This window comes from Achromobacter sp. 1011811831 (assembly GCF_059760905.1).
In genome coordinates, this window is the sequence record NZ_JCBANG010000054.1 from 1 (window position 1) to 42,088 (window position 42,088).

General features: G+C 67.5%; 41 protein-coding genes. 27 read left to right on the plus strand and 14 right to left on the minus strand.

Going from position 1 to position 42,088, the window contains the following annotated elements; all coding sequences use genetic code 11:
* The first annotated feature begins 126 nt into the window (after positions 1 to 126).
* On the plus strand, positions 127 to 729 hold the full coding sequence (locus tag AC6LJ9_RS19310; RefSeq protein WP_498148820.1) for a GNAT family N-acetyltransferase: 603 nt from the start codon (positions 127 to 129) through the stop codon (positions 727 to 729).
* A 32-nt stretch (positions 730 to 761) separates the two neighbouring features.
* Here AC6LJ9_RS19310 and AC6LJ9_RS19315 read toward each other — a convergent pair whose 3' ends face one another.
* The gene (locus AC6LJ9_RS19315) at positions 762 to 1,235 is read right to left on the minus strand and encodes a GNAT family N-acetyltransferase (RefSeq protein WP_498148821.1); all 474 of its coding nucleotides are present in this window, start codon (positions 1,233 to 1,235) and stop codon (positions 762 to 764) included.
* Positions 1,236 to 1,491: 256 nt separating this feature from the next.
* Between AC6LJ9_RS19315 and AC6LJ9_RS19320 the strand changes: the two genes are divergently transcribed.
* Genes AC6LJ9_RS19320 through AC6LJ9_RS19335 form a run of 4 tightly spaced genes read left to right on the plus strand, consistent with a single transcriptional unit; the run spans position 1,492 to position 5,916 of the window.
* Positions 1,492 to 2,100, plus strand: coding sequence for a TetR/AcrR family transcriptional regulator (locus tag AC6LJ9_RS19320; protein ID WP_498148822.1), 609 nt, complete (start codon positions 1,492 to 1,494; stop codon positions 2,098 to 2,100).
* A gap of 47 nt (positions 2,101 to 2,147) precedes the next feature.
* The gene (locus tag AC6LJ9_RS19325; protein ID WP_498148823.1) at positions 2,148 to 3,596 is read left to right on the plus strand and encodes an alkaline phosphatase; all 1,449 of its coding nucleotides are present in this window, start codon (positions 2,148 to 2,150) and stop codon (positions 3,594 to 3,596) included.
* A gap of 47 nt (positions 3,597 to 3,643) precedes the next feature.
* Entirely contained in the window at positions 3,644 to 5,167 is a 1,524-nt protein-coding gene (locus AC6LJ9_RS19330) for an alkaline phosphatase (protein WP_498148824.1), read from the plus strand.
* Positions 5,168 to 5,172: 5 nt separating this feature from the next.
* Positions 5,173 to 5,916 carry a hypothetical protein gene (locus AC6LJ9_RS19335; protein ID WP_498148825.1) on the plus strand — a complete coding sequence of 248 codons (744 nt, stop codon included), beginning with the start codon at positions 5,173 to 5,175 and terminating at the stop codon, positions 5,914 to 5,916.
* 18 nt (positions 5,917 to 5,934) lie between these two features.
* On the opposite strand, the gene AC6LJ9_RS19340 is transcribed toward AC6LJ9_RS19335, so the two are convergent.
* From AC6LJ9_RS19340 to AC6LJ9_RS19360, 5 genes are all read right to left on the minus strand, one after another.
* On the minus strand, positions 5,935 to 7,599 hold the full coding sequence (locus AC6LJ9_RS19340) for a GMC family oxidoreductase (protein WP_498148826.1): 1,665 nt from the start codon (positions 7,597 to 7,599) through the stop codon (positions 5,935 to 5,937).
* A gap of 307 nt (positions 7,600 to 7,906) precedes the next feature.
* Positions 7,907 to 8,551 (minus strand): SH3 domain-containing protein, encoded by a 645-nt coding sequence (locus AC6LJ9_RS19345; RefSeq protein ID WP_498148827.1) that lies wholly within the window; start codon positions 8,549 to 8,551, stop codon positions 7,907 to 7,909.
* 128 nt (positions 8,552 to 8,679) lie between these two features.
* Positions 8,680 to 9,531, minus strand: a complete 852-nt coding sequence (locus AC6LJ9_RS19350) for a hypothetical protein (RefSeq protein ID WP_498148828.1) — start codon at positions 9,529 to 9,531, stop codon at positions 8,680 to 8,682.
* Between the two features lie 30 nt (positions 9,532 to 9,561).
* Entirely contained in the window at positions 9,562 to 10,272 is a 711-nt protein-coding gene (locus AC6LJ9_RS19355) for a hypothetical protein (protein WP_498148829.1), read from the minus strand.
* Between the two features lie 181 nt (positions 10,273 to 10,453).
* The gene (locus tag AC6LJ9_RS19360; RefSeq protein ID WP_498148830.1) at positions 10,454 to 10,942 is read right to left on the minus strand and encodes a MarR family winged helix-turn-helix transcriptional regulator; all 489 of its coding nucleotides are present in this window, start codon (positions 10,940 to 10,942) and stop codon (positions 10,454 to 10,456) included.
* 211 nt (positions 10,943 to 11,153) lie between these two features.
* Here AC6LJ9_RS19360 and AC6LJ9_RS19365 point away from each other — a divergent pair, with 211 nt between their 5' ends.
* The 17 genes from AC6LJ9_RS19365 (at position 11,154) to AC6LJ9_RS19445 (ending at position 26,863) form a co-directional block, all read left to right on the plus strand.
* Positions 11,154 to 12,611 carry a 2-hydroxymuconic semialdehyde dehydrogenase gene (locus tag AC6LJ9_RS19365; RefSeq protein WP_498148831.1) on the plus strand — a complete coding sequence of 486 codons (1,458 nt, stop codon included), beginning with the start codon at positions 11,154 to 11,156 and terminating at the stop codon, positions 12,609 to 12,611.
* A 26-nt stretch (positions 12,612 to 12,637) separates the two neighbouring features.
* On the plus strand, positions 12,638 to 13,069 hold the full coding sequence (locus tag AC6LJ9_RS19370; protein ID WP_212312847.1) for a RidA family protein: 432 nt from the start codon (positions 12,638 to 12,640) through the stop codon (positions 13,067 to 13,069).
* 93 nt (positions 13,070 to 13,162) lie between these two features.
* A complete protein-coding gene (locus AC6LJ9_RS19375) occupies positions 13,163 to 14,137 on the plus strand; it encodes a LysR substrate-binding domain-containing protein (protein ID WP_498148832.1) in 975 nt (324 codons plus the stop codon).
* Between the two features lie 150 nt (positions 14,138 to 14,287).
* Positions 14,288 to 14,839, plus strand: coding sequence for a 3-hydroxyanthranilate 3,4-dioxygenase (locus AC6LJ9_RS19380; protein ID WP_498148833.1), 552 nt, complete (start codon positions 14,288 to 14,290; stop codon positions 14,837 to 14,839).
* A 24-nt stretch (positions 14,840 to 14,863) separates the two neighbouring features.
* Positions 14,864 to 15,865 (plus strand): amidohydrolase family protein, encoded by a 1,002-nt coding sequence (locus AC6LJ9_RS19385; RefSeq protein WP_498148834.1) that lies wholly within the window; start codon positions 14,864 to 14,866, stop codon positions 15,863 to 15,865.
* Positions 15,866 to 15,916: 51 nt separating this feature from the next.
* Entirely contained in the window at positions 15,917 to 17,092 is a 1,176-nt protein-coding gene (locus tag AC6LJ9_RS19390) for an ABC transporter substrate-binding protein (protein ID WP_498148835.1), read from the plus strand.
* Between the two features lie 34 nt (positions 17,093 to 17,126).
* Complete coding sequence (locus AC6LJ9_RS19395) at positions 17,127 to 18,047, plus strand: branched-chain amino acid ABC transporter permease (RefSeq protein ID WP_498148836.1); 921 nt, start codon at positions 17,127 to 17,129, stop codon at positions 18,045 to 18,047.
* Positions 18,048 to 18,059: 12 nt separating this feature from the next.
* Complete coding sequence (locus AC6LJ9_RS19400) at positions 18,060 to 19,046, plus strand: branched-chain amino acid ABC transporter permease (RefSeq protein WP_498148837.1); 987 nt, start codon at positions 18,060 to 18,062, stop codon at positions 19,044 to 19,046.
* Positions 19,043 to 19,822, plus strand: coding sequence for an ABC transporter ATP-binding protein (locus AC6LJ9_RS19405; protein ID WP_498148838.1), 780 nt, complete (start codon positions 19,043 to 19,045; stop codon positions 19,820 to 19,822). The genes AC6LJ9_RS19400 and AC6LJ9_RS19405 overlap by 4 nt, the downstream gene beginning before the upstream one ends.
* Complete coding sequence (locus tag AC6LJ9_RS19410; RefSeq protein ID WP_498148839.1) at positions 19,819 to 20,529, plus strand: ABC transporter ATP-binding protein; 711 nt, start codon at positions 19,819 to 19,821, stop codon at positions 20,527 to 20,529. Before AC6LJ9_RS19405 ends, AC6LJ9_RS19410 begins: the two co-directional genes overlap by 4 nt.
* A gap of 118 nt (positions 20,530 to 20,647) precedes the next feature.
* The gene (locus AC6LJ9_RS19415; protein WP_498148840.1) at positions 20,648 to 21,025 is read left to right on the plus strand and encodes an ArsR/SmtB family transcription factor; all 378 of its coding nucleotides are present in this window, start codon (positions 20,648 to 20,650) and stop codon (positions 21,023 to 21,025) included.
* 20 nt (positions 21,026 to 21,045) lie between these two features.
* Complete coding sequence (gene arsH / locus AC6LJ9_RS19420) at positions 21,046 to 21,768, plus strand: arsenical resistance protein ArsH (protein ID WP_498148841.1); 723 nt, start codon at positions 21,046 to 21,048, stop codon at positions 21,766 to 21,768.
* Positions 21,769 to 22,076: 308 nt separating this feature from the next.
* Positions 22,077 to 24,356, plus strand: coding sequence for a class 1a ribonucleoside-diphosphate reductase subunit alpha (gene nrdA, locus AC6LJ9_RS19425; RefSeq protein WP_212312865.1), 2,280 nt, complete (start codon positions 22,077 to 22,079; stop codon positions 24,354 to 24,356).
* Between the two features lie 16 nt (positions 24,357 to 24,372).
* On the plus strand, positions 24,373 to 25,506 hold the full coding sequence (gene nrdB / locus AC6LJ9_RS19430) for a class Ia ribonucleoside-diphosphate reductase subunit beta (RefSeq protein WP_212312867.1): 1,134 nt from the start codon (positions 24,373 to 24,375) through the stop codon (positions 25,504 to 25,506).
* A complete protein-coding gene (yfaE, locus tag AC6LJ9_RS19435) occupies positions 25,503 to 25,784 on the plus strand; it encodes a class I ribonucleotide reductase maintenance protein YfaE (RefSeq protein ID WP_498148842.1) in 282 nt (93 codons plus the stop codon). The genes nrdB and yfaE overlap by 4 nt, the downstream gene beginning before the upstream one ends.
* Positions 25,785 to 25,925: 141 nt before the next feature.
* A complete protein-coding gene (locus AC6LJ9_RS19440) occupies positions 25,926 to 26,300 on the plus strand; it encodes a GNAT family N-acetyltransferase (RefSeq protein WP_498148843.1) in 375 nt (124 codons plus the stop codon).
* 110 nt (positions 26,301 to 26,410) lie between these two features.
* Positions 26,411 to 26,863: a bleomycin resistance protein gene (locus AC6LJ9_RS19445; protein ID WP_498148844.1), complete on the plus strand. Its 453-nt coding sequence runs from the start codon at positions 26,411 to 26,413 to the stop codon at positions 26,861 to 26,863.
* A gap of 67 nt (positions 26,864 to 26,930) precedes the next feature.
* Here AC6LJ9_RS19445 and AC6LJ9_RS19450 read toward each other — a convergent pair whose 3' ends face one another.
* On the minus strand, positions 26,931 to 27,236 hold the full coding sequence (locus AC6LJ9_RS19450) for a hypothetical protein (protein ID WP_498148845.1): 306 nt from the start codon (positions 27,234 to 27,236) through the stop codon (positions 26,931 to 26,933).
* A 279-nt stretch (positions 27,237 to 27,515) separates the two neighbouring features.
* Here AC6LJ9_RS19450 and AC6LJ9_RS19455 point away from each other — a divergent pair, with 279 nt between their 5' ends.
* The gene (locus AC6LJ9_RS19455) at positions 27,516 to 29,711 is read left to right on the plus strand and encodes a mechanosensitive ion channel family protein (RefSeq protein WP_498148846.1); all 2,196 of its coding nucleotides are present in this window, start codon (positions 27,516 to 27,518) and stop codon (positions 29,709 to 29,711) included.
* Positions 29,712 to 29,721: 10 nt separating this feature from the next.
* Here AC6LJ9_RS19455 and AC6LJ9_RS19460 read toward each other — a convergent pair whose 3' ends face one another.
* From AC6LJ9_RS19460 to AC6LJ9_RS19490, 7 genes are all read right to left on the minus strand, one after another.
* A complete protein-coding gene (locus tag AC6LJ9_RS19460; RefSeq protein WP_498148847.1) occupies positions 29,722 to 30,414 on the minus strand; it encodes a winged helix-turn-helix domain-containing protein in 693 nt (230 codons plus the stop codon).
* A gap of 14 nt (positions 30,415 to 30,428) precedes the next feature.
* Positions 30,429 to 31,061, minus strand: coding sequence for a hypothetical protein (locus AC6LJ9_RS19465; RefSeq protein WP_498148848.1), 633 nt, complete (start codon positions 31,059 to 31,061; stop codon positions 30,429 to 30,431).
* A 1-nt stretch (position 31,062) separates the two neighbouring features.
* Positions 31,063 to 31,794, minus strand: coding sequence for a TetR family transcriptional regulator (locus AC6LJ9_RS19470; RefSeq protein ID WP_498148849.1), 732 nt, complete (start codon positions 31,792 to 31,794; stop codon positions 31,063 to 31,065).
* Positions 31,795 to 31,810: 16 nt separating this feature from the next.
* The gene (locus AC6LJ9_RS19475) at positions 31,811 to 33,286 is read right to left on the minus strand and encodes an efflux transporter outer membrane subunit (RefSeq protein WP_498148850.1); all 1,476 of its coding nucleotides are present in this window, start codon (positions 33,284 to 33,286) and stop codon (positions 31,811 to 31,813) included.
* Positions 33,287 to 33,289: 3 nt separating this feature from the next.
* Entirely contained in the window at positions 33,290 to 33,466 is a 177-nt protein-coding gene (locus tag AC6LJ9_RS19480) for a hypothetical protein (RefSeq protein ID WP_498148851.1), read from the minus strand.
* Positions 33,463 to 36,597, minus strand: a complete 3,135-nt coding sequence (locus tag AC6LJ9_RS19485) for a multidrug efflux RND transporter permease subunit (RefSeq protein WP_498148852.1) — start codon at positions 36,595 to 36,597, stop codon at positions 33,463 to 33,465. The genes AC6LJ9_RS19480 and AC6LJ9_RS19485 overlap by 4 nt, the downstream gene beginning before the upstream one ends.
* Positions 36,598 to 36,665: 68 nt before the next feature.
* The gene (locus AC6LJ9_RS19490; RefSeq protein WP_498148853.1) at positions 36,666 to 37,799 is read right to left on the minus strand and encodes an efflux RND transporter periplasmic adaptor subunit; all 1,134 of its coding nucleotides are present in this window, start codon (positions 37,797 to 37,799) and stop codon (positions 36,666 to 36,668) included.
* 208 nt (positions 37,800 to 38,007) lie between these two features.
* Here AC6LJ9_RS19490 and AC6LJ9_RS19495 point away from each other — a divergent pair, with 208 nt between their 5' ends.
* The 4 genes from AC6LJ9_RS19495 (at position 38,008) to AC6LJ9_RS19510 (ending at position 42,054) form a co-directional block, all read left to right on the plus strand.
* Positions 38,008 to 38,574: a TetR/AcrR family transcriptional regulator gene (locus AC6LJ9_RS19495; protein WP_498148854.1), complete on the plus strand. Its 567-nt coding sequence runs from the start codon at positions 38,008 to 38,010 to the stop codon at positions 38,572 to 38,574.
* Positions 38,575 to 38,708: 134 nt separating this feature from the next.
* Positions 38,709 to 40,085, plus strand: coding sequence for an aspartate aminotransferase family protein (locus AC6LJ9_RS19500; RefSeq protein WP_498148855.1), 1,377 nt, complete (start codon positions 38,709 to 38,711; stop codon positions 40,083 to 40,085).
* Positions 40,085 to 41,146 (plus strand): GNAT family N-acetyltransferase, encoded by a 1,062-nt coding sequence (locus tag AC6LJ9_RS19505; RefSeq protein WP_498148856.1) that lies wholly within the window; start codon positions 40,085 to 40,087, stop codon positions 41,144 to 41,146. Before AC6LJ9_RS19500 ends, AC6LJ9_RS19505 begins: the two co-directional genes overlap by 1 nt.
* Positions 41,131 to 42,054, plus strand: coding sequence for a hypothetical protein (locus tag AC6LJ9_RS19510; protein WP_498148857.1), 924 nt, complete (start codon positions 41,131 to 41,133; stop codon positions 42,052 to 42,054). Before AC6LJ9_RS19505 ends, AC6LJ9_RS19510 begins: the two co-directional genes overlap by 16 nt.
* Positions 42,055 to 42,088 lie beyond the last annotated feature (34 nt).

Consider the following 42,088-nt stretch of genomic DNA (forward strand, 5'->3'; position numbering starts at 1 on the left):
CCGGCGGCGCAAGGTGTACAAAAGAGCGGGGGGCAGCCCGCCCCCCCCCGGCCCGCCGCCCCCCCCCCCCGCCGGTACAATCGCGGCCAGTCCAGGCTTTGCCAACCCACCTCACCAACACACCCCATGTCCCAATCCGTTCCCATCGGCTACAGCGATGTGCCTCGCGGCCATATCGCCAGTGTTGTCACCGACCTTGAAATGCTGTCCAAGCCGGCCACGGCCGAGCTGCCCCTGCCTGAAGGCATCACGCTGACCCCGGCTTCACGCGTCAGTCTGGATGCCTATCGGGCCTTGTTCCGGGAAGTCGGCGCGGACTGGCTATGGTTCTCGCGGCTGTTCATGGCCGACGAGGAACTGGCCGCCACGCTAGGCCATCCCGATGTCGACATCCAGGTCGTCCAGAGCGGCGGAAAGGACGTGGGCATTCTGGAGCTGGACTTTCGCGTGGCGGGCCAGTGCGAGCTGACGTTCATGGGGCTGACGGCCGAATGCACGGGCAAGGGCCTGGGCCGGGCGCTGATGAGCCGGGCCGTGTCGCTGGCCTGGGCCCGCCCGATCACGCGCATGTGGGTGCATACCTGCACCTATGACCATCCCTCGGCGCTGGGTTTCTACATGAAGGCGGGCTTCAAGCCCTATGCGGTGCGGGTGGAGGTTCAAGTCGACCCGCGCCTCACCGGCCACTTGCCGATTGGCGCGGCCCCGCAGGTGCCCATCATCGCTTGACCTGCCGGCGGGCGCGCCGGCATCGCCGCGCCCTACTGGAGACGCGGGCCCGCCGGTGCGACGCGCTTCTGCATGAATACGCTCAAGGGATCATCCACATAGTCGCCAAACGGGCCGCGACGCTCGAAGCCCGCCGAGGCGTACAGCGCCAGCGCCTCTTGCTGATAGGGGCCGGTTTCCAGTCTGAGCAGCTTGCAGCCACGGCTGACGGCGCTCGTTTCCAGCAGGGACAAGAGCTGCCTGGCAAGGCCTCGCCCTCTGCCGGCGGGACTGACATACATCCGCTTGAGCTCGCCAAATTCGGGATGGAGCACGATCGCCCCGCAGCCTATCGCACACCCGACGGCGTCCCGCGCGACGGCAAATAGGACGTTCGGCTGTTTCAGCCCGGCCAAGTCAAAGACGTGGCGGCTTTCCGGCGGATACAAGGTGTCCTGATAGGCGTCCAACTCGGCAATCAGGGCAATGACATCCGGTTGATCGGGTGATTCGAGCGTGATGAGCATGATCGGGAAGGCGCGAAGGTTGGACGCCTGCATCCGGCGTCGGAAAATGATTCATTATAGATTCAATTTATTGTTGACTGAATCTATAGAATCAAAATAGACTCACCGAGAAAATTGCTACACGCCGGCCTCATCGAGCTGACCCGCCAGCATCGCTACGGATCGCCTGGTCGGATGAAGGCGTCGATGCAAGGTGGCGTGATCACACCCAACGCCTCCTTTGACCATGGCCCGCCCTAGAAGCAAAGACAAGGAGATGGCCTTGCTACGCTCGGCCGTCAAGACGATCGCGACGCAAGGACTGCGCGCGTCCACCGTGATGATCGCCCGGTACGCCGGCGTCGCGGAGGGCACGCTGTTCCTGTATTTTTCGACCAAGGACATCTTGCTGTCGGCGGTCTTCGAGCACCTGCTCCAGGACCTGGAGGCGAGCCTCGCCTCGCTGCCTCCCGGCCTGTCATCGCGACAGACCGCGGAATCCATCTGGAACCGCTATATCGACTGGGGCGCGGCCGATCCCGACGCGTATTCCACGATCAATCAATTGCTGGCATCGGACCGCCTGACGGCCGGGCAGTTGCGCAGAGCGGAAACGCTGTATCCCCTCCCGGAAGTCCAGGCCTGCCGACGACGCTTTGCCGGCCTGACGGAGCGGGAAGCATGGGCGCTTTCCGACGCGACGGAGAAAGCCATCGCCGACACGACGGTGCGCCTGGCCGTGGCCCAGCCGCAACATGCCGAGGCGTACAAGATGGCGGGATTCGACATGCTTTGGGCCGCGGTGACGCGGGGCGCGGACCATCCGGGACTCAGCCAGCCCGCCGGCGAATATTTCACGCAAGGGACCCGCCTTTCATCCACCTGAAACAGTTTTCCCTCAAAGTCGCGGCTGCCTACAGGGGAGAACCTTTCATGATCCGCGCCAAGACACTGATGTCCGCCTTGGCCGCGACCGCCCTGGTCGCGGCATGCTCCAGCGATGACGACAAGGCATCCACGCCGACGCCAACGCCGCCTGTCGCGCAGGCGCCCAAGAACATCCTGTTCTTCCTGGGAGACGGCATGGGCATCACGACACTCACCGCCGCCCGCATCTACAAGGTCGGCGAAGATGGCGACCTGACCATCGACACGCTGCCGGAAACAGCGTTTGTCCATACGTACTCGAACGATGCCCAGGTGACGGACAGCGCGCCCTCCATGGCCGCCTACATGACCGGCGTGAAGATGAACAACGAAGTCATCTCCATGAGCGCGGACACCAAGGCCACCGACGCCAACGGCAAGCCCTACCACGCCAGCTATGACGCCACCTGCCCGGCCGGCAACGGCACGCCGGTGGAAACGCTGCTGGAAATCATGAAGGCCAAGGGCTACGGCACCGGCGTGGTCACGACCACCCGCATCACGCACGCGACGCCCGCCGCCACCTACTCGCACGTCTGCCACCGCGATGCCGAGAACACCATTGCCGCGGCGCTGGTGCCCGGCGGCGCCGGCTTCAACGCCAGGCTGAACGACGGCATCGACGTATTCTTCGGCGGCGGCACGGATTACTTCCTGCCCAAGGAAAACGGCGGCAAGCGCAACGACAAGCGCAATCTCATCGACGAGATCAAGACCAAGTACGGCTACGCCGCGAACCGCGCCGATTTCGACGCGCTGCCCACCGACGGCCGCAAGATCGCCGGCCTCTTCACCAAGAGCCACATGGCCTACGACCTGGACCGCGACCCGGCCAAGGAGCCCAGCCTGGCGGACATGACCGGCAAGGCGATCGACGCGCTGGCCGCCAGGAACAAGGGCTTCTTCCTGATGGTGGAAGGCGGCCGCATCGACCACGCGCTGCACGCCACCAACGCGCGCCGCGCGCTGCAGGATACCGTGGCCTTCGACGATTCGATCAAGCTCGCGCTGGACAAGATGCGCAAGGTGGATCCGGATCTGAAGAACACGCTCATCGTCGCCACCGCCGACCATGACCATACGCTGCAGATGAACGGCTACGCGGCCCGCACCGGCAAGACCGAGCCGGGCAAGCCTGGCGTGCTGGGCCTGGTCAAGAACTACGTCGGTCCGGCCGCGCCGACCAAGGACGTGGACGGCAACCCCTACACCATCATCGGCTTCGGCAACGGTCCCAAGCGCCTGGCGACGCGCGGCCCGATCGACGACACCGCGCTGGAAGACAAGAACTACCTGCAGGAAGCGGTGATCCCGATGGATCCGGCCAGCGACTCGGAAACCCACGGCGGCGCCGATGTGTTCCTGGGCGCCATCGGCCTGAACGCCGACAAGTTCTCGGGCGTGATCGCCAATACCGACGTATTCGGCCTGATCCGCAAGGCAGTCAATCTGTGATGAAGACGACCTCGCACCGCGAACCGAAAACGCAGAAGGACACGATCATGAACCATTGCATTTCCCGCCTCAGCCGCGCCGTCCTGCTCGCCCTGCCCCTGGCGGCGGGCGCCCCGCTCGCCCACGCCGCGGGCGAAGCCAAGAACGTCATCTTCTTCCTGGGAGACGGCATGGGCCCCGTCACCGTGACCGCCGCCCGCATCTACAAGGGCGAGAAGCAGCTTGCCGCCCAGCCCGGCTCGCTGGTCAGTCCGGAGCGCGCCAACCTTTCCATGCAGCTGCTGCCCTACGCCGCCCGCATCAAGACCTTTTCGCTGGATGGCCAGACCACCGACAGCGCCCCGTCCATGGCCGCCTACATGACCGGCGTGAAGATGCGCAACGAGGTCATTTCCATGTCGTCCGACACGGTGGCCGTGGATGGCACGGGCAAGCAATACGTCTCGGGCGAAGACAGCACCTGCCCTCCGACCAACGGCACGCCCGCCCAGACGCTGCTGGAGCTGGCCAAGGCCAAGGGCCGCGCGGTCGGCGCCGTGTCGACCACGCGCGTCGGCCACGCCACCCCGGCCACCACCTATGCCCACGTGTGCAACCGCAACGGCTACAACACCATCGCCGAACAATCGACGCCGGGACACGCGAACTACAACACCCGTCTCGGCGACGGCATCGACGTGCTGCTGGGCGGCGGACAGCGCAACTATCTGCCCAAGCCGCTCAACCCGGCCAGCAAGCGCACCGACGGCGTCAACCTGGTGACGGCCTTCCAGGCCAAGGGCTATACCTACGTCGACACGGGCACCGCGCTGCGCGCGCTGAATCCCGCCGCCACCGGCAAGCTGCTGGGCCTGTTCTCGCAAAGCGAGATGGCCTATGAGCTGGACCGCGTCAAGCCGGCCCTGGGCTATGACCAGCCCAGCCTGGCCGAGATGACCGACAAGGCGCTGGGCGTGCTGAGCAAGAACAGCAATGGGTTCTTCCTGATGGTGGAAGGCGGCCGCATCGACCATGCGCTGCACGGCACCAACGCCAAGCGCGCGCTGGAAGACACGCTGGCCTTCGACAGCGCGATCCAGACCGCGCTGGATTTCATGGAAAAGAAGGACCCCGGCCTGAAGAACACGCTGATCGTGGTCACCGCCGACCATGACCATGCCATCGCGTTCAACGGCTATCCCAAGATCGGCAACCCCATCCTGGGCACGGTAAAGTCCTATGCGGATGGCAAGCCCGCGCTGGCCGCCGACGGCAAGCCCTACACCACGCTGGTGTTCGGCAACGGCGGCCGCCCGAACACCGACGCGGACAGCAAGACCAACCCGGAAGACGGCAACAAGGCCTGGATCGCGCCGGCGCGCGGCGCCGCGCGCGACGATCTGAGCAACGTCAACACCCTTGACGACAACTTCCTGCAGGAAGTCGGCGTCGTGCTGGGCAAGCCCGGCGCGGAAACCCACGGCGGCGGCGACGTCATGCTGTTCGCGGGCGGCGCTGGCGCGAAGATCTTCAAGGGCACCATGGACAACACCAAGGTGTTCGGCAAGGTCCGCGAGGCGGCCGGCCTGTGAAGCCCTTGAACGCAACCGCCAGGCGCGGCCTCGCCTGCCTGCTGCTGGCCTGCCTGCCGGCGGCGGCGGGCGCGGCGGACAATGCGCCCGAACCGGCCCAGGCCGCCCCGGCGCCCGCCCCGCCCGATCTCAACCTGCGCATCGAACGCTATGCGTCGTCGATCGGCAGCGACGGCGTGCAGCGTGAAACCCGCTACGCCGACCTGATGTACCGGCGCGCGGACCTGGTGTGGATCGAGCGCGACTATCCGGCCGCGCTGCGCGCCAGCGTGGAACATGGGCACGACGGACACGCGGGCCAGGATCCGCATGCCGGCCATTCGCATGCGAACACGACGGGCTCCCCCCTTTGGGTGCAGCGCGATGCCGCCGGCAAGGATCAGGTGCGCATGGTCTTGCGCAAGCAGCACAAGGTGCTGGACATCGACGAGGCCAACTACGGCAACGTCGGCTACAACGGCTCCTGGGCGGCCACCAATGGCGTCGCGGACCCGAGGCAATTGCAGCGCATGCAGCCCGACGGCGCGCCGGCCCAAGGCGTGCAGCGCTACCGCCAGGCGCGCGGCGAATCGCAGGTCCTCATCGACTGGGATATCCAGGGGCAGTACGCGCGCCGGATCGAGATCCAGGGCCCGCACGGTCTCTCGGTCAGCCGGGTCACGGTGACCGACGCGGCCGCGCCGTCCCCCGCGCCGTGGACCATGCTGAAAGACTACGAAACGGGCGACTACTCCGACCTGCTGGACTAGTGTGCCCGCGCGCAGGCCTCAGCCCGCGCGCGCGGCGGACTTGATCATGTCGGCCGCCTTCTCGGCGATCATGATGACGGGCGCATTGGTATTGCCCGAGGTGACCATGGGCATGATCGAAGCATCGACCACCCGCACGCCCTTCAGGCCATGCACCCTCAGTTCATGATCCACCACGGCGGCGGGGTCCCTGCCCATGGCGCAGGTGCCGACCTGATGGTGATAGGACACCACGGCGCTGCGCACATAGTCGGCCAGCTGCTTGTCGGTCTGCTTGTCCTCGCCCGGATAGATTTCGCGTCCGCGCCAGGGCTGCAAGGCGGGCTGGGCGGCGATCTGGCGCATCTGCCGGATCGAGGCGACCAGCACGTCGACGTCATGCTGGGTGGCCAACACGTTGGGATCCAGCAGCAGGCGATCGTCCACGCCGGCGCCGGTCAAGCGTAGCTGGCCCCGGCTGGTCGGCATCACGCAGGCCGCGCACAGGGTGAAGGCATTGGCGGGACCGGTCTGTTCAGGCGTGTAGTACGGCACGTTGAAGAACAGGGGCTGCATGTCCGGTCCGTCCAGCGCCGGATCCGTCTTGGCGAACAGCTGCGCGTGCAGGACGGTGAGGCCGGGGTCGTCCGGCGCGGGAATGGCCTGCCTGCCTTCGTAGATGACCGGCACCAGCATGTGATCGTGCAGGTTCTTGCCCACGCCGGACAAGTCATGCACCACCCTGATATTGTGCTGGCGCAATTGCGCCGCTTCCCCCACCCCGGACAGCATCAGCACGCGCGGCGACTCGATGGCGCCGCCCGACAGGATGGCTTCGCGCCGCACGCCCGCGCGATAGAACCCATTGCCCTGCTCATAGACCACGCCGACGCAGCGCTTGCCCTCGAACGACAGCTGGTGCACGCGCGCATTGGTGATCAGCGACAGGTTGGGCCGCTCCAGCGCCGGACGCAGGAAGGCCACGGCGGTGCTGACGCGCTTGCCGTCCTTGATGGTGAGGTGATTGAAGCCCACGCCCAGGATATCCGCGCCGTTGTGGTCGCGGTTGAGCGGATGGCCTGCCTGCACGGCGGCATCCACCATGGCCTGGGTCACGACATGGGGCTGGTACTGCGTCGTCACGTGCATGAGGCCGCCGGCCCCATGATAGTCATCGGCGCCCCGGTCATAGTCTTCCGACTTCTTGAAATAGGGCAGCACGGACTGATAGCCCCAGCCGGGGTTGCCCTGCCTTTCCCAGGCGTCGTAGACCGAGGCATGGCCGCGCACATAGATCATGCCGTTGAGCGAACTGCTGCCGCCCAGGGTCTTGCCGCGCGGCCAGAACAGCTTGCGGTCATGGGCATGCGCCTGCGGCACGGTGTCGTAGGCCCAGTCATAGGGGCTCTTCCAGAGCTCGATCAGGCGCAGCGGCGTGGAGATCTTTTCGGAGTTGTCGGGGCCGCCGGCCTCGATCAGCAACACCTTCACGCCGGGATCCTCGGTCAGCCTGTTGGCCAGCACGCAGCCGGCCGATCCGGCGCCGACGATGACGTAGTCGAAACTGTCCGACCGGTCCTGCGCCGCGTTGACCCTTGCTCCCATCAGGCCGCCGACCATCAGCGTGCCGCTGGCGACGCCCATGGCCTGCATGAAGCGGCGACGGGAGAGAATCGTTCGGGGAAATTGCCCATCGTTGCTCATGGTGTCTCCTTGGATGCTGCCGTTTCGCATGCGAGCCACGCGCTTTTTCCGAGTGCGGGTCCTTCGTCGGGCAAAGATGTACGAAGGCCAGGATAGTGCCAGTCTCCGGTCAGGCACTTGTCCGTGCGTGCATGGAGATTTGTCATTCAGTGCAGACCCTGGCGATGCGCGCGCTTATCCGGATGGCTCCGGAATGGGAGACCATGGTGCGGCAGATTCGTATCGGCTATTGGGCGTATCCGGGCGGCCACCACGAAGAAAGAACCGGGCGATTTCGACAGATTCAAATACTGCCCGGCGCGTTCGGCTACGGGTCGACCGAGCGCATGTCGCAGCTGGTCTCCTCGGACCCGCAGATGCCGCGGAACCACGCCCGCCCCCGCTTGCGGTCCTTGGGCGCCAGCGGCTCCAGCTTCTCGTCGTTGCGCATCTCGTAGTCCAGCAGCAGCCATTCGCCGTCGCAGGCGACGATGCCGCGCAGCGCGACCCGGTCGCGCAGCCAGTCGCCCTTCAGGTCGAGCAGCCGCTCGCTGCCGGCGTCGGGACGCGCGTATCCGCGCGCCGACTGCACGCCGACCTGCATGTCCCCGGCCTTGATCCATCCCTCGCCTTGGTACACCGGCCGGGGCTTGTCGCTCATCTCGTCGCTGGCGCCCTTGATCTTGAGCCAGCCATCGCGCGCCTCGACCAGGTCGAACGTGACGCTGTAGTAGTCCAAGGCCGGATCGAGACCCTCGCCGCGCGTGGTCGGCAGGCTGCCGACCACCTTGGAGGTCGCCGACGCCCCCGCGCGCACCTCGATCGCGGGCTTGTCATTGACCGTCCAGCCGGAGAATCGGCAGGCGGTCGGACCCGGCGGCGTCCAGGCCGCCGTCCCGGCGTTGGCCTGGGCGTTGAACGCAGGCGACAGGGTCAGCGTGGCAAGCACCAGCAGCATGCGTCGAACATTCATGGGTTGGTCACACCGTCTATTTGAGCTACGCGTGCAATCGTCACGTCAGCTGTGGTTGAAGGATTGGCGTCCACCGTTCGGTGGACTGCCGCGCGCCGATCAAGGGTGAAGCACAGCGAGCCCTGACGTCAAGGGCGAGGAGACTCCGGGCGGGCGGCTCCCGCCTCTTCAAGCAAGGCTCGCCGGGCTGTATGGATAAGCTTCACCCCGAGTCCCGGCTTGCTCTCGAAGGCCCTGAGGAGTTCATTCTCCGGCGCCGCATCGGACCCGATGCGCAGCATGATCTCGACGGGCTGGTCACCGCTGCTTTGCAAACGCACAAGCAGGCCATCCTCCAACAATGAGGACACCCACCGCGCCGCGTCGCTGCGGAGCTTGACCTCCACGACGAACCGACCCGGATAGTGCGTCACACTGGTGCTTTCTTCGCGCTTGCCTGAATTGACGAAACCGTCGAAAGCCGCGCTCAACCGATCGACAAAAGACCGCCTGTCCTTGAGCGCATAGGCTTGCAAGCGGTTTTCAGCATTGCGCAGGATCCTGTCGAAATCACGGTAGTGGTAGTACAAGAGCCATGATTCGCGAGGCGTCGCGGCGGACTTTTCCTGCAAAGTCATGGACTCATGCGCGCCCGCTGCGTCGACATACCGGTCAAACTCTGGTGAACCCATGGGCGGAACGAGCGACGAAGACGAGCCCTGGGCGGCAACCCAGGAATCACGAATGGAAGCCTGCTTGATCGATGTTCCGGCGACCTTGCGCTCAATCTCATGCTTCTGACCCGATTGAAGCCCGTCTTCCAACCTGACGATCGCACCAACCAATCGCGCTTCGGACTCATCGCTTGCCAGCAAACGCTCCACAACGGCTTGCGCATCCTTCTGACCGCTTTCCGTGGACAAATCAAAGCCCCGCCCCTCGATTTCCTGAAGGGCGGCCGCCAACACTTTCGGGTCTATGCGGGTGACGAAGTTAGTCATGCGAGATAGGCACAATAGGCTGCTTCCAGGCTACCGCTGCCCTTCGAATGTACTGCAGAATGCAGCGGCCTGGACGTCGTCGAACAGGAAGTACTCGTCAGTACGATGCCGGAATCGCAGCGGGGTAACGGCGCCCGCCCCCTCGGGAAGCTGTTGCATGCCCAGACGCAGGTAGAACTGCTGGAGCCGGGGGCCGCCGTCGGGCGACGCATGCAGGATCAGCGAACCGCCATGGCCGTCATCCAACGCCAGTTGGATGGTGCAATCTATCAACACTCGGGCGACGTCCTGGAGTACGGGCATGCGCAAAACCTCCGTATACAGCTCTTTGGGAGCATCCGCCAGGAACCACGTGAAGGCCCGCCCCTCCTTGAGGCCGAATGCCGTCGTCTCGAGATTCGGGACCGCCGCCAGCATGCCGACCGGGACCGCCTTGTGTCTGGGGCCATCCACGACCACGCACAATGAGCGCACGCAACCCCAGCGCACAATGGGGCCCAGTAAATTGTATAAACCGGCGGTCGCCCTTATGCGAGGCCAGTTCCAATCCCAGTCCGCCCGCACCCGGCCGTCCGGCGCGGATGTGCTCGATACATAGCTATTCTGAATGACGGGCTGAACCAGTCCATGCCAGAGCCGCGCTTCGTAAGGACGCATCTCGACAATGGAAACCGCATGGATTGAACTCCCCGAGCCACCAGCAGGCATCCCCAGAAGTTTGCGAATTGGATTGTGCAGCATTGCCATCCGAAATTGACGTCTTGCTCAGTTTTGCGAATGAAGCCTGCCTTCTTTCCCTTGCCCTTCGATCATGTGAATGGGTTGTTGCTGGAAGCAAAGGCCAGGAGCATTCTGCCGCATCGTGTCCGCCAGGGCATGGCCATGTGTGATATTCCCGTCACTTCGCCAGCGACCGCCCCTATCAGCCCCCCTCATCCGCCTCCACCCCCACCATCAACCGCAAGCATCGCAGGAACACCGGCCGCAGTTCCTGCGGCAGCGGCGCCAGCACTTGCGCCTCCACTTCCGCGTCGCGCGGCAGCACGCGCATCAGCAGGTCCAGGCCCGCCTCGGTGATCTCCAGCGCATAGGCGCGCGCATCCTCGGCCGAGCGCGTGCGCCGCACATAGCCCTTGGCCGTCATGCGGGCGATCATCTCGGCGAAGGAATTGCGGTCCAGCGCGATCAGTTCGGCGATGCGGCTTTGGGTGGCGCCGGGATGCTGGTGGACGGTGATCAGCAGGGCCTTCTGCCGGGGCGTCAGGTCCTCGTCGGGAAAGGCCTGCGCGAACAGCGCCTCGGCCCGGAAATGGGCCCGCCGCAGCAGGTGAGACGTCACCTGGGTCAGATCGAAGTCCCGCAAGGCGCGGGACGAGGCCGGAAGGCGGGCGGTCGGACGGGATGCGGTCATCGGGCTTTCCATGAAATAGGCCTGGCGATTGTAGGCAAGGCGGGCGGCGAAGGACTCGCCTCCAGGCTCCTGGGCCGCATCCGCGCGGCCGGCGCCCTGGGCAAAACCCTGCGTTGACTTCGCCGGAGGCGCCGCCTAAGATCCGCATAATAGTACGTATACGTATTTTATTGCCAGAACCGACGCGACCTGCTAAACGGGAATCCCGATCATGACGATCCGCCAGCTACGCAACTACATCGACGGCCGTTTCGAAGACGGCGCCGCGACCTTCGACAAGCACAGCCCGGTCGATCACGCGCTGATCGCCCGGGTCCACGAGGCCAGCCGCGAGCAGGTCGACCGCGCCGTCGCCGCCGCCCGGCGCGCCTTGCCGGCCTGGGCCGCCCTGCCCGTGGCCGCGCGCACCGACCGGTTGCTGGCGCTGGCCGACGGCATCACCCGCCGCTTCGACGACTTCCTGCAGGCCGAGATCGGCGACACCGGCAAGCCGGTATCCTGGGCCAGCCAGGTCGACATCCCGCGCGGGGCCGCGAATTTCCGCGCCTTCGCCGAGCTGGCGCGCACGCTGGACATGGAAAGCTACATGACCGACACGCCCGACGGCCGGCAGGCGCTGAACTACGCGTACCGCAAGCCGCTGGGCGCGGTCGGCGTGATCTCGCCGTGGAACCTGCCGCTGCTGCTGCTGACCTGGAAGGTGGCGCCGGCGCTGGCCTTCGGCAACACCGTCATCATGAAGCCTTCGGAAGTCACGCCGTCCACCGCGACCCTGCTGGCCGAGGTCGCGCACGAGGCCGGCCTGCCGCCCGGCGTGCTGAACCTGACCCACGGCTTCGGCCCGGGTTCGGCGGGTGAATTCATCACCACGCATCCCGACATCGACGGCATCACCTTCACCGGCGAATCGGCCACCGGCGCGGCCATCATGCGCGCCGTGGCGCCGGGCGTGAAACCCGTGTCGTTCGAATTGGGCGGCAAGAACGCGGCGCTGGTGTTCGCCGACGCCGACTTCGAGGCGGCCGTCGACGGCACCGCGCGCTCGGTCTTCGCCAACTGCGGCCAGGTCTGCCTGTGCACCGAGCGTGTCTATGTCGAGCGCCCGATCTACGAGCGCTTCGTCGCCGCGCTGGCCGAGCGCGCGCGGGCGCTGCGCATCGGCTGGCCTGGCGATCCGCAGACCGGCATGGGCCCGCTGGTCTCGCGCGAGCATCGCGACAAGGTGCTGACGTATTTCGCGCTGGCGCGCGAGGAAGGCGCCACCGTGGTCACCGGCGGCGGCGTGCCCACGTTCGGCGACGCCCGCGACGCCGGCGCCTACGTGGAACCGACCATCTGGACCGGCCTGCCCGAGACTGCGCGCTGCATCAAGGAAGAAGTGTTCGGCCCGGTCTGCCACGTGGCGCCGTTCGACACCGAGGAAGAAGCCATCCGCCTGGCCAACGACAGCCGCTACGGCCTGGCCGCCGCCGTCTGGACCCAGAACCTGACGCGCGGCCACCGCGTGGCGCAGGCGATGAAGGTGGGGCTGGCCTGGGTCAACTGCTGGTTCCTGCGCGACCTGCGCACGCCGTTCGGCGGCAGCGGCCTGTCCGGCATCGGCCGCGAGGGCGGCCGCCACTCGCTGCACTTCTACACCGAACCCACCAACGTCTGCATCAAGCTGTGAGGCCCCGCGCCTCCAAGGACACCGCCATGCCCCATTCCCCCGTCAGCGCCACCGTCGTCGCCGGCAAGGCCACGCCACGCGGCAAGTATCCCCACATCAAGCGCGCCGGCGATTTTCTGTTCGTCTCCGGCACCAGCTCGCGCCTACCCGACAACCGCATCGCCGGCGCCGAGGTCGACGCCATGGGCACCGCCACGCTCGACATCCGCGCGCAGACCCGCGCCGTGATCGAGAACATCCGCGACATCCTGGCCAGCGCCGGCGCCGGCCTGGCCGACGTGGTCGAGATCAGTACTTTCCTGGTCAACATGAACGACTTCGGTGGCTACAATCAGGTCTACGGCGAGTTCTTCGACGCCGATGGGCCGGCGCGCACCACCGTGGCGGTCCATCAGCTGCCGCACCCGCAATTGCTGATTGAAATCAAGGCGGTCGCCTACAAGCCGCTGGCGCGCTAGCGGACAGGCGCGGCGATGGCGCCAGACCGCCTTCCGGCCCTTCCTTCGGAACAGGATCGCCGCCCCGGCCCGCAAGCCGGGACGGCCGCGCGCATGTCGAACTTCCGCATCACGCCCAACGCGCTCAGCCACAAGCTGAAGCTGCACCAGCTGCAGATCTTCGAACGCGTGCTGGCGCGCCGCTCGCTGTCGCGCGCCGCCAGCGAGATGCACCTGACCCAGCCCACCGTCACCAAGGCCATCCACGACCTGGAGGCCTTCTTCGGCGCGACGCTGTTCGAACGCTCCAACCGCGGCGTCACGCCGACCGAGCTGGCGCTGGTGCTGGGCCGGCGCGTGCACGCCATGATGGCCGAGATCCGCTACATGGCCGACGACATCGACGCGGTGCTCGGCGGCGCCAGCGGCCACGTGGTGGTGGGCACGCTCATCGCGGCCTCGGCCAAGCTGCTGCCCGAGGCCATCGCGCGGCTGATGACCGAACATCCCGGCATCCAGGTCACGGTGCGCGAGGGCCCGTCGGCGCAGCTGTTGCCGGCGCTGGCCACGGGCGACGTCGACATCGTGGTCGGCCGGCTGCCGGGCGCCGACATGGCCTCGATCTCGGGCGTGGCCGTCGACCATCACAAGCTGTACCGCGAAGACCTGTGCCTGGTGGCCGGCGCCAGCCATCCGCTGGCCGGGGCCGCGCGGGTGTCGCTGGCCGAGCTGGCGGACCACATCTGGATCCTGCCCGCCCCCACCTCGCCGCTGCGCGCCTCGATCGAACGCAGCTTCTTCGACGCCGGCGTGCGCCTGCCCACGCGCCACGTCGAATCGCTGTCGCTGCTCACCAATATCGGCATCCTGATGCACAGCGACGCGCTGGCGCTGATGCCCTACGACGCCGCGGCCCAGTTCCTGGCCATGGGCGTCCTGGCGCGCCTGCCCACCGACGCCTTCGGCGCGTTCGGCGACGTCGGCTATTCGATCCGCGCCGACCGGCCCTTGACGCCGGCCTGTCTGCGGCTGGTCGACTACCTGAAGCGGGTCGCGGCGCAGCGCGACGCGAATCCGGACCCCGCCTGATCCGCCGCGCCGCATCCGGGTAAGCCCGTTCAGGGAAACCCCGCGATAGATAAGCCGCATATCCAACCGCGCAATTTCTATTGCACTGCAGCCGCCTTCCCCCCCTAGACTTCCAGTCATCGAAGTCCGCAAGCGCCACCGGAGTCCCCCATGCCCGCCTACGGCCCGCCCTTGAATTTCCAGCGCTGGATCCAGGATCACGCGCATCTGCTGCAGCCGCCCGTCGGCAACCAGCAGATCTGGCAGGACGCCGATTTCATCGTCACGGTGGTCGGCGGCCCCAACCTGCGCACCGACTACCACGACGATCCACTGGAAGAGTTCTTCTACCAGGTGCGCGGCAACGCCTGGCTGTCGCTGTGGATCGACGGCAAGCCCGAACGCGTCGACCTGAAGGAAGGCGACATCTTCCTGCTGCCGCCGCACGTGCGCCATTCGCCGCAGCGGCCCGAGACCGGCAGCGCCTGCCTGGTCATCGAGCGCCAGCGCCCGCCCGGGCTGCTGGACGGCTTCGAGTGGTACTGCCCGCAGTGCAGCCACCTGGTGCACCGGGTCGAGGTGCAGCTCAAGAGCATCGTCACCGACCTGCCGCGGCTGTTCGAGGCCTTCTATTCCAACGAAGCGCGCCGTACCTGCCCCGGCTGCGGCGCGCTGCATCCCGGCAAGACGCAAGCCCCCGCCGCGCAGGCGGCGCCCGCCTGACGCCCCACTCTTCCTGTCTTTCCCATGCCCCTGAAAATCGATATGCACGCGCACTTCTTCCCGCCCATCACGCGGCAGGAAGCGGCGGCGCTGGACCCGGTCGACGCACCCTGGCTGCGGCGCGACGGCGACGGCTCGACCGGCCAGATCATGGCCGGCGACCGCCCGTTCCGCCCGGTCGACGCCACGCTGTGGGACCCCGCGCTGCGCGTGGCGCAGATGGACCGCCACGGCGTCGACCTGCAGATCCTGTGCGCCACGCCGGTGATGTTCGGCTATGCCTATCCGGCCCGGGCCGCGGCGGACTGGGCCGCGCGCATGAACGACCTGGCGCTGGAACACTGCGCCCATGCGCCCGGCCGCCTCAAGGCGCTAGCCCAGGTGCCGCTGCAGGACCTGGACCTGGCCTGCCGGGAAGCGTCGCGCGCCCGCGCCGCCGGCCACCTGGGCGTGCAGATCGGCAACCACGTCGGCCCGCGCGACCTGGACGACGACACGCTGGTGCGCTTCCTGATGCATTGCGCCGACGACGGCATCCCGGTGCTGGTGCATCCCTGGGACATGATGACCGACGGCCGCATGAAGCGCTGGATGCTGCCCTGGCTGGTGGCCATGCCCGCCGAGACCCAGCTCGGCATCCTGTCGCTGATCCTGTCCGGCGCCTTCGAGCGCATTCCGCGCAGCCTCAAGCTCTGCTTCGCCCATGGCGGCGGCAGCTTCGCCTTCCTGCTGGGCCGGGTGGACAACGCCTGGCGCCACCGCGACATCGTGCGCCAGGACTGCCCCCAGCTGCCTTCGTCCTACACCGACCGCTTCTATGTGGACAGCGCCGTGTTCGATCCGCGCTCGCTGCGCCTGCTGATCGACGTGATGGGCGAGGACCGCGTGCTGCTCGGCTCCGACTACCCCTATCCGCTGGGCGAGCAGGAAGTCGGCCGGCTGGTGTCCAACGCCGATCTGCTGCCCGCCGTGCAGCAGAAGATCCTGGCCGGCAATACGCAAACATTCTTCGGGCTGGACCGCTGACGTCCCGCCGCCAACCATGACCGTGAGACACGGCAACGCAAGGGGATACACATGAAACGCATCTATCTGCTGGCCGCCGCCGCGGCCCTGGGACTGGCCCCCGGCGCCGCCGCCTGGGCCGAGGTCAAGATCGGCCTGCTGACCACGCTGACCGGCCCCGGCTCCGTGCTGGGGCAGGACCAGCTGGACGGCTTCATGCTGGCCGTCGAACAGGGCGGCGGCAAGCTGGGCGGCGTGCCGGTGCAGGTCATCAAGGAAGACGACCAGTTCAAGCCCGAGGTCGGCGTGCAGGCCGCGCGCAAGCTGGTGCAGAGCGACAAGGTGGCCATCATCACGGGCGTGGTGTATTCCAACGTGATGCTGGCCGTGGCGCGGCCGGTGACCGGCGCGGGCGTGTTCCTGGTGGGCTCGAACGCCGGCCCCACCAACCTGGCCGGCAAGGACTGTACGCCGTTCTTCTTCTCGACCTCGTGGAACAACACCCAGCGCCACGAAGGCAGCGGCGAGATGGCCAACCAGATGGGTCTCAGGAAGGTCTACCTGCTGGCGCCCAACTACCAGGCAGGCAAGGACGCCATGGCCGGCTTCAAGCGCTTCTTCAAGGGCGAGGTGGTCAACGAGGTGTTCACCCAGGTCAACCAGCCCGACTACTCGGTCGAGCTGGCCGCGCTGGCCGACGCCAAGCCCGACGCCGCCTATGTGTTCTTCCCCGGCGGCATGGGCGTGAACTTCGTCAAGCAATACCGCCAGGCCGGCCTGTTCGACAAAATCCCGCTGCTGTCGGTGGACACCATCGACGGCGCCACCCTGCCCGCCCTGCAGAAGGACGCGCTGGGCGCGGTCACCAACGTGCCGTATTCGCCCGACCTGGACAACGCCGCCAACAAGGCCTTCGCCGCCGCCTTCCGCCAGAAGTACGGCCGCGAGCCGTCCAGCTACGCGGCCCAGTCCTGGGACGCGGCGCAGCTGATCGGCTCGGCGCTCAAGCGCACCGGCGGCAAGGTCGACGACAAGGACGCGCTGCGCAAGGCGCTGGAGGCGGCCGACTTCGCCTCGGTGCGCGGCGAATTCCGCTACCAGCCCAATCACTTCCCGGCGGCCGGCTTCTTCCGCGCCGACGTGGCGGCGGGCGCGGACGGCAAGATCGGCTTCGTCAACAAGGGGCCAATCTTCGCCGACCTGTCCAAGGTCTCCGACCAGTACGCCGCGCAATGCGCGATGAAGTGACGCCGCCCCACAGGCAAGAACGAGGTAAGGCGCCATGTCCGCGACGCTGCTGCTGGTGCAGGCCCTGAACGGCCTGCAGCTGGGTATCCTGCTTTTCCTGCTGGCCGCCGGCCTGACGCTGGTGTTCGGCATCATGAACTTCATCAACCTGGCGCACGGCTCGCTGTACATGATGGGCGCCTTCATCGCGGCCACCGTGTTCCGCCACAGCGGCTCCTTCCTGCTGGCCGCCGCCGCGGTGGTGGCCGGCATGGCGCTGCTGGGTCTCGTGCTGGACCGCGTCGCGCTGGCGCGGCTCTATCCGCGCGAGCACCTGGACCAGGTGCTGGCCACCTTCGGCTTCATCCTGTTCTTCAACGAGCTGACGCGCATCATCTGGGGCCCGGCGCCCATCAGCATGGGGCTGCCGTCCTGGCTGTCCGGCACCATCGACCTGCTTGGCGTGACCTATCCGCTGTACCGCTTCCTCATCATCGTGGCGGGGCTGGCGGTGGCGGCCGGCTGCTACGCGCTGATCCACCGCACGCGGCTCGGCATGCTGATCCGCGCCGGCTCCACCGACCGCATGATGGTGGGCGCGCTGGGCGTGAACATCGCGCGGCTGAACACGCTGCTGTTCGTGCTGGGCGCGGTGCTGGCCGGCCTGGCGGGGCTGATGGCGGGCCCGATCCTGTCGGCGCAGACCGGCATGGGCGAGCCCATCCTGATCCTGACGCTGGTGGTGATCGTCATCGGCGGCATCGGCTCGGTGCGCGGCGCCTTCCTGGCGGCGCTGATGGTGGGCCTGGTCGACACGCTGGGCCGCGCGCTGCTGCCGGCCCTGCTGCGCGCGGCGCTGCCGCCGGCGGCGGCCAACGCGGCGGGCCCTGCGATCGCCTCGATGCTGATCTACGTCGTCATGGCGCTGGTGCTGGCCCTGCGGCCGCAGGGCCTGTTCCCGGTGCGGCACGGATAAGGAGACCCCGGCATGCTTCGATTCTCTCCCCGCGCGCTGGCCGCCGGCTCGCTGCTGCTGTTGCTGGCGCTGGTGCCGCTGTACGCGCAGTGGCAGGGCGAACCCTTCCTGCTGGCGCTGTTCGGCCGGGTGCTGGTGTACGGCATCGCCGCGCTGGCCTTGAACCTGCTGCTCGGCTACGGCGGCATGGTCAGCTTCGGCCACGCGCTGTACCTGGGCCTGGGCGCCTACGCCGTGGGCGTGCTGAGCCACCATGGCATCGAGAACGGCTGGGCGCACCTGGCGGCCGCGCTCGGCGCCTGCGCCCTGGTCGGCCTGGTCAGCGGCTACGTGGCGCTGCGCACCTCCGGCATCGCCTTCATCATGATCACGCTGGCCTTCGCGCAGATGTTCTATTTCCTGGCCACCGGGCTGGAAGGCTACGGCGGCGACGACGGCATGTCGCTGTTCGCCGGCAGCGACTTCGGCCTGTTCCGGCTCGACACGCCTTTGGCGCTGTACGGCGCGGCGTTCGGCGTGCTGCTGCTGGCGCTGGCCGCGCTGCATCGGCTGGTCCACGCCCCCTTCGGCATGGCCCTGCGCGGCTGCCAGGCCAACGAGCGGCGCATGCGCGCGCTGGGCTACGCCACGCTGCGCTACCGGCTGGCGGCCTATGTGCTGTCGGCGATGCTGTGCGGCGTGGCGGGCGTGCTGCTGGCCAACCTGACGCTGTATGTCTCGCCCTCGTACCTGGCCTGGACCACCTCCGGCGAGCTGATCGTGATGGTGGCGCTGGGCGGCATGGGCACGCTGTTCGGCCCGGTCGCCGGCGCCCTGGCCTTCCTGCTGCTGGAGGAAGGGCTCAAGCTGCTGACCGACCACTGGATGCTGGCGATGGGCCTGCTGATCGTGGGCGTGGTGCTGCTGTCGCGGCGCGGCCTGTACGGCGCGCTGCCGGAAACGCCCTGGCGTCCGGCCGCCGCGCGCGCCCTGCCCTGCCCCACCGGAGAACCGCGATGAGCGCGCTGCGCGTCGAACACCTGCTCAAGCGCTATGGCGGCCTGACCGTCACCGACGACCTGTCGCTGGAGGTGCGCCCTGGCGAGCTGCACGCCGTGATCGGCCCCAACGGCGCGGGCAAGACCACGCTGATCGGCCAGCTCAGCGGCGAGCTGCGGCCGGACGGCGGCCGGGTGCTGCTGGACGGCGTGGACGTGACCCGCATGCCCATCGAACGGCGCGTGCGGCGCGGGCTGGCGCGCTCGTACCAGATCACCTCGGTGTTCAAGCCCTTCACCGCGCTGGAGAACGTGGCCATGGCGGTGCAGGCGCGGCGCGGCCACAGCTTCCGCTTCTGGCGGCCGGCGCGCTCGACGCCGGCGCTGCGGGAGCCTGCCCGCGCCGCGCTGGAACTGGCCGGCCTGGGCCGCCGCGCCGATGTGCCGGCCGGCGCGCTGGCGCATGGCGAACTGCGCCAGCTGGAGCTGGCCATGGTGCTGGCCTGCCGCCCGACCCTGCTGCTGCTGGATGAACCCATGGCGGGCATGAGCCAGCACGAATCCGAGGCCATGACCGCGCTGCTGCAAGGGCTGCGCCGGCAATACAGCATCCTGCTGGTGGAGCACGACATGCAGGCGGTGTTCGCCCTGTCCGACCGCGTCACCGTGCTGGTGTACGGCCGCGTACTGGCCTGCGGCAGCGCGGACGAGATCCGCAACGATCCCCAGGTGCGCGAATGCTATCTGGGCAGCGAACGCCGGCGCGCGGACCGCCGCCCGCAGGGAGTCGCGGCATGAGCGCGCTGTTGTCGCTGCGCGGCGTCACCGCGCACTATGGCGCCAGCCAGGCGCTGTTCGGGATCGACCTGGAGATCGGGGCCGGCGAATTCGTCTCGCTGCTGGGCCGCAACGGCATGGGCAAGTCCACCACGGTCAAGGCCATCATGGGCCTGAACCGCGCCAGCCGTGGCGAGATCCGTTTCGACGGGCGCGACATCGGCGCGCTGCCGGCTTACCAGGTGGCGCAGTGCGGCATCGGCCTGGTGCCCGAGGGCCGGCATGTTTTCCCCAATCTGTCGGTGCGCGAGAACCTGGTCGCCACCGCGCACAACCGCCAGCGGCTGGCGCAGCCCTGGACGCTGGAACGCGTCTACGCGCTGTTTCCCCGGCTGGCCGAGCGCGCCCGCCACCTGGGCAGCCACCTGTCCGGCGGTGAGCAGCAGATGCTGGCCATCGGCCGCGCGCTGCTGACCAATCCGCGCCTGCTGATCCTGGACGAGGCCACCGAGGGCCTGGCGCCGGTGGTGCGCGAGGAAATCTGGCGGGCGCTGGACGGCCTGAAGCGCACGGGTCTGGCGGTGCTGTGCATCGACAAGAACCTCGAACCGCTGCTGGCGGCGGCCGACCGCCACGCCATCATCGAGACGGGCCGGGTGGCCTGGAGCGGAGATTCCCAGGCCTTCATCGACGACGAGGCGCGCCTGTTGCGGTATCTGTCGGTGTAGGGGCACGGCCGCGCGAGTTATTGACTCTCAGGCACGCCGCCGGGCAGGCCGGGATGGCCCGCGCGCCATCGAGCTCCGACCGGGCCATATAATTCAACAATCGTTGTATGATTGAATAATGAACGAAGACCAGGCCGTCGCCGCCCTCGGCGCCCTCGCCCATTCCCAACGCCTGCGCGTGTTCCGCGCCCTGGTGGTCGCCGGCCCGGGCGGCCTCACGCCCAGCGTCATGGCCGGGCAACTCGACGTCGCCCGCAATGCGCTGTCCTTCCACCTGAAGGAACTGTCGCACGCCGGACTGGTCAGCGTCGAACAGCAGGGCCGCAACCTGATCTACCGCGCCGACTTCGCGCGCATGAACGGCCTGCTGGGCTATCTGACCGAGCACTGCTGCCAGGGCGCGGCCTGCGAGGTCGCCAGCGCCCCGCCGCCCGGCCCCGCCAAAACGGCGAAACGTTCGCCATCGACGGCGCGCAAGCCGCAAGCAAGAAATTGAGCAATAAGTGAGCAATAAGCATGTCTGAGATCCCCGCCGATCTGCCCAACCTCGATCCCGCGCTGTTCCAGCGTCCGGATCCGGCCGCGCTGTTCGCCCCCGCGCGGGCCACGCATCCGCCGCGCTTCCTGCTGCTGTACGGCTCCCTGCGCGAGCGCTCGTACAGCCGCCTGGCCGCCGAGGAGGCCGCGCGCCTGATCCAGGCGCTGGGCGGCGAAACCCGCCTGTACAATCCGTCCGGCCTGCCGCTGGTCGATGACGCTGGCGAGGACCACCCCAAGGTGCGCGAGCTGCAGGCGCTGGTGCAATGGGCGGAAGGCATGGTCTGGAGCTCGCCGGAACGCCATGGCGCGATGACCGGCCTGATGAAGACGCAGATCGACTGGATTCCACTCTCGGTGGGCGCCGTGCGCCCGACGCAAGGCAAGACGCTGGCCGTCATGCAGGTGTCGGGAGGCTCGCAGTCCTTCAACGCCGTCAACCAGATGCGGGTGCTGGGGCGCTGGATGCGCATGCTCACGATTCCCAACCAGTCCTCGGTGGCCAAGGCTTACCAGGAATTCGACGAGGCCGGCCGCATGAAGGCCTCGCCGTACTACGACCGGATCGTCGACGTGGTCGAGGAACTGGTCAAGTTCACCCTGCTCACGCGCGACGCGGCCCCCTATCTGGTGGACCGCTACAGCGAGCGCAAGGAAACCGCCGCCGCCCTGTCGCGGCGGATGCGGCAGGCGGCCCTCTGAATCGCCCGGAACCCCTGCCGGGCGGCCGGAGGGTACGCGTTTCCGGCCCGATCCACCCGTATATCCCTACAAATGCGCGGGTCTTGATAAAGCACAAGATCTAGTCAGACCAAACCAGTGATACACTACCTATAGTGTTGTCACTCCAGCCGCCTCGATAGCCCCGCCGCCGTCCGGCACGGGCTTCCGAGCGACGGCACGTGCCCCGCCAGCCCTGGCGGTCGGCCCCAATCTCGAACCCGAACATTCTGAACACTCGGAAGGACGTCGCTCGTCCTTTCCCAGCCGCAGGAGCTATGCAGTCCGCCATGGAAAAACAAGCAGCAATGATGGTCACCAAGCGTGATGGGCGTATGGAGCCCATCGATCTGGACAAGATCCACCGCGTCATCGACTGGGCCGCCAACGGCCTGGAGAACGTCTCGGTGTCGCAAGTGGAAATGCGTTCGCATATCCAGTTCTACGACGGCATCCGCACCGACGCCATCCACGAGACCATCATCAAGTCCGCCGCGGACCTGATCTCCGAGGAAACGCCCAACTACCAGTACCTGGCCGCGCGCCTGGCGATCTTCCACCTGCGCAAGATCGCCTACGGCCAGTTCGAGCCCCCGCACCTGTACGACCACGTGCGCAACCTGACCGAACAGGGCAAGTACGACGCGCACCTGCTGGCCGACTACAGCCGCGAGGAATTCGACGAGCTGAACGGCTACATCAACCACTGGCGCGATATGAACTTCGCCTACGCCGCGGTCAAGCAGATGGAGGGCAAGTACCTGATCCAGAACCGCGTCACCAAGCGCATCTACGAAAGCCCGCAGTTCCTGTACCTGCTGGTGGCGATGTGCCTGTTCGCGAAGTACCCGGCGCAGACGCGCCTGGGCTACGTCAAGCGCTTCTACGACGCGGTGTCGCGCTTCAAGATCTCGCTGCCCACGCCCATCATGGCGGGCGTGCGCACGCCGATGCGCCAGTTCAGCTCCTGCGTGCTGATCGAATGCGACGACGATCTGGACAGCGTCAACGCCACCACCAGCGCCATCGTCAAGTACGTGTCGCAACGCGCCGGCATCGGCATCAACGGTGGCCGCATCCGCGCCCTGGGCAGCGAGATCCGCGGCGGCGAAGCCCTGCACACCGGCTGCCTGCCCTTCTTCAAGATGTTCCAGGCAGCGGTCAAGTCGTGCTCGCAAGGCGGCGTGCGCGGCGGCGCGGCCACCCTGTTCTACCCGCTGTGGCACCTGGAAGTCGAATCGCTGCTGGTGCTCAAGAACAACCGCGGCGTCGAGGAAAACCGCATCCGTCACCTGGACTACGGCGTGCAGGTCAACCGCCTGCTGTACCAGCGCCTGATCAAGTCGCAGGACATCACGCTGTTCTCGCCGCACGACACCCCGGGCCTGTACGAAGCCTTCTTCGCCGACCAGGACGAGTTCGAGCGCCTGTACCTGCAATACGAGCAGGATCCCGCCATCCGCAAGCGCAGCCTGCCGGCCGTGGAACTGTTCTCGCTGATGATGCAGGAGCGCGCCAGCACCGGCCGCATCTACATCCAGAACGTCGACCACTGCAACACGCACAGCCCGTTCGATCCCCAGGTCGCGCCGGTGCGCCAGTCGAACCTGTGCATGGAAATCGCGCTGCCGACCAAGGCGCTGAGCGATGTCAACGGCCCGGACGGCGAAATCGCGCTGTGCACGCTGTCGGCCTTCAACCTGGGCGCGCTGGAAACGCTGGACGAACTGGAAGGCCTGGCCGACCTGGCCGTGCGCGCGCTCGACGCACTGCTCGACTACCAGGGCTACCCGATCCCGGCGGCGCGCGCCGCCACCATGAAGCGCCGCCCGCTGGGCGTGGGCGTGATCAACTACGCCTACTACCTGGCCAAGCACGGCACGCGTTATTCCGAACCGGCAGCGCTGGGCCTGACGCACCGCACCTTCGAAGCCATCCAGTACTACCTGCTGAAGGCCTCGTCGCAGCTGGCGCGCGAGTTCGGCCCCTGCTCGGGTTTCAACGAAACCACGTACAGCGCCGGCGTGCTGCCGATCGACAGCTACAAGAAGGACGTGGACGGCATCTGCGCCGAGCCGCTGCGCCTGGACTGGGAAGCGCTGCGCGCCGACATCCGCGAGCACGGCCTGCGCAACTCCACGCTGACGGCGCTGATGCCCTCGGAAACGTCCAGCCAGATCGCCAACGCCACCAACGGCATCGAGCCGCCGCGCGGCCTGGTGTCGGTCAAGCAGTCCAAGGACGGCATCCTGCGCCAGGTGGTGCCGGAATTCGAGCGCCTGAAGGACAAGTACGAACTGCTGTGGCAGATGTCCGGCAATGAGTCCTACCTGAAGCTGGTCGGCATCATGCAGAAGTTCGTTGACCAGTCGATCTCGGCCAACACCAACTACGACCCGCAGCGCTACGAAGGCGGCCGCGTGCCGATGAAGCAGCTGCTCAAGGATCTGCTGCTGGCCTACAAGTACGGCCTGAAGACCCTGTACTACCACAACACCCGCGACGGCGCCGACGATGCGCACGGCGAAGTGCAGGACGACGGCTGCGCCGGCGGCGCCTGCAAGATCTGACGACAACACCCGCATCATGGCTTACAGCATTTTTTCCCAGACCAGCAACAACCCGTTGACCGAGCCGATGTTCTTCGGCCAGCCGGTCAACGTCGCGCGCTACGACCAGCAGAAATACGCGATCTTCGAGAAGCTGATCGAGAAGCAGCTGTCGTTCTTCTGGCGGCCCGAAGAGGTCGACATCTCGCAGGACCGCCTGGACTACCAGAGCCTGCCCGAGCATGAGAAGCACATCTTCATCAGCAACCTGAAGTACCAGACGCTGCTGGACTCCATCCAGGGCCGCAGCCCCAACGTCGCCTTCCTGCCGCTGGTGTCGCTACCCGAACTGGAGACCTGGATCGAGACCTGGGCATTCTCGGAAACGATCCACTCGCGCTCGTACACGCACATCATCCGCAACATCGTCCCCGATCCCTCGGTGATCTTCGACGACATCGTCAGCAACGAGAACATCCGGCTGCGCGCGGCCGACATCGCCTCGTACTACGACGACCTGATCGGCCCGTCCATGCTGTACGCGCAGTTGGGCGTGGGCGAGCACGTCATCAACGGCAAAACGCATCGCATCTCGGAATACGAGCTGAAGAAGAAGACGTATCTGTGCCTGATGAGCGTGAACATCCTGGAAGCCATCCGCTTCTACGTCAGCTTCGCCTGCTCGTTCGCCTTCGCGGAACGCAAGCTGATGGAAGGCAACGCCAAGATCATCCGCCTGATCGCCCGCGACGAGGCGCTGCACCTGACCGGCACGCAGCACCTGCTGAACATCATGCGCTCGGGCCAGGACGACCCGGACTTCGCCAAGATCGCGCGCGAGACCGAGCAGGAATGCTTCGAGATGTTCAAGCGCGCCGCCACCCAGGAAAAGCTCTGGGCCGAGTACCTGTTCCGCGACGGCTCCATGATCGGCCTGAACAAGGACATCCTGAGCCAGTACGTCGAGTACATCACCAACCTGCGCATGACGGCCGTGGGCCTGGCGCCGGCCTTCGCCCAGGTCAAGCACAACCCGATCCCGTGGATCAACACCTGGCTGTCCTCGGACACCGTGCAGGTCGCGCCGCAGGAAGTGGAACTGAGCTCCTACCTGGTCGGCCAGATCGACGCCCAGGTATCGCCCGACGACCTGAGCGACATCGAGCTGTGACGACCGTCTCCACGTCCGACGCCACGTTCCGCCTGCAAGAGGGCGAGACGCTGCTGGAGGGCCTGGAGCGCACCGGGCACGATGTCGAGTACCAGTGCCGCAGCGGCTACTGCGGCACCTGCCGGCTGAAGCTGGAGGCCGGCAAGGTGTCGTACACGACGGCGCCGCTGGCCTTCGTCGCGCCGGGCGAAGTGCTGCCCTGCTGCTGCCGGCCCGACGGCCCGGTCGCCGTCGCGTGCTGGCTGCGGCAGGCGGACGAGATTATGGATACAGGGTAAAGAATGAGTTAGGCTATGCCCCACTCCAACTATCCCCCTATATAAAAAATGGACTTTACGCGCACTCCTCCTGGACGTTTGCGATACCGATCGTTCCATGACCTAGAGTACGGCCAAGCTGCCAAATCTGAGGCAGATGAATTGAACCGTGAAGCTCTCGCCTTGGGACAGAGTGCATTTTCCGAAGCATGGGGGAATTTAGAGAATATCGATGGAGCATCAGGAGCGGTAGTCGTTGCAAACAATCAAGCCATCGGGTTCTGCGTTGTGCGTGATGCTGACAAGACCCTAGTGCTTTTCCGACTCCAGATTGCGCCTTTGCATCGAGGAAACGGGTACGCACAAGAATGTGTAGAAGATGTTCTACAGTGGGCGCAAAAAGAAGGCTACGAGAGCTTGTTGGTTGAGGTATCTGATAAACATGAATCAGGCGAGAAGTTCTGGGAGCGTTTTTTCAATACCTACAAAGGTGGGAAAACCCAACAAGAGAATCTGTTGGAGTTTTACCTGAACTGAAGGATACCGATGCGCCTAGCCAGTTGAAAAACTCCAACAGAGCTTTTTCTGTAGTTCCAAGCCATCGTCTCGTGCCTAACAGTATGCTCGAAAAACTGGGAACAATAACAATGATCAACCCACGCCTCGCCCGCATGGTGCCCGAGCTGCTGGTGAGCGACCTGTCGCGCAGCCTGGCGTTCTGGATGGACCTGTGCGGCTTTGACATCGTCTACCAGCGGGAAGACGAAGGCTTCGTCTACCTGGACCTGGGCGGCGCGCAATTCATGCTGGAAGAAGTGCGCGGCGACGACAACTGGATCACCGCGCCGCTGGAAGCGCCGCGCGGCCGCGGCATCAATTTCGAGATCACGGTGCGGGCGGTCGAACCGCTGCTGGAGCGCCTGGCCGCCGCCGGCTGGCCGCTGTATCTGGCCCGGCAGGAACGCTGGTACCGCAGCAATGCCATCGAAATCGGCGTGAGCCAGTTCCTGGTGCAGGATCCCGACGGCTACCTGCTGCGCTTCTCGGAGCCGCTCGGCGAGCGGCCGGCGCAAGGGTCCGCCCACGGCACGGACCGATAGCGGCCGCCGGGACTAACGGCGGCCCGCCACAACGCGCGGGCCCCGGCCCGCGCGACGCAGCCCTCCCTCAGAAGCCTTGCGCCAGCGCCTTGGCGGTGTCGCTGGCCGACTTGCCCTGATTGACCGCGTCGGTCAGTTCCGTCACGAACCAGGGCAGCACCAGCTTGGTGCCGCTATCCGACAGCCCGATGCGCAGGCCTTCCGGCGAGGCGGCCGGCGCGGCCGTGCCCTGAGGCGCGCTGTCGCTCTGCACCACGACGGGCTTGGGTCCGGCCGGCGGGACCTCGGGCGCGACGGGCGCGGCCGAGACGGCCGCCGTGGCGCAGAGCAGCGCGGCGGCGGCAAGGGTCTGCATACGATGAAGGGTCGGCATGATGGGCATCCTCTGTAGGCGGGAGAAGTCGGCCGCGACCGCCCGCGTTCCCGCGCGCGCCTCGGCCATGACTGAGCGCATTGTGCGTCCGGCCCTGGCGCATTTGTGCGGCAGACTTGTGTTCATCTGTGAAGATCTGTGGGGCGCGGCGGCGCCGGCTCGCCGCCGCCTTTTTCCAAGCCTGGGCTTGGCATGGTCCGGCGCGCGGACCGGCGCCGCCCTTGCGGCCCATCCAATACTCCGATAAAACCTGTCCCTATCATCAACACGGAAGCAATCGTGCGCGCCTGGACCCGTTCCGCCCTCTTTCACTGCCTGTCGCTGTTCCTCCTCGTCCTGGGCCTGAACCTCGCCACGACCGCCTCCGCCGCCCTGCCCGGCCCGCTGGGCGCGCTGACCGGATCCAGCGCCGACAAGCCGGTCGACAACGCGCAGCTGAAACAATCGCTCGATCAGGTCATCCAGACGCTGGAGAACGACAAGGCGCGCACGGACCTGCTGAACCGCCTGAAGCAATTGCGCGACGCCACCAAGCAGGATACGCAGACCGCCCAGGGCGGCATCCTCGCCTTCATCCGCGAAGCCGCCGAAGGCCTGGAAAAACGGCTCGACGGCCCCAACAGCCCGGTGGCCCGATGGACCACGCTGTACCGGCAGGCGCGGACCGAGATCACCGCCGGCCTGCCTGCCTGGCGCGAATGGCCGTCGCTGATCCGGGACTTCCTGGTGGTCTCGGCGATCTGGGCGGGCCTGGCGCTGGCGCTGCGCTGGATCGCCCGCCGCCTGGGACGCCGCGGCAAGACCGCCGAGACGCCGCGCAGCCGCTCGCAGCCCAGGCAACTGCTGTGGATGGCCGCCGTGCAGCTGGCGCCCTGGGCCATCGCCTTCGTGATCACGCTGTATCTGTCCGTCGCCATGCCCGATTCCGTCGGCCAGCTCGGCGCGCTGGTGCTGGCCTATGTGCTGCTGGCCGGCGCGCTGTTCTCGTCGCTGTCGCTGGTCTGCCTGACGCTGCTGGACGGTCCGCACCGCAGCCGGGCGCTGGACATCCTGCACCGGCGCGCGCCGCTGCCGCTGTGGCTGATCGGCAGCCTGGCCGCGCTGGGCGACTCGCTGCACGACCCGGAGATCATGAGCGTGTTCGGGCCCGGCGTCTCGCAATTCGCCGGCCTGCTGGCCAACGTGATGGCGGCGCTCCTGAGCGCGCTGTTCGTGCTGCGGTTCCGCCGCCCCATCGCCCACCTGATCCGCAACCAGCCGCGCGAGCGCCGCGCCAACCGCCGCGGCCTGCAGGAGCTGCTGCGGCTGATCGGACCGCTGTGGTTCGTGCCGTTCCTGCTCCTGGTCGGCATCTCGCTGATCAGCACGGTGGCGGCCGCCGACGACAGCGGCCAGGTCATGCGCCGGGCGCTGCTGTGCGCGCTGGTGGCGATCGTGGGCATGGCGGTGAGCGGCGTCATCCGCCGCGCCTACCTGCGCGGCGGCCGCGACGGCAACCGGCGCACGGCCTACCTGGGACAGCTCAGGTACTTCGGCTATACCCTGCTCTATATCGCCAACCTGCTGCTGTTCGTGGAAATCGGCCTGCGGATGCTGGACATGTCGCTGGCCGGCCTGATGGAAGGCGGCTCGCAATTCGGCCCGCGCGCCGCCAGCTTCATCGGAACCATGCTGGTGGCCTGGCTGATCTGGATACTGACCGACACCGCGCTGCAGCACGCCCTGGGCACCGGCGGCAAGAACCGCGCCAACGTCCGCGCGCTGACTATGCTGCCGCTGATCCGCAACACCATCATGGCGACCATCGCCGTGATCGCCATCATCGTGGCGCTGGCCAACATGGGCATGAACGTCACGCCGCTGCTGGCCGGCGCCGGCGTCATCGGCCTGGCCATCGGCTTCGGCGCGCAGTCGCTGGTCACGGACCTGATCACGGGCCTGTTCATCATCATCGAGAATTCCCTGTCCATCGACGACTACGTGGACGTGGGCAACCACCTGGGCACGGTCGAGGGGCTGACCATCCGCACCGTGCGCCTGCGCGACCTGGACGGCGTGGTGCACACGATTCCGTTCAGCCAGATCAAGACCATCAAGAATTACTCGCGCGAGTTCGGCTACGCCATGTTCCGCTGGCCGGTGCCGGCCACCATGCCCATCGACGACGCCGTGACGCTGGTCCGCGAGGTGGCGGCGGAGCTGCGCGGCGACCCCGCGATCTATCCCTTCATGTGGTCGCCCATGGAACTGCAGGGCGTGGAGAGCTTTGACAACGGCCAGGCCGTGCTGCGCTTCCGCTTCAAGACCGCGCCGTTGCGGCAATGGGAAGTGCAGCGCGCCTTCAACCTGCGGCTGCGCCGCCGGCTGGACCATGCCGGCCTGGAACCGTCGATGCCGCGCCTGAACGTGCAGCTGTCGCGCATGCGCCAGTCCCGCAATTCCGAACGGGACGAGGCGTCGGACAAGCCGGCGTGACGCCCCGGGCTCAGCCGCCCTCGATCTCCGGCACAAACAGATAGCCCTCGCCCCGGATCGTCTTGATGCGGGACGAGGCATGCCAGTCCGCTTCCAGCTTGCGGCGCAGCCGGCTCACCCAGGCGTCGATGTTGCTGCGCTGGTCGGAATTGCTGATGCCGCGCAGCCGCTGCATCAGCGCTTGCCGCGACAGCACCCGGCCCGCGTCGCTCGCCAGCGCCCAGAGCACTTCGAATTCCATCGTGGTCAGGGCCACCTCCGCGCCGCGCTGCCAGGCCAGGCGTTGCTCGCAGTCGATGACCAGTTCGCCGAATGCCAGCCGATGCGGCGCCAGCGGCGACAGATTGCGCCGACGCAACAGCGCGCGTATCCGCGCCAGCAGCACATGCGGCGACACGGGCCTCACCACATAATCGTCGGCGCCGGCGTCCAGTGCCTGGACTTGCGCCTGGCCGTTGCCGATGTCGGAGAGCATCAGGATCGGCGCCGCCGAGATGGCGCGCAGATCGCGGCAGACCCGCAGCCCATCGCGGCCGGGCGGCGACGCGTCCAGCACCACGATCTCGGCGCGATGCCGACGAAACGCCTGGACGGCCAGATCGCCGCGACTGACCTGCGCCGGGTCGAAATCGTGCTGCGCGAGAAACGCCGCCATCCGGTCGGACTGTGTCAGGTCGCCGGCGATGAGCAGGATCTTGGCCATGGGAAAGTCCGTCGTCAGCGCAAGGCGCCGGCCGCCGGCGGGTCGAGCTGCCGCTTGAGCGCGACGCTGGATCCGGCGTCATAGCCGGGCCACGGCGCGAAGACCTCGCGATAGTGCCGCCCCAGCAGCACCGAAGTGGGGCACCGGTACTCGGCGGTATCCGCATCCAGGCGCACCAGCAGCACATCGCCGACGCAGGCCTGATCCTCGCCAACCAGGGCGGGCGCGACCCTGCGCGTGGCCGTGGGGTCGCGGAAGAAATTCACATGGTCCACGACGGCAAGGCAGACATAGGCGCCGGCGATCGCCGCCAGCCACAGGCGCCCCGTTCCCCGCGCAGCGCGGCCGCGCTCGCCTTCCGGCGCGGCCTGGCGCCGCCGCGAGGCGGCCAGAAGCAGGATACTCAGCGCGCCGGCAACGAAATAGGCCAGGGGCGCCCGGTTTCCCGTATCCGGGGTCAGCCCGCCCCAGGCCGGAGGCCCGATCACCTCGGCGCCGAGCAGCAGGCCCGACAGGGCCGCCGCGCCCGCCAGCGCATGGCCGACTCCCAGGCATATCGAGCGGCGGTCCAGGCGCCCTCCCACGTGGCGCACGGCGGCCGCGATGTTCGCGTAGATCAGCAGGTAGCTTGCGGTCAGGAACAACATGTCAGCGCGACGCCGTGCCCGGCGCCGTCCTGGCGCCGCCAAAGAATGTACGTTTCACGACCGGCTTGCGCCGGCCCGCGCCATGGGCAGGCTGCGCCGCGTCGTCGGCCGGATCCGGCCGTGCGATCAGCGCATACAGAACCCGCAGCGAACGCGCGTGCCGGGGCCTCGCGGCCACGCCGTCGCGGTAGGGCGTGGCCACGCAGCTGGCGGCCGTCCCCAGCCACCACGCGGCCAGCAGCCGGGCGCACTCGTGGCCGTCCAGACCCTGGCGCAGTTCGCCCGCCGCCTCGGCCCGCCGCAGCAGCGCGCGCAGCAGGCGGAACTCCCGCAGCCCCAGTGCCAGCGTCTCGCGACGTATGCCCGCGTAGTCGTCGGCATAGTCATAGGCCCAGGCCAGGATGCCGAAGACGTTCCTGGCATGCGGGTCGCCCTGCAACGCATCCATCCAGCGCTGCGCGCAAGCCAGCAGCGCGGGGATGACGGGCTCCTGCGCCAGCGCGAGCCGCCGCAGGTCCTGGAGCAGCGGCAGACGCCCCCGCGCCAGGACCGCCCTGAGCAGTTCGGCCTTGCCACGAAAGTGATAGCTCGCCGCGCCGCGCGACCAGCCGGCCTGCGCCGCGATCGACTCCACGGAGGCGTGGGCGCCGCCCCGCTGGCGGAAGCCGCTTTCGGCGGCATCGAGCACCGCGTCGCGCGTCGCGCCGGCTTCGCCCTGCTTGCGTCTGGCCATCAGCGGCTCCCTTGTCTCAAGGCCGAGTCGCGGCCTGCGCCACCGTGTCGTCGTTCCCGCCGCGCCAGCCGCCGCCCAGGGCGCGGAACAGCGAGGCCAGCGAGGCCTGGCGTTCGGTGCGGACCTCGATCAGCGCGATCTGATTGGCGAAATCGCTGCGCTGCGCGTCCAGGTAGCGCAGATAGCTGTCCACGCCGCCGCGATAGCGCGCTTCGGACAGGGCCAGCGCCGCCTGGCTGCTGGCGGCCTGCGCGCGCTGCGCGTCTTCCTGCCGGCGCAGCGTGTCGGTGGCCGCCAGCGCGTCCATGACTTCACGGAACGCGGTCTGGATGGACTGCTCGTACTCGGCCACCGCCATGTCCTTGCGCAGCTTGGCCAGGTCCAGATTGGCCAGGTTGCGGCCGGCATCGAAGATCGGCAGCGTGACCTGCGGCGCGAAGGACCAGGCGCGCTGGCCGCCCTTGAACAGGTCCGACAGGTCCGAGCTGGCGCTGCCGAACATGCCGGTCAGCGAAATGCGCGGGAAGAAGGCCGCGCGCGCGGCGCCGATATCGGCGTTGCGCGCCTTCAGGCGATGCTCGGCGGCCAGGATGTCGGGCCGGTTGGCCAGCATCTCGGACGGCGTTCCCGCCGCCAGCTGCTGCACCAGCATGGGCGCGTCGCCAGTGTGCGGCGCCAGGTACGGGCTCATGTCGCTGACGCCGGCCAGCAGCGTCAGCGCGTTGGTGGACTGGCGGAACTCGCGCTCCATGCGCGCCAGGTCGGCGCGGGCCTGCTCGGCCAGTCCCCTGGCCTGTTCCAGGTCCAGCGCGCTGCCGACGCCCTCGGCGCGGCGTCGCTCGATCAGCTGCAGCGACTGCTCGCGCGAGGCCAGCGTCCGTTCGGTGTGCAGGCCGCGCTCCCTGGCGCTTTCACGCGCGAGGTAGGCATCGATCACTTCCGCGATCAGGCTGATGCGGGCGCTGCGCGCGCCGCTCTCGGTGGCCAGATACTCTTCCAGCGCGGCTTCCGACAGGCTGCGCACGCGCCCGAACAGGTCCAGCTCGAAAGCGGTCACGCCCAGGCCGGCGCGCCACTCGCTCTGCACGCCCGCCCTGCCGCTCGGGTTCAGATCGGCCGGATTGTGCTGGCGCGTGCCACTGGCCTGCGCGCCGATGGTCGGCAGCCGGTCGGCGCGCTGCACGCGGTACATGGCGCGCGCCGCCTCGACGTTGAGCAGGGTCTTGCGCAGGTCGCGATTATTGGCCAGCGCCGTCTCGATCAGCCCGCGCAGCGACGGGTCGGTCACGAAGTCGCGCCATTCCAGCGTGGCGGCCGACGGGCCGGCGTCGGACGTGGCGTCCGCCTGCCCCTCGGCGCTCCATTGCTGGGCAATGGGCGCGGCCGGGCGTTCATAGGTGGGCGCCATGGCGCAGCCCGACAGCGCGGCCAGGACCGCCGCCGCCGCGGCCAGCGGCTTGAAACGCCGATAAAGATCTTGCAGGGAATTCATCGTTCACTTTCCTTGATTCGTCGTGGGGTGGCCCGCCGCGGCCGGCGCCTCGCGGCGCGCGGTCAGCGCATACCCGCCGGCGCACAGCGCCGCCAGGCCCAGCGCGCTCAGCACGGCAACCATCGCGAAGCCGCCGGCGTCGCTGGCGTTCAACATGGAGAAGACGCTCATGAACTTCATGCCTTGCCCTCCGTGGCCGCGACCGCGTCCGCCTTGGACTTGCGGCCCTTGGCCAGCGACAGCGTCCAGACGAAGAACACCGGCACGAACAGCACGCCCAGGAAGGTGGCGCTGAGCATGCCGCCCAGCACGCCGGTGCCGATGGCGCGCTGGCTGGTGGCGCCGGCGCCGGTGGCGATGACCAGCGGCACCACGCCCAGGATGAAGGCGACCGAGGTCATCACGATGGGACGGAAGCGCAGGCGCGCGGCCTCGATCGCGGCTTCCTTCAGCGAACGGCCCTGCTCGTGCAGATCCTTGGCGAACTCGATGATCAGGATCGCGTTCTTGGCGGCCAGGCCGATGATGGTGACCAGGCCCACCTTGAAGTACACGTCGTTGGGCATGCCGGCCACGATCACCGCCGCCACCGCGCCCAGCGCGCCCACCGGCACGATCAGCAGCACGGACGCGGGAATCTTCCAGCTTTCGTACAGCGCGACCAGCACCAGGAACACCACCAGCAGCGCCAGCGCCAGCAGCATGGGCGCCTGCGAGCCCGTGGCCTTTTCCTGGAACGACAGGCCGGTCCATTCGTAGCCGATGCCCGGGGGCAGTTCGCCGATCAGGCGCTCGACTTCCTTCATCGCCACGCCCGTGCTGCCGCCGGCCGCCGCATCGCCGATCAGCTTGATGCTGGGGTAGCCGTTGTAGCGGATAAGCTGGATCGGCGCGTGCTTCCAGCCGATTTCACTGAAGGACTCCATCGGCACCAGTTCGCCGGCGCGGTTGCGCACGTTGAGCTTGGCCACCGATTCCGGCGTGGTGCGGCTTTCAGGCTGGGCCTGCACGATCACGCGCTGCATGCGGCCCTTGTTGGGGAACTCGTTGATCAGCGCCGAGCCGAAGGCGGTGGACAGCGCCGAGTTGATGGCGTCGAACGGCACGCCCAGGGCCTCGGCCTTGTTGCGGTCGATGCGCAGGTCCAGCGCCGGCGCGTCGGACAGCCCCTCGACCATCATGTACGAGAAGATCTGCGGGTTCTCGAACACCTTCTTGATCAGGGTTTCGGTGGCCGACAGCAGGGCCTCGCGGCCCAGGCCCGCGCGGTCCTGCAGGCGCAGCGCGAAGCCCGAGGAGTTGCCCATGCCTTCGACCGAGGGCGGCACCACCGAGAACAGCGTGCCATCGGGAACCAGCGCCAGGTTCTGGTTGGCCTGGTCCGCCTCGGCCATGGCCGATTCGCTCTTGGCGCGTTCGGCCCAGTCCTTGAACATCACGAAGCCCAGGCCCGCGTTCTGGCCCTGGCCGGAAAAGCTGAAGCCCTGCACCGTCAGCACGTTGGCGACGGCCGGACGCGTGCCCAGGTACTGCTCCAGCTGCTGGGTCGTTTCCAGCGTGCGCGACAGCGTGGCGCCCGGCGGCAGCTGCACGTCGGTGTTCATATAGCCCTGGTCCTCGGTCGGCAGGAAGGCCGACGGCAGGCTCGTATAGACATAGCCCAGCCCGCCCACCAGCGCGGCGTACAGCAGCATCATGCGGCCGGTGCGGGCGAGCAGGCGCGCGTTGGTGGCCGAATAGCGGTCGGTCATGCGGGCGAACACGCGGTTGAACCAGCCGAAGAAGCCCTTTTTCTCGTGATGGCCCTTTTCGATGGGCTTGAGCAGCAGGATGCTGAGCGCCGGCGTCAAGGTCAGCGCCAGGAAGCCCGAGAACAGGATGGACACGGCCAGCGACACCGAGAACTGGCGATAGATCACGCCCACCGAGCCGGTCATGAAGGCCAGCGGCAGGAACACGGCGGCCAGCACCAGCGTGATGCCGACGATGGCGCCGCTGATCTGGCCCATGGCCTTGATGGTGGCGTCCTTCGGCGACAGGCCTTCCTCGGCCATGATGCGCTCGACGTTCTCGACCACCACGATGGCGTCGTCCACCAGGATGCCGATGGCCAGCACCATGCCGAACATGGTCATCATGTTGACGGAGAAGCCCAGCGGCAGCATCACCGCCAGCGTGCCCAGCAGGCAGATCGGCACCACGATGGTGGGGATCAGCGTGTAGCGCAGGTTCTGCAGGAACAGCAGCATCACCAGGAACACCAGGACGACGGCCTCGGCCAGCGTCATCAGCACCTTGGAGATGGCCACCTTCACGAAGATGGAGGTGTCGAACGGCACGCTGTACGACACGTCGCTGGGGAAGTTCTTCGACAATTCGGCCAGGCGGGTCTTGATGCCCTGGGCGGTTTCCAGCGCGTTGGCGCCGGGCGCGAGCTGCACGCCCATGGCGGCGGCCGGCTGGCCGTTCAGGCGGCTGGACATGCGGTAGTCCTGGCGTCCCATCTCGACGCGGGCGACGTCGCCCAGGCGCACGGTGGAGCCGTCGGGATTGGCGCGCAGCACGATGGCCTCGAATTCCGGAATGCTGCTGAGCTGGCCCTCGACCATGATGCTCGCGGTGATTTCCTGCTCGGACGGGCTGGGCTGCTCGCCGGTGGAGCCGCCGGAAACCTGCATGTTCTGCGCGGCGATGGCCTTGTTGACCTCGTCGACCGACAGACCGTAGCCGACCAGCTTGGCCGGATCGATCCAGATACGCAGCGCGCGCTCGGCCGCGAACATCTGCACCCGGCCCACGCCCGGCACGCGCCGGATTTCATTGTTGATGTTGCGGGCCGCGTAGTCGGCCAGGCCGACCTGGTCCTTGCCCGCGTCCTTGTACGTCAGCGCGTAGATCAGCAGGAAGCTGGAGCTGGCCTGTTCCAGTTGCAGGCCCTGCTGGACCACGGCCTGCGGCAGGCGCGATTCCACCCGCTTGATGCGGTTCTGCACATCCACCTGCGCCAGGTCGGGGTTGGTGCCCGGCTCGAAGGTGACGGTGGTTTCGGCGACGCCGGCACTGTTGCTCTGCGACTCGTAGTAGAGCAGGCCCTTGGCGCCGTTCAGTTCTTCCTCGATGAGGCTGATGACGGTGTTGTTGATGACCTCGGCGGACGCGCCCGGATAGGTCGCCTTGATGATGACCTGGGGCGGCGCGACGGTGGGATATTGCGCCACCGGCAGCGAGGAGATGGCGAGCAGGCCCGCCAGGGCGATGAAGATCGCGATCACCAACGCGAAGTTGGGCCACTTGATGAAGAAATTCGGCATGATGGAATCCGTCTGGGCTCAGGGCTGCCGCGGCGCGGGATGCGGGGCGGCGCGCGGGGCGGTGGCGCTCATTGCGCGGCTTGCTGGGCGGGCGCCTGGGCGCCGGCCGCTTGCACGCGCAGCGGCGTGCCGGGCGGGATCTTGGCGGCGCCGTCGACGATGACCTGGTCGCCGGCGGCCAGTCCCTGCGTGATCTGCCATTCCGATCCCTGCATGGCGCCGGTCTGCACCGGGCGCTCCTGCGCCTTGCCCTCGGCCGCCACCAGCACCTTGGCCTGTCCGTCGGCGCCGCGCATGACGGCGCGCTGCGGCACGAAGATGGCGTTGCTCTGCACGCCCTGCTCGGCGCTGACGCGCACGTACATGCCCGGCAACAACAGCCCGTCGGGATTGCTGAACTGGCCGCGCAACATCACCTGGCCCGTGCCCGGATCCACCGACACATCGGAGAACAGCAGCTTGCCCTTGGCGGTGTAGCCGGTGCCGTCGACGCGCACGCTGACCGCGGGCTCGGCCTGCGCCCCGGCCGCCGCCTCGCGCAGCTTGAGCAGCGCGTTGGCGGGTTGGCGGAAATCGGCATAGACCGGATCGAGCTGCTGGATCAGCGCCATGGGCGTGGATTCGCCCTGGCCCACCAGGCTGCCCTCGGTCACCAGGCCCCGGCCGATGCGGCCCGAGATCGGCGCGCGCACGCTGGCATAGCCCAGGTCGAGCTGGGCGGTCTTGACGTCGGCCTGCGCCGACACCTGGTTGGCCTTGGCGGTCTGCAGCGCGGCGACGGCGTCGTCGTATTCCTGGCGGCTCACGGCCGCGATCTTCACCAGCGGCTGGTAGCGGTCGGCCAGCGCCTGGGCCTGGCGGACCTGGGCCTGGGCCCGCGCCAGTGCGCCCTGCGCCCGGGCCAGCGAGGCCTCGAACGGGGCCGGCTCGATCGTGAAGAGCAGGTCGCCCTCCTTGACCGTCGCGCCTTCCTCGAAGTGGCGCTTCTGGACGATGCCCGCCACCCGGGCCCGCACTTCGGCCACGCGCACCGGCGAAATCCGGCCCGGCAGGTCGGCCAGGATGGCCTGGGATCGCGGCGCGACGACGAGCGGGGCCACGTCGATGGTCTGGTCTTGCGCCGCCTGGGGGTCCTGGCCGCCGCATCCGGCGAGCAAGGCGGTCAGGCTTAGGGCCGCTGCACTGGCTCTGAACTGGGTCATGTTGTCCTCTGGCATTCCGATGCCGCCCCAGGGTGAGGCGATTCAGGACCGTATGATATTGATCAGAACAAAATGAGTCAACTAGATTCAAATTAATTTTTGTGAACTCATTTAATTCGTAGTAGACTGGCAACCATCGATTTTTACAGTTAGCTGAATCCAGTCAGATTCATTAGGATCTGACCCTGTTTTTTATCCGGAGAAATCCATGTCCGACCCCCTAGACGACAAGCTGGCGCGCGCGCTGGCGCTGTCGATCGCGCAGCAGCCCAGGGCCAGCCTGCAACAGCTGGCGCGCGCCGCCGGGATCAGCAAGGCCACGCTGTATCGCATCTCCCCCACCCGCGAAGGCGTCATCGACCTGTTGATGACCCGGGCCATCCAGCACCTGCAGGACGCGCTGGCCCGCGCCGACCTGCACACGCCGCCCTATCCGGACGCGCTGCAACGGCTGACCGACGTGGTCGTGCAGGGCCGCGAGTACTACGTGTTCTGGAATCACGCCGAATGGGTGCGCATGATCGACGCCAGGACCGAAAAGGCCGACCTGCCCCTGCCCTCGTTCTATGGACAGACGCTGGAAACCTTCTTCCTGAATGGCCAGAAGGCTGGCGCCTTCCGGATCGATGTGCCGGCCCTGTGGCTGGTGCGGGCCTACGACTACCTGCTGTACGCGGCGATGGACGCGGTGCAGCGCGGCGAGATCGCGCCGCTGGGCATGGGCGCCATGGTGCAGAAACTGTTCCTGGAAGGGGCCACGGACGTCCGCGGCTGACGCGCATGGTGGAGCGTTCATGACGTTCCGGTTGCAGACCGGGCCGCGCTCCACACTCCTTCCACAATTCCTCGACAGTCGATCAACCTTGGGCGCGCACACTCGCTCCGCGACTTTTACGGAGATCCGCGTCCATGTCCATCGATACCGCCAGCCTGCTGGCAGATGAAGCCCGCTATTGCTCGTTCGGCGATACGGTGCATTACGTCAACCCGCCCAAGATTTTCACTGGCTGCGAAGGCAGCTACATGTACGACGACGCTGGCACCGCGTATCTGGACCTGCAGATGTGGTACTCGGCCGTGAACTTCGGCTACAAGAACAAGCGCCTCGAACAGAAGATGATCGAGCAGCTGCAGTCCTTGCCGCAGGTCGCCAGCCAGTACCTGCACCCGACCAAGATCGAGCTGGCCAAGTTCATCGCGCAAGATGCGGAAAAGAAGTGGGGCAACACGGGCCGCGTGCACTTCAACGTGGGCGGCGCCCAGGCCATCGAGGATTCGCTCAAGGTCGTGCGCAACGCCAGCGGCGGCAAGAGCCTGATGTTCGCCTTCGAGGGCGGCTACCACGGCCGCACGCTGGGCGCCTCCAGCATCACCTCCAGCTACCGCTATCGCCGCCGCTACGGCCACTTCGGCGACCGCGCGCAGTTCATCCCCTTCCCCTACCCGTTCCGCCGCCCCAAGGGCATGACGGCCGAGGAATACTCGGATTCCATCGTCAAGGAATTCGCGCGCAAGTTCGAGAACGAATACCACGCCATCTGGGACCCCAAGACCAACCAGTGCGAGTACGCGGCCTTCTACGTCGAGCCCATCCAGGGCACGGGCGGCTACGTCGTGCCGCCGCCGAATTTCTTCAAGGGCCTGAAGAAGGTGCTGGACGATCACGGCGTGCTGCTGGTGGTCGATGAGATCCAGATGGGCTTCTGGCGCACCGGCACGCTGTGGTCGGTCGAGAACTTCGGCGTCAAGCCGGACGTGCTGGTCTTCGCCAAGGCGCTGACCAACGGCCTGAACGCGCTGTCGGGCCTGTGGGCGCGCGAGGAACTGATCAACCCGACCCTGTTCCCGCCGGGCTCCACGCACTCCACCTTCGCCTCCAACCCGCTGGGCACCGCCCTGGGCCTGGAAGTCATGAAGATGACGCACGAGATGGATTTCGGCCGCCAGGTGCGCGAGTCGGGCGCCTACTTCCTGGAAGGCCTGCGCGACCTGCAGAAGCGTCACCGCGAAATCGGCGACGTCGACGGCCTGGGCCTGGCGCTGCGCGCCGAGATCTGCACCGAGGACGGCTTCACGCCCAACAAGGCGCTGCTGGACAAGATGGTCGACATCGGCCTGGCCGGCGACCTGGACTTCCAGGGCGGCAAGCGCGGCCTGGTGCTGGACGTGGGCGGCTACTACAAGAACGTGATCACGTTCGCGCCGTCGCTCATGATCAGCCGTTCGGAAATCGACGAGGCCATGGCCCTGCTCGACCAGCTGATCTCGCGGGCCAAGCGGGCCTGATGCCGGGGCAGTCACTGCGCAACGCACTCGAGCCGGCTGCCCTGCTCGAGTGCTTCCTGGCGCATCCCCCGGAAGGCTTCAAGATCATCGAAGGCCTGCCGCTGCCGGCCTTCGCCGCGCCGTTCGATCTGCTGACGACGGCCGACGACGACTTCAAGACGCGCATCCGCGGCCTGCCGGGCCACGGCTGGTGGTCGCGCTGGCTCACGCTGCGCGCCGCCTTCGTCGGCACCACGGTCAGCGAGTACGCGCTGCTGCCGGCGGCCGCCGATCCCGGCGCGCTGGCGCGGACGCTGCGCCAGGGACCGGGCAGGCAATACGCCCTGACCATCTTCAAGGACCTGCCGCTGCGCTCGCCGCTGCTGTCCGAGGCCGACAACGCGCTGGCCGACCAGGTCGTCCAGGCCTGCACGGAGCAGGGCTTCGTGGTGCTGGACGGCCAGGCGCTGGCCTACGTGCCCATCGACTTCACCGACGGCGACGCCTACCTGGACCGCCTGCCCAAGGACGCGCGCCGCTACCTGAAGCGCAAGCTGCGCAGCCGCGAGCAGATCGCGGTGCAGCGCGTGCCCACGGGCGAGGCCTACGCCGACGATGCCCGCGTGGACGCGTACTATGCGCTGTACGAGCAGGTCTACGCCCAGAGCGAAATCCATTTCGACCGCCTGACGCGGCCCTACTTCGCGGCGCTGCTGCGCGACGGCGGCAGCGGCGGCATCGTGTTCGAATACCGGCATGCCGAGACCGGCCAGATGCTGGGCTGGAACCTCTGCTTCGACGACGGCGAACGGCTGACCGACAAGTACATCGGCCTGTCGTACCCGCTCTCGCGGGAAATGAACCTGTACTTCGTGAGCTGGATGGTCAACCTGGAATACGCGCTGGAACGCGGGCTGCGGCACTACATCGCCGGCTGGACCGACCCCGGCGTCAAGGCGCTGCTGGGCGCCAGCTTCACCGCCACGCGCCACGCGGTCTATGTGCGCAATCCGCTGTTGCGGGCCGTGGCCCGGCGCTTTTCCAGCCGCTTCACCACGGACAGCCAATGGATCACCAAGTAGAACAATCCGCCCTGCGCCACCCGCCCGTCGTGCTGGACACCGACAGTTCCGTCGGCGCCCTGCCCGGCGAGATCCGGCTGGCGCTGAACGACGACTGGCGCGAGGCGATCCGCTTCGGCTGCCGCCAGGGCGTGCTGCAATCCTGCATGCGCAACCTGACCAGCCGCATGCCGGCCGCCGCCGACCACGGCACCGTCTTCATGGGCAGCGGCGACTTCCATCACCTGAGCTGGCCGCTGATCGAGCGCTGCGCGGCGGGGCGCGCCCCCGCCAGCCTGCGCGTGGTGGTGCTGGACAACCATCCCGACAACATGCGCTTTCCCTGGGGCGTGCATTGCGGCTCCTGGGTGCGTCGCGTCGCGCGGCTGCCGCAGGTGTCGCACGTGCACGTCATCGGCATCACCTCCGGCGACCTGGGCGCGGCGCATGCCTGGGAACACAACCTGGGTTCCGTCTGGAGCGGCAAGGTCACCTACTGGAGCACCGGCGTCGATACGCGCTGGTCGCGCTGGCTGGGCCTGGGCGCGCGCTTTCGCAGCTTCCCCGACCGCGCGACGCTGGTGGAGGCGGCTCGCCAGGAACTGGCGGCCACGCCGATGGATACCTATTTCAGCATCGACAAGGATGCGTTCTCGGCCGACGAGGTGCGCACCAACTGGGACCAGGGCGTGCTGCTGCGCGCCGACCTGAAGACGCTGGCGCAGGCCTTGCATGGCCAGATCGTCGGCAGCGATGTCACCGGCGACGTCTCGGTCTGGCACTACCGGACCGCCTGGAAGCGCTGGCTCAGCGCCGCCGACGGCCAGGACACCGCGCACCAGGACAAGGAACTGCCGCAATGGCAGGCACGCCAGAACGCGTTCAACTGGCAGATCGTCGAATTGCTGGACGCGGCGCGCGCGCGCTGAAACCGTCTTGCGGCCCGCGCCCGCCATATGGCGG

Excerpts from the sequence above, each read along its gene's own strand:
- AC6LJ9_RS19310 (WP_498148820.1), top strand. The coding sequence starts at position 127 with ATGTCCCAATCCGTTCCCATCGGCTACAGCGATGTGCCTCGCGGCCAT.
- AC6LJ9_RS19315 (WP_498148821.1), bottom strand. The coding sequence starts at position 1,235 with ATGCTCATCACGCTCGAATCACCCGATCAACCGGATGTCATTGCCCTG.
- AC6LJ9_RS19320 (WP_498148822.1), top strand. The coding sequence starts at position 1,492 with ATGGCCTTGCTACGCTCGGCCGTCAAGACGATCGCGACGCAAGGACTG.
- AC6LJ9_RS19325 (WP_498148823.1), top strand. The coding sequence starts at position 2,148 with ATGATCCGCGCCAAGACACTGATGTCCGCCTTGGCCGCGACCGCCCTG.
- AC6LJ9_RS19330 (WP_498148824.1), top strand. The coding sequence starts at position 3,644 with ATGAACCATTGCATTTCCCGCCTCAGCCGCGCCGTCCTGCTCGCCCTG.
- AC6LJ9_RS19340 (WP_498148826.1), bottom strand. The coding sequence starts at position 7,599 with ATGAGCAACGATGGGCAATTTCCCCGAACGATTCTCTCCCGTCGCCGC.
- AC6LJ9_RS19345 (WP_498148827.1), bottom strand. The coding sequence starts at position 8,551 with ATGAATGTTCGACGCATGCTGCTGGTGCTTGCCACGCTGACCCTGTCG.
- AC6LJ9_RS19350 (WP_498148828.1), bottom strand. The coding sequence starts at position 9,531 with ATGACTAACTTCGTCACCCGCATAGACCCGAAAGTGTTGGCGGCCGCC.
- AC6LJ9_RS19355 (WP_498148829.1), bottom strand. The coding sequence starts at position 10,272 with ATGCTGCACAATCCAATTCGCAAACTTCTGGGGATGCCTGCTGGTGGC.
- AC6LJ9_RS19360 (WP_498148830.1), bottom strand. The coding sequence starts at position 10,942 with ATGACCGCATCCCGTCCGACCGCCCGCCTTCCGGCCTCGTCCCGCGCC.
- AC6LJ9_RS19365 (WP_498148831.1), top strand. The coding sequence starts at position 11,154 with ATGACGATCCGCCAGCTACGCAACTACATCGACGGCCGTTTCGAAGAC.
- AC6LJ9_RS19370 (WP_212312847.1), top strand. The coding sequence starts at position 12,638 with ATGCCCCATTCCCCCGTCAGCGCCACCGTCGTCGCCGGCAAGGCCACG.
- AC6LJ9_RS19375 (WP_498148832.1), top strand. The coding sequence starts at position 13,163 with ATGTCGAACTTCCGCATCACGCCCAACGCGCTCAGCCACAAGCTGAAG.
- AC6LJ9_RS19380 (WP_498148833.1), top strand. The coding sequence starts at position 14,288 with ATGCCCGCCTACGGCCCGCCCTTGAATTTCCAGCGCTGGATCCAGGAT.
- AC6LJ9_RS19385 (WP_498148834.1), top strand. The coding sequence starts at position 14,864 with ATGCCCCTGAAAATCGATATGCACGCGCACTTCTTCCCGCCCATCACG.
- AC6LJ9_RS19390 (WP_498148835.1), top strand. The coding sequence starts at position 15,917 with ATGAAACGCATCTATCTGCTGGCCGCCGCCGCGGCCCTGGGACTGGCC.
- AC6LJ9_RS19395 (WP_498148836.1), top strand. The coding sequence starts at position 17,127 with ATGTCCGCGACGCTGCTGCTGGTGCAGGCCCTGAACGGCCTGCAGCTG.
- AC6LJ9_RS19400 (WP_498148837.1), top strand. The coding sequence starts at position 18,060 with ATGCTTCGATTCTCTCCCCGCGCGCTGGCCGCCGGCTCGCTGCTGCTG.
- AC6LJ9_RS19405 (WP_498148838.1), top strand. The coding sequence starts at position 19,043 with ATGAGCGCGCTGCGCGTCGAACACCTGCTCAAGCGCTATGGCGGCCTG.
- AC6LJ9_RS19410 (WP_498148839.1), top strand. The coding sequence starts at position 19,819 with ATGAGCGCGCTGTTGTCGCTGCGCGGCGTCACCGCGCACTATGGCGCC.
- AC6LJ9_RS19415 (WP_498148840.1), top strand. The coding sequence starts at position 20,648 with ATGAACGAAGACCAGGCCGTCGCCGCCCTCGGCGCCCTCGCCCATTCC.
- arsH (WP_498148841.1), top strand. The coding sequence starts at position 21,046 with ATGTCTGAGATCCCCGCCGATCTGCCCAACCTCGATCCCGCGCTGTTC.
- nrdA (WP_212312865.1), top strand. The coding sequence starts at position 22,077 with ATGGAAAAACAAGCAGCAATGATGGTCACCAAGCGTGATGGGCGTATG.
- nrdB (WP_212312867.1), top strand. The coding sequence starts at position 24,373 with ATGGCTTACAGCATTTTTTCCCAGACCAGCAACAACCCGTTGACCGAG.
- AC6LJ9_RS19445 (WP_498148844.1), top strand. The coding sequence starts at position 26,411 with ATGATCAACCCACGCCTCGCCCGCATGGTGCCCGAGCTGCTGGTGAGC.
- AC6LJ9_RS19450 (WP_498148845.1), bottom strand. The coding sequence starts at position 27,236 with ATGCCGACCCTTCATCGTATGCAGACCCTTGCCGCCGCCGCGCTGCTC.
- AC6LJ9_RS19460 (WP_498148847.1), bottom strand. The coding sequence starts at position 30,414 with ATGGCCAAGATCCTGCTCATCGCCGGCGACCTGACACAGTCCGACCGG.
- AC6LJ9_RS19465 (WP_498148848.1), bottom strand. The coding sequence starts at position 31,061 with ATGTTGTTCCTGACCGCAAGCTACCTGCTGATCTACGCGAACATCGCG.
- AC6LJ9_RS19470 (WP_498148849.1), bottom strand. The coding sequence starts at position 31,794 with ATGGCCAGACGCAAGCAGGGCGAAGCCGGCGCGACGCGCGACGCGGTG.
- AC6LJ9_RS19475 (WP_498148850.1), bottom strand. The coding sequence starts at position 33,286 with ATGAATTCCCTGCAAGATCTTTATCGGCGTTTCAAGCCGCTGGCCGCG.
- AC6LJ9_RS19480 (WP_498148851.1), bottom strand. The coding sequence starts at position 33,466 with ATGAAGTTCATGAGCGTCTTCTCCATGTTGAACGCCAGCGACGCCGGC.
- AC6LJ9_RS19485 (WP_498148852.1), bottom strand. The coding sequence starts at position 36,597 with ATGCCGAATTTCTTCATCAAGTGGCCCAACTTCGCGTTGGTGATCGCG.
- AC6LJ9_RS19490 (WP_498148853.1), bottom strand. The coding sequence starts at position 37,799 with ATGACCCAGTTCAGAGCCAGTGCAGCGGCCCTAAGCCTGACCGCCTTG.
- AC6LJ9_RS19495 (WP_498148854.1), top strand. The coding sequence starts at position 38,008 with ATGTCCGACCCCCTAGACGACAAGCTGGCGCGCGCGCTGGCGCTGTCG.
- AC6LJ9_RS19500 (WP_498148855.1), top strand. The coding sequence starts at position 38,709 with ATGTCCATCGATACCGCCAGCCTGCTGGCAGATGAAGCCCGCTATTGC.
- AC6LJ9_RS19505 (WP_498148856.1), top strand. The coding sequence starts at position 40,085 with ATGCCGGGGCAGTCACTGCGCAACGCACTCGAGCCGGCTGCCCTGCTC.
- AC6LJ9_RS19510 (WP_498148857.1), top strand. The coding sequence starts at position 41,131 with ATGGATCACCAAGTAGAACAATCCGCCCTGCGCCACCCGCCCGTCGTG.